The 56,155-nt window shown below is 69.1% G+C and carries 51 protein-coding genes, 1 tRNA gene and 1 pseudogene (1 of these 53 cut by a window edge); 9 read left to right on the forward strand and 44 right to left on the reverse strand.

The window, feature by feature from the left end:
• Positions 1-91: 91 nt before the first annotated feature.
• The 3 genes from EV671_RS18040 to ppsA form a co-directional block, all read right to left on the reverse strand.
• Entirely contained in the window at positions 92-469 is a 378-nt protein-coding gene (locus tag EV671_RS18040; protein ID WP_132574288.1) for a type II toxin-antitoxin system VapC family toxin, read from the reverse strand.
• On the reverse strand, positions 469-705 hold the full coding sequence (locus tag EV671_RS18045; protein ID WP_132574290.1) for a type II toxin-antitoxin system Phd/YefM family antitoxin: 237 nt from the start codon (positions 703-705) through the stop codon (positions 469-471). The genes EV671_RS18040 and EV671_RS18045 overlap by 1 nt, the downstream gene beginning before the upstream one ends.
• A gap of 336 nt (positions 706-1,041) precedes the next feature.
• Complete coding sequence (gene ppsA, locus EV671_RS18050) at positions 1,042-3,450, reverse strand: phosphoenolpyruvate synthase (protein ID WP_132574292.1); 2,409 nt, start codon at positions 3,448-3,450, stop codon at positions 1,042-1,044.
• Positions 3,451-3,657: 207 nt separating this feature from the next.
• Between ppsA and EV671_RS18055 the strand changes: the two genes are divergently transcribed.
• The 4 genes from EV671_RS18055 (at position 3,658) to EV671_RS18070 (ending at position 8,103) form a co-directional block, all read left to right on the forward strand.
• A complete protein-coding gene (locus tag EV671_RS18055; protein WP_132574294.1) occupies positions 3,658-4,965 on the forward strand; it encodes an HD-GYP domain-containing protein in 1,308 nt (435 codons plus the stop codon).
• A 74-nt stretch (positions 4,966-5,039) separates the two neighbouring features.
• On the forward strand, positions 5,040-5,861 hold the full coding sequence (ppsR, locus tag EV671_RS18060) for a posphoenolpyruvate synthetase regulatory kinase/phosphorylase PpsR (RefSeq protein ID WP_132574296.1): 822 nt from the start codon (positions 5,040-5,042) through the stop codon (positions 5,859-5,861).
• A 163-nt stretch (positions 5,862-6,024) separates the two neighbouring features.
• The gene (locus tag EV671_RS18065) at positions 6,025-6,909 is read left to right on the forward strand and encodes an EamA family transporter (RefSeq protein ID WP_132574298.1); all 885 of its coding nucleotides are present in this window, start codon (positions 6,025-6,027) and stop codon (positions 6,907-6,909) included.
• A 66-nt stretch (positions 6,910-6,975) separates the two neighbouring features.
• Positions 6,976-8,103, forward strand: a complete 1,128-nt coding sequence (locus EV671_RS18070) for an ABC transporter substrate-binding protein (RefSeq protein ID WP_132574300.1) — start codon at positions 6,976-6,978, stop codon at positions 8,101-8,103.
• On the opposite strand, the gene EV671_RS18075 is transcribed toward EV671_RS18070, so the two are convergent.
• Together EV671_RS18075 and EV671_RS18080 are read right to left on the reverse strand one after the other, a co-directional pair.
• Complete coding sequence (locus tag EV671_RS18075; protein WP_132574302.1) at positions 8,096-9,499, reverse strand: sensor histidine kinase; 1,404 nt, start codon at positions 9,497-9,499, stop codon at positions 8,096-8,098. The genes EV671_RS18070 and EV671_RS18075 overlap by 8 nt on opposite strands.
• Complete coding sequence (locus EV671_RS18080) at positions 9,480-10,145, reverse strand: response regulator (RefSeq protein WP_132574304.1); 666 nt, start codon at positions 10,143-10,145, stop codon at positions 9,480-9,482. Before EV671_RS18080 ends, EV671_RS18075 begins: the two co-directional genes overlap by 20 nt.
• A 184-nt stretch (positions 10,146-10,329) precedes the next feature.
• Here EV671_RS18080 and EV671_RS18085 point away from each other — a divergent pair, with 184 nt between their 5' ends.
• Positions 10,330-11,679, forward strand: coding sequence for a porin (locus EV671_RS18085; RefSeq protein ID WP_132574306.1), 1,350 nt, complete (start codon positions 10,330-10,332; stop codon positions 11,677-11,679).
• A gap of 59 nt (positions 11,680-11,738) precedes the next feature.
• Here EV671_RS18085 and glgA read toward each other — a convergent pair whose 3' ends face one another.
• The 18 genes from glgA to rpsB all read right to left on the reverse strand — a co-directional run bounded on the left by glgA (position 11,739) and on the right by rpsB (position 29,567).
• The gene (gene glgA, locus EV671_RS18090) at positions 11,739-13,196 is read right to left on the reverse strand and encodes a glycogen synthase GlgA (protein WP_132574308.1); all 1,458 of its coding nucleotides are present in this window, start codon (positions 13,194-13,196) and stop codon (positions 11,739-11,741) included.
• Complete coding sequence (gene glgC, locus EV671_RS18095) at positions 13,196-14,455, reverse strand: glucose-1-phosphate adenylyltransferase (RefSeq protein ID WP_132574310.1); 1,260 nt, start codon at positions 14,453-14,455, stop codon at positions 13,196-13,198. Before glgC ends, glgA begins: the two co-directional genes overlap by 1 nt.
• Before the next feature lie 106 nt (positions 14,456-14,561).
• On the reverse strand, positions 14,562-15,332 hold the full coding sequence (locus tag EV671_RS18100; RefSeq protein WP_132574312.1) for a TrmH family RNA methyltransferase: 771 nt from the start codon (positions 15,330-15,332) through the stop codon (positions 14,562-14,564).
• Complete coding sequence (gene rnhB, locus EV671_RS18105) at positions 15,329-15,949, reverse strand: ribonuclease HII (RefSeq protein WP_132574314.1); 621 nt, start codon at positions 15,947-15,949, stop codon at positions 15,329-15,331. The genes EV671_RS18100 and rnhB overlap by 4 nt, the downstream gene beginning before the upstream one ends.
• Positions 15,921-17,045 (reverse strand): lipid-A-disaccharide synthase, encoded by a 1,125-nt coding sequence (gene lpxB, locus EV671_RS18110; protein ID WP_243655793.1) that lies wholly within the window; start codon positions 17,043-17,045, stop codon positions 15,921-15,923. The genes rnhB and lpxB overlap by 29 nt, the downstream gene beginning before the upstream one ends.
• 3 nt (positions 17,046-17,048) lie before the next feature.
• Positions 17,049-17,840, reverse strand: coding sequence for an acyl-ACP--UDP-N-acetylglucosamine O-acyltransferase (lpxA, locus tag EV671_RS18115; RefSeq protein ID WP_132574316.1), 792 nt, complete (start codon positions 17,838-17,840; stop codon positions 17,049-17,051).
• 130 nt (positions 17,841-17,970) lie between these two features.
• Positions 17,971-18,438: a 3-hydroxyacyl-ACP dehydratase FabZ gene (gene fabZ / locus EV671_RS18120; RefSeq protein WP_243655794.1), complete on the reverse strand. Its 468-nt coding sequence runs from the start codon at positions 18,436-18,438 to the stop codon at positions 17,971-17,973.
• Positions 18,435-19,463 (reverse strand): UDP-3-O-(3-hydroxymyristoyl)glucosamine N-acyltransferase, encoded by a 1,029-nt coding sequence (lpxD, locus tag EV671_RS18125; RefSeq protein WP_132574318.1) that lies wholly within the window; start codon positions 19,461-19,463, stop codon positions 18,435-18,437. Before lpxD ends, fabZ begins: the two co-directional genes overlap by 4 nt.
• A 5-nt stretch (positions 19,464-19,468) precedes the next feature.
• Positions 19,469-19,978 (reverse strand): OmpH/Skp family outer membrane protein, encoded by a 510-nt coding sequence (locus tag EV671_RS18130; protein ID WP_132574320.1) that lies wholly within the window; start codon positions 19,976-19,978, stop codon positions 19,469-19,471.
• Complete coding sequence (gene bamA, locus EV671_RS18135) at positions 19,978-22,299, reverse strand: outer membrane protein assembly factor BamA (RefSeq protein WP_132574322.1); 2,322 nt, start codon at positions 22,297-22,299, stop codon at positions 19,978-19,980. Before bamA ends, EV671_RS18130 begins: the two co-directional genes overlap by 1 nt.
• A 16-nt stretch (positions 22,300-22,315) precedes the next feature.
• Complete coding sequence (gene rseP / locus EV671_RS18140; RefSeq protein ID WP_132574324.1) at positions 22,316-23,686, reverse strand: RIP metalloprotease RseP; 1,371 nt, start codon at positions 23,684-23,686, stop codon at positions 22,316-22,318.
• Entirely contained in the window at positions 23,683-24,849 is a 1,167-nt protein-coding gene (gene ispC, locus EV671_RS18145; protein ID WP_132574326.1) for a 1-deoxy-D-xylulose-5-phosphate reductoisomerase, read from the reverse strand. The genes rseP and ispC overlap by 4 nt, the downstream gene beginning before the upstream one ends.
• Positions 24,846-25,682, reverse strand: a complete 837-nt coding sequence (locus EV671_RS18150; protein WP_132574328.1) for a phosphatidate cytidylyltransferase — start codon at positions 25,680-25,682, stop codon at positions 24,846-24,848. Before EV671_RS18150 ends, ispC begins: the two co-directional genes overlap by 4 nt.
• A gap of 13 nt (positions 25,683-25,695) precedes the next feature.
• A complete protein-coding gene (gene uppS, locus EV671_RS18155) occupies positions 25,696-26,418 on the reverse strand; it encodes a polyprenyl diphosphate synthase (RefSeq protein WP_132574435.1) in 723 nt (240 codons plus the stop codon).
• Positions 26,419-26,429: 11 nt separating this feature from the next.
• A complete protein-coding gene (gene frr, locus EV671_RS18160; RefSeq protein WP_132574330.1) occupies positions 26,430-26,990 on the reverse strand; it encodes a ribosome recycling factor in 561 nt (186 codons plus the stop codon).
• Between the two features lie 72 nt (positions 26,991-27,062).
• Entirely contained in the window at positions 27,063-27,773 is a 711-nt protein-coding gene (pyrH, locus tag EV671_RS18165; RefSeq protein ID WP_132574332.1) for a UMP kinase, read from the reverse strand.
• Positions 27,774-27,857: 84 nt separating this feature from the next.
• Positions 27,858-28,751, reverse strand: a complete 894-nt coding sequence (gene tsf / locus EV671_RS18170) for a translation elongation factor Ts (RefSeq protein WP_132574334.1) — start codon at positions 28,749-28,751, stop codon at positions 27,858-27,860.
• Between the two features lie 69 nt (positions 28,752-28,820).
• Positions 28,821-29,567, reverse strand: a complete 747-nt coding sequence (rpsB, locus tag EV671_RS18175) for a 30S ribosomal protein S2 (protein WP_132574336.1) — start codon at positions 29,565-29,567, stop codon at positions 28,821-28,823.
• Between the two features lie 195 nt (positions 29,568-29,762).
• On the opposite strand from rpsB, the gene EV671_RS18180 reads away from it, so the two are divergent.
• The 3 genes from EV671_RS18180 to EV671_RS18190 all read left to right on the forward strand — a co-directional run bounded on the left by EV671_RS18180 (position 29,763) and on the right by EV671_RS18190 (position 33,874).
• Positions 29,763-31,079 (forward strand): amidase, encoded by a 1,317-nt coding sequence (locus EV671_RS18180; protein ID WP_132574338.1) that lies wholly within the window; start codon positions 29,763-29,765, stop codon positions 31,077-31,079.
• Positions 31,079-32,317 (forward strand): FAD-dependent oxidoreductase, encoded by a 1,239-nt coding sequence (locus tag EV671_RS18185; protein ID WP_132574340.1) that lies wholly within the window; start codon positions 31,079-31,081, stop codon positions 32,315-32,317. Before EV671_RS18180 ends, EV671_RS18185 begins: the two co-directional genes overlap by 1 nt.
• Positions 32,318-32,515: 198 nt before the next feature.
• Positions 32,516-33,874 (forward strand): NAD(P)H-hydrate dehydratase, encoded by a 1,359-nt coding sequence (locus EV671_RS18190; RefSeq protein WP_132574342.1) that lies wholly within the window; start codon positions 32,516-32,518, stop codon positions 33,872-33,874.
• Here EV671_RS18190 and rnr read toward each other — a convergent pair whose 3' ends face one another.
• The gene (gene rnr, locus EV671_RS18195; protein WP_462938176.1) at positions 33,875-36,187 is read right to left on the reverse strand and encodes a ribonuclease R; all 2,313 of its coding nucleotides are present in this window, start codon (positions 36,185-36,187) and stop codon (positions 33,875-33,877) included.
• A 68-nt stretch (positions 36,188-36,255) separates the two neighbouring features.
• On the opposite strand from rnr, the gene EV671_RS18200 reads away from it, so the two are divergent.
• Positions 36,256-36,340 (forward strand) — tRNA-Leu (locus EV671_RS18200).
• A gap of 217 nt (positions 36,341-36,557) precedes the next feature.
• Here the strand turns inward: EV671_RS18200 and EV671_RS18205 are convergent.
• The 20 genes and pseudogenes from EV671_RS18205 to EV671_RS18300 all read right to left on the reverse strand — a co-directional run.
• Complete coding sequence (locus tag EV671_RS18205) at positions 36,558-37,079, reverse strand: phosphoribosyltransferase (protein WP_132574344.1); 522 nt, start codon at positions 37,077-37,079, stop codon at positions 36,558-36,560.
• 30 nt (positions 37,080-37,109) lie between these two features.
• The gene (locus EV671_RS18210) at positions 37,110-38,444 is read right to left on the reverse strand and encodes an adenylosuccinate synthase (protein ID WP_132574346.1); all 1,335 of its coding nucleotides are present in this window, start codon (positions 38,442-38,444) and stop codon (positions 37,110-37,112) included.
• A gap of 45 nt (positions 38,445-38,489) precedes the next feature.
• Positions 38,490-39,653: an ATP phosphoribosyltransferase regulatory subunit gene (locus EV671_RS18215; protein WP_132574348.1), complete on the reverse strand. Its 1,164-nt coding sequence runs from the start codon at positions 39,651-39,653 to the stop codon at positions 38,490-38,492.
• Between the two features lie 72 nt (positions 39,654-39,725).
• Complete coding sequence (locus EV671_RS18220; protein WP_132574350.1) at positions 39,726-39,908, reverse strand: DUF2065 domain-containing protein; 183 nt, start codon at positions 39,906-39,908, stop codon at positions 39,726-39,728.
• On the reverse strand, positions 39,905-40,801 hold the full coding sequence (hflC, locus tag EV671_RS18225) for a protease modulator HflC (RefSeq protein ID WP_132574352.1): 897 nt from the start codon (positions 40,799-40,801) through the stop codon (positions 39,905-39,907). Before hflC ends, EV671_RS18220 begins: the two co-directional genes overlap by 4 nt.
• Positions 40,802-40,816: 15 nt before the next feature.
• Positions 40,817-42,067, reverse strand: a complete 1,251-nt coding sequence (hflK, locus tag EV671_RS18230; protein ID WP_132574354.1) for an FtsH protease activity modulator HflK — start codon at positions 42,065-42,067, stop codon at positions 40,817-40,819.
• Positions 42,064-43,305, reverse strand: coding sequence for a GTPase HflX (hflX, locus tag EV671_RS18235; RefSeq protein ID WP_132574356.1), 1,242 nt, complete (start codon positions 43,303-43,305; stop codon positions 42,064-42,066). Before hflX ends, hflK begins: the two co-directional genes overlap by 4 nt.
• 10 nt (positions 43,306-43,315) lie before the next feature.
• Positions 43,316-43,558, reverse strand: coding sequence for an RNA chaperone Hfq (hfq, locus tag EV671_RS18240; protein WP_056198163.1), 243 nt, complete (start codon positions 43,556-43,558; stop codon positions 43,316-43,318).
• 77 nt (positions 43,559-43,635) lie between these two features.
• The gene (gene der, locus EV671_RS18245) at positions 43,636-44,973 is read right to left on the reverse strand and encodes a ribosome biogenesis GTPase Der (RefSeq protein ID WP_132574358.1); all 1,338 of its coding nucleotides are present in this window, start codon (positions 44,971-44,973) and stop codon (positions 43,636-43,638) included.
• Entirely contained in the window at positions 44,970-46,094 is a 1,125-nt protein-coding gene (bamB, locus tag EV671_RS18250) for an outer membrane protein assembly factor BamB (RefSeq protein ID WP_132574360.1), read from the reverse strand. Before bamB ends, der begins: the two co-directional genes overlap by 4 nt.
• A complete protein-coding gene (locus tag EV671_RS18255) occupies positions 46,091-46,765 on the reverse strand; it encodes a YfgM family protein (protein ID WP_132574362.1) in 675 nt (224 codons plus the stop codon). Before EV671_RS18255 ends, bamB begins: the two co-directional genes overlap by 4 nt.
• Positions 46,766-46,798: 33 nt before the next feature.
• Positions 46,799-48,118: a histidine--tRNA ligase gene (gene hisS, locus EV671_RS18260; protein WP_132574364.1), complete on the reverse strand. Its 1,320-nt coding sequence runs from the start codon at positions 48,116-48,118 to the stop codon at positions 46,799-46,801.
• Positions 48,115-49,377, reverse strand: a complete 1,263-nt coding sequence (gene ispG, locus EV671_RS18265; protein WP_132574366.1) for a flavodoxin-dependent (E)-4-hydroxy-3-methylbut-2-enyl-diphosphate synthase — start codon at positions 49,375-49,377, stop codon at positions 48,115-48,117. Before ispG ends, hisS begins: the two co-directional genes overlap by 4 nt.
• Positions 49,377-50,294, reverse strand: a complete 918-nt coding sequence (locus EV671_RS18270; RefSeq protein ID WP_132574368.1) for a helix-turn-helix domain-containing protein — start codon at positions 50,292-50,294, stop codon at positions 49,377-49,379. Before EV671_RS18270 ends, ispG begins: the two co-directional genes overlap by 1 nt.
• Positions 50,295-50,330: 36 nt before the next feature.
• Complete coding sequence (pilW, locus tag EV671_RS18275) at positions 50,331-51,113, reverse strand: type IV pilus biogenesis/stability protein PilW (protein ID WP_165917634.1); 783 nt, start codon at positions 51,111-51,113, stop codon at positions 50,331-50,333.
• A gap of 17 nt (positions 51,114-51,130) precedes the next feature.
• Complete coding sequence (gene rlmN / locus EV671_RS18280) at positions 51,131-52,243, reverse strand: dual-specificity RNA methyltransferase RlmN (protein WP_132574372.1); 1,113 nt, start codon at positions 52,241-52,243, stop codon at positions 51,131-51,133.
• 40 nt (positions 52,244-52,283) lie between these two features.
• A complete protein-coding gene (gene ndk / locus EV671_RS18285; protein ID WP_132574374.1) occupies positions 52,284-52,712 on the reverse strand; it encodes a nucleoside-diphosphate kinase in 429 nt (142 codons plus the stop codon).
• Positions 52,713-52,796: 84 nt separating this feature from the next.
• A complete protein-coding gene (locus EV671_RS18290; protein ID WP_132574376.1) occupies positions 52,797-54,740 on the reverse strand; it encodes a pseudouridine synthase in 1,944 nt (647 codons plus the stop codon).
• A pseudogene (gene scpB, locus EV671_RS18295) lies at positions 54,740-55,444 on the reverse strand (SMC-Scp complex subunit ScpB); the annotation flags it as partial. The gene EV671_RS18290 and the pseudogene scpB, both read right to left, overlap by 1 nt.
• A gap of 240 nt (positions 55,445-55,684) precedes the next feature.
• Positions 55,685-56,155, reverse strand: the final stretch of a protein-coding gene (locus tag EV671_RS18300; protein ID WP_132574380.1) for an RluA family pseudouridine synthase. Its footprint extends 540 nt past the window's final position; only the last 471 of its 1,011 coding nucleotides appear in the window; its start codon lies off the right edge, out of view; it ends in the stop codon at positions 55,685-55,687.

Raw genomic sequence — 56,155 nt, forward strand, 5'->3', positions numbered from 1 at the left:
GGCCATCAATAAATTGATCGACCTCTACCCGCGCTGGCCCGCACACCCCAGTGTCTTCCATCATCCAGGGTGCTCGCCTGGTTCATGCCACTTAGACCAAAAGGACGACGTCGCTGTACTTGGCCAGCACCTCATCGACCGTCACCAGCTTGAGCGGCTCCACCATTGCCTGAGCTATCAGCAGGCGGTCGAAGGGGTCGTTGTGATGCAGTTCGAGTGAGGCCACCTCTGCAGCATGAGCGGCGCTCACCGGAAGCTCAAGAAACCCGCTCGCGTCGATTGCAGCTGCCAGTTCATGCGGGTCCGCGTCAATCCTGCCCAAGCGAGCTTTAATGGCGACCTCCCACACAGAAGCCGCAGACACATACACCTCGTCGGCACTTTCAATGAGACGACGCACCGGAGGCTTCAACAAAGACGACCCTGACACGGCCCACAGGAAAATATGGGTGTCCAGCAGGAGTCGCATCAGCGGCCTTCAAAGCCCGCGACCACCTCATCGGGCAATGTCGCATCAAAGTCCGTGGGGACGGTCAGCTTGCCTTTGAGCAGGCCAAACTTGATGCGCCGCTTCGGCACCTCTAGCTTAGTAATGCGCACGAGCGGCTTGCCGTTGCGGCTGACCACGACATCCTCACCCGCGGCAGCTTTGTCCACCAACTGGGACAGCCGGGTCTTCGCGTCATAGATGTTTACGCTTTCCATAGGACTTCCAAGGCTCTATCTAGACCAAGTCTAGTCTAGGTTTCGTTGATGTGCAAGATACCTATCCAAGCGCCCCTCGCGCAACACGCAAGGCCAGCGCAGGTCGTCTTGCGACCGGGGCGTTGATGCCTCTCGCAGGGGCCACGCAGAATGAAAAACCGCGGGCCATATGGAGGTTGTGCGCGCCTCACCTAACTCACCCCAAACCCGCGCCAACGCTCGCTCTCCGGAGATTCTTGGGTCAATAGCGTAGTAAAACCCGATGGCAATAAAAAACCCGGGCTCCCCTGCGGAGAACCCGGGCTGCTGTCGAATCGCGAAGCCTGGCTCGGCGTCTTACTTGGCGGCCAGGCGCTGCCAGGTGTCGATCACCGTGTCGGGATTCAGCGAGATGGACACGATGCCTTCCTCGGCCAGCCACTCGGCGAAGTCCGGGTGGTCGCTGGGGCCCTGTCCACAGATGCCGATGTACTTGCCGGTGGCGCGGCAGGCGCGGATGGCACGCGAGATCATGGCCTTGACGGCCGGGTCGCGCTCGTCGAAGTCGCCGGCCAGCTGCTCCAGGCCGGAATCGCGGTCCAGGCCCAGCGTGAGCTGGGTCAGGTCGTTGGAGCCGATGGACATGCCGTCGAAGTGCTCCAGGAACTGCTCGGCCAGGATGGCGTTGCTCGGCACCTCGCACATCATGATGAGGCGCAGGCCGTCCGTGCCGCCCGCCGCGGCGCGCTTCAGGCCCCTCTCGGCCAGCATGGTCACGACCTTCTCGGCCTGCTTCACGGTGCGCACGAAGGGCACCATGATCTCGACATTAGTCAGGCCCATGTCCTTGCGCACGCGCTTCAAGGCCTCGCACTCCATCGCGAAGGCGTCCTGGAACTCGCCGCTGATGTAGCGCGAAGCGCCGCGGAAGCCCAGCATCGGGTTCTCTTCGTCCGGCTCGTAGCGGGTGCCGCCGATGAGCTTGCGGTATTCGTTGGACTTGAAGTCCGACAGGCGCACGATGACCGGACGCGGGAAGAACGCTGCGGCAATGGTCGCGATGCCTTCGGCCAGCTTGTCGACATAGAAGGCGCGCGGCGACGCGTGGCCGCGCGCCACCGACTCGACAGCCTTCTTCAGGTCGGCATCGATGTTGGGGTAGTCGAGGATGGCCTTGGGGTGGACGCCAATGTTGTTGTTGATGATGAACTCGAGGCGGGCCAGGCCCACGCCGCCCGAGGGCATCTGCGCGAAGTTGAAGGCCAGCTGCGGGTTGCCGACGTTCATCATGATCTTGATCGGGCAATAGGGCAGCTCGCCGCGGTGCACCTCGCTGATCTCGGTTTCCAGCAGGCCGTCGTAGATGTAGCCGGTGTCGCCCTCGGAGCAGGCCACGGTGACGAGCTGGCCGTCCTTGAGCTTGTCCGTCGCGTCGCCGCAGCCGACGACGGCCGGGATGCCCAGCTCGCGGGCGATGATGGCCGCGTGGCAGGTGCGGCCGCCGCGATTGGTGACGATGGCGCTGGCGCGCTTCATGACCGGCTCCCAGTTCGGGTCGGTCATGTCGGTGACGAGCACGTCGCCCGGCTGCACACGCTCCATCTCGGCGACGCTGTCCACCAGGCGGACCGGGCCGGTGCCGATCTTCTGGCCGATGGCGCGGCCCTCGGCCAGCACGGCGCTGTGGGCCTTGAGCTTGTAGTGGTGCTCGACCTGGCCGGCAGCCTGACTCTTCACCGTCTCGGGGCGGGCCTGCAGGATGTAGAGCTTGCCGTCGATGCCGTCGCGTCCCCACTCGATGTCCATCGCGCGGCCGTAGTGCTTCTCGATGATCAGCGCGTACTGGGCCAGCTCGGTGACCTCGGCATCGTTCAGCGAGTAACGGTTGCGGTGCTCGGGCACCGTGTCCACCGTCTTCACCAGCTTGCCGCTGGCGGCCTTTTCCTCGGGCGTCGCGAACTCCATGCGGATCAGCTTGGAGCCCAGGTTGCGGCGGATGATGGCCAGCTTGCCGGCCTTCAGCGCGGGCTTGTGGACGTAGAACTCGTCCGGGTTCACGGCGCCCTGCACGACCGTCTCGCCCAGGCCGTAGCTGGACGTGATGAAGACGACGTCCTGGAAGCCGCTCTCGGTGTCGATGGTGAACATCACGCCGGCCGAGCCGAGGTCGGAACGCACCATGCGCTGCACGCCGGCCGACAGCGCCACGTCGCCATGCGCGAAGCCCTTGTGCACGCGGTAGCTGATCGCGCGGTCGTTGTAGAGCGACGCGAACACCTCGCGCATCTTGTGCAGCACCTCGTCGATGCCGTGCACGTTCAGGAAGGTCTCCTGCTGGCCGGCAAAGGACGCGTCCGGCAGGTCCTCGGCCGTCGCGGAAGAGCGCACGGCAAAGGTGGCATCGGGGTTGTCGGCGGTCAGCTGGGCATAGGCCGAGCGCACGCCGGCCTCCAGGTCGGCCGGGAAGGGCTGGTTTTCGATCCAGCTGCGGATCTCGGCGCCGGCCTCGGCCAGTGCGCGCACATCGTCGGTGTTGAGCGTGCTCAGTCGCGCCGCGATGCGCGCGTCCAGGCCCTCATGCTTGAGGAACTGCCGGAAGGCATGCGCCGTGGTGGCGAAGCCTCCGGGGACGCGCACGCCGCTGGCGGCGAGCTGCGAGATCATTTCGCCGAGGCTAGCGTTCTTGCCGCCAACTGCCTCGACGTCGGTCATCCTCAGGTTCTCAAACGGTACGACCAGGGCGGTCGCCTCGAACAGGGTGGACATGAAAAAACTCCGGGAGGTTGAAAAACCGGTGTCGTCGCGTCGTCCACGCCCGGCGCCGAGCAGAAATGCTCAAGGCAGGCACGGCTCCATCCAATTCTGGATTCTTCTGGGAGGAAGGAGGCGCGCATGAGCTGATCGCGAGGAATTGGGCGGATTCTAGGCGCTGCGTACCCGCCCGTAACCTGCCCGGGCTGTGCACAATGCCGCGTGACCTCCGATCCGCCCCCCGAAGTCAATCCTCACTACCTCGACCATGTCATCCATGTGTCGGCGTCGCGACCGGTCGAGGCCGCCGAGGACATCGTCAGCCAGAACGGCATCAAGCTGCTGGTCAAGGGCTCGCAGATCGACAGCCGGGTGCGCGAGCGCCTGCTGATGCACAAGCTGCAGAAGCCGCTCGAGGACTGCGTCCAGGTCACGCAGGGCGTCATGCCGGAGAGCTTCGGCCCGCTGGGCGAGGCGCTGTTCAAGCAGCACAGCCTGCTGCAGGCCATCTGCGCCCACGACCTCTACCCCAGCGCGCCGACGACGCTGGCCACGCTGAAGCTCAGCGTGCCGGTGCAGTCGCTGCTGACCATCTACGCCGAGTACCAGGGCGACCGTCTGCGGCACACGGCCGGCGTGGCCATGCTGGCGCTGGCGCTGGCGCGCCGCGTGCTGCCCGGCGAAAGCGAGCGCCATCGCATGCTGGCCCTGGCCGGCATGCTGCACGACGTCGGCGAGCTCTACATCGACCCGCAATACATGCGCCCCGGCACGCCGCTGGGCCCGGCGGAGTGGCGCCATGTCGCCTCGCATCCGGTCGTCGGCGAGCGCGTGCTGCGCGAAATGCCGGGCGCGGGCAAGGAGATCGCCAGCGCGGTGCTGCACCACCACGAACGCCTGGACGGCTTCGGCTACCCGCGCGGCGTGCAGGGCGCGGCCCTGCCGATGAACGGCCAGATCCTGGCCGCCGCCGAATGGCTGATGGCCCTCATCGAGACCAGCATGACGCCGATGACGCGGGCCAGCGTCGCCAACCGGCTCATCCCCGGCGAGTTCAGCCGCGAGATCACCGAGGCCATCACCCTGGCCGCGCAGGGCGACGATTCGCCGGCCATGGCGGCCGACCCCATGCCGCTGGAGTCCGCCATCCCGCGCGTCGTCGGCATCGTCAGCACGCTGGAGCGCTTTCGCCATGCACGCCCCTGGATAGACCAGCACATCGCCGCCGCGCGGCCTGGCCTGCGCGCCGTGCTGGAGGCCGGCCTGCAGCGCCTGCTGCGCATCCAGACCGCCTTCTCCAGCACCGGGCTGGACGTGCACGACCCCGACGCTCTCGTCGCCAGCCTGGCCGAGCAGCGCGACGCCAAGCTGCAGATCGAGCTGATGACCGTTGTCGGCGAACTGGAATGGCGGCTGCGCGAGCTGGAGCGCGAGTCCATGCTGCGCGCCGGCCTGCTGCCCGCCGCGGAAAGCGCCGTCATGAGCGAGCTGATCGACAGGCTCAAGGGGCAACTGCCGGTCGACGGCTAGGAGCCTGTCGCTGCCGCGCAGGCTCCTAGCGCTGGCTATCATGGCCGCGCCCCTCAACTCCACGAGCCGCCGCCATGCCCGCCAGAACCGTCTACTTCGTCTCTGACGGCACCGGCATCACCGCCGAGACCTTCGGCAACTCCATCCTGGCCCAGTTCTCGATCAAGCCCCGCCACGTGCGCCGGCCCTTCATCGACACGGCCGAGAAGGCGCAGGCGGTCGTCGGCGAGATCAACGAAGTGGCCATGCGCGAGGGCCAGCGGCCCATCGTGTTCGCGACGCTGGTGGACCGCGAGGTGCTGCACATCGTCCGCGAGCATTGCCAGGGTCGGGTCATGGACATGTTCGGCACCTTCATCGAGCCGCTGGAAGACGAGTTCGGCATCAAGAGCAACCACCGCGTGGGCCGCTTCTCGGACGTGGCCCAGAGCCAGGAGTACCACGACCGCATCGAGGCGATCAACTTCTCGTTGGCCCACGACGACGGCCAGTCGGCCCGAAACCTGGACACGGCCGACGTCATCCTGGTGGGCGTGAGCCGCTGCGGCAAGACGCCGACCTCGCTCTACCTGGCCATGCAGCACGGCATCAAGGCCGCCAACTACCCGCTGATCCCCGAGGACTTCGAGCGCCGCAAGCTGCCCGTGCCGCTGCTGCCGCACAAGCGCAAGTGCTTCGGGCTGACCATCGACCCGGAGCGCCTCAGCAGCATCCGCAACGAGCGGCGCCCCGGCAGCAAATACGCCGACGTGCTGAACTGCCGCTACGAGGTCAACGAGGCCGAGGGCATGATGAAGCGCGAGGGCATCTCCTGGCTGTCGTCCACGCACAAGTCCATCGAGGAGATCGCGACGACCATCCTGCGCGACATCCGGCCGGACCGGCTGATCTATTGATGATGAGCCCCCACGCGTCTTGCGGACGCTGCCTTGCAGGCCGCACCGGGCCAGTGGCCCGGTTCCTCGCCAGCCAAGCAACGTCCACTGGACGTTACTTGCGCGGGCTCAGCCCCCCGAGGGGGCGTTCAGCGCCCTTCGGGCGGCCGTGCGGGCGCTGAGGATGCCGGCCCACGCCCTCGCCCTCGTCCTCACCGCCGCCCTCCTCCACGCCGCCTGGAACCTCGCCGCCAAGAAGTGGGGCGGCGGGCCGCATTTCGTCTTCAGCTGCGCCCTGGGCGTGACGGTGCTGTGGCTGCCTGCCGTGCTGTGGGTGGGGCTGGACGAGCTGCCACGCTGGTCGCTGCTGGCCTGGGGCTTGGTCGCCGCCAGCGCCGTCGTCCACCTGGCCTATTTCAACTGCCTGATCGCCGGCTACCGCGCCAGCGACCTGACGGTCGTCTACCCGGTCGCGCGCGGCAGCGGGCCGCTGCTGTCGGCGCTGGCCGCCGTCCTGCTGCTGGGCGAGCAGCTCGGCGTCTACGGCGCGCTGGGGCTGGCCGGCGTGGTGGGCGGCATCCTGCTCGTCACGATGGGGCCGCGCCTGATCGGCCGCGGCGTGGCGCGCGATGCCGAGGCAGCAAGACGGCGGCGCCATGGCGTCTGGTGGGGCGCAGCCACCGGCACGCTGATCGCCGGCTGCACGCTGCTGGACGGTTATTCGGTCAAGGTGCTGGCCGTGTCGCCGCTGATGCTGGACTACTTCGGCAATGTGCTGCGCGTACCGCTGCAGCTGCCCGTTGCGCTGCGGCAGCGGCATAGCTTCTGGCCTGAGCTCAGGCGCTCGTGGCGCGGCGTGCTCGCCGTCGCCGGCCTCGGGCCGCTGGCCTACATCCTCGTGCTGCTGGCCGTGCGCGAGGCACCGCTGTCGCGCGTGGCGCCGGCGCGCGAGGTGTCCATGCTGTTCGCGGCGCTGCTGGGTGGGCAGTTGCTGGGCGAGGGCGAGAAGGGCTGGCGGCTGGGCGGCGCGGTGCTGATCGCCGCCGGAGTCGTCGCGCTGGCGCTTTGAGGCCCCGGACGCAATGGGGGCCGGACCTGACTGGGGCGGACAGCTTCGATGACTATCCTCCGCCGCATGGCACGATTCATCCCCGCGGCAGCGAACCCGAGAGGCAGGCTGGCGGCCCTGGCGTGCGCGCTGGCCCTGCCATGGCTTCAATGCGCCCATGCGGAGCTTCCGCCGGAATATCCGGGCGCCTACCGCGCGATCGCGTCGGCGGCCCGCGACGAGGGCCGCGTGGTGGTCTATTCGACGACCGACCTCTCGGCCGTCGCCGCGTTGATCCGCGACTTCGAGCAGCGCAACCCGGGCGTCAAGGTCGACTACAACGACCTCAACAGCACCGACCTCCACCAGCGCTTCCTGGCCGAGACGGCCGCCGGCAAGCCATCGGCCGACGTGCTGTGGAGCTCGGCCATGGACCTGCAGATGAAGCTGGCCAACGACGACTACGCCGCGCGCTACAAGTCGCCCGAGGCCGGCTCCCTGCCCGACTGGGCCGTCTGGCGCGACACCGCCTACGGCACGACCTTCGAGCCCGCGGTGTTCGTCTACAACAAGCACTTCGTCAGCGGCGACGACGTGCCGGCCACGCATGCCGACATCGTGCGCCTGCTGACGACGCAGCGGGCCAAGTACGCCGGCAACGTGACGACCTACGACATCGAGAAGTCGGCCGTCGGCTTCCTGTTCGCGACCCAGGACAGCCGCGTGCAGACCAACTTCTGGGAGCTGGCGCGCGCACTGGGCGCGAACGCGGTCGAGCTGGAGGCCAACACCTCGGTCATGGTGCAGCGCATCGCCTCGGGCAAGGACTACCTCGGCTACAACCTGATCGGCTCCTACGCGCTGACGCGCGCGCGCCGCGACCCCTCCATCGGCGTCGTGCTGCCGCGCGACTACACCCTCGTCATGTCGCGCATCGCGCTGATCTCCAAGACGGCCTCGCACCCCAACGCCGCCCGACTCTGGCTCGACTATCTGCTGTCGCGGCGCGGCCAGGGCCTGCTGTCCAGCCATTCCGAGCTGTTCTCGATCCGCGACGACGTGCCGGGCGAATACACGGCCGCGACGCTGCGCAAGGAGCTGGGTTCACGGCTGAAGGCGATCGCGGTCGCGCCGCCGCTGCTGGTGTTCCTGGACCGCGCCAAGCAGCAGGAGTTCCTGCGCCGCTGGCGGCGCGAGACGGGCGACGTCAAGTAGGCGCCGCCGGCAGCGTCACCCGCACGCGCAGCCCGCAGCCGCCTGCAGGGGCGAGCAGCTCGACGCGGCCCTGGTGGGCGCGGGCGATGTCACGCACGATGGCCAGGCCCAGGCCCGAGCCCGGCTTGCCCTGGGCGACGGCAGCGGGCGAGCGGTAGAAACGCTCGAAGACCTGCTCCTGCTCCGCCGCGGCGATGCCGGGGCCGTCGTCCTCGACCTCGATGACGACGCCGTCGGCGAGCGCCACGCGCACGTCCACGCGGCCGCCCTCGCGGCCGTAGAGGATGGCGTTGTCGATCAGGTTGGCGATCAGCTCGCGCAGCAGCAGGCCGTTGCCGGCGACGAGGGCTGGCCCGGGAGGCTCCTCGAAGCCGAGGTCGATGGATTTCTTGCGCGCCAGGCCGACATGGTCGAGCGCGGTCTGGCGCGCCAGCTCGACCACGTCGACCAACTCCCGGCGCCAGGCCGCCAGGCCATCGGGGTCGGAGCGCGCCTGCAGCAGCAACTGCGACACCAGGCGGCTCAGGCGGTCGACATCGCCGAGCACGTCGCGCAGCGTCTGCTGCGCGAGCTCGGGCCGGTTCTGGCGCAGGCAGTATTCGATCTGCGTGCGCATCTCGGCCAGCGGCGTGCGCATCTGGTGCGAGGCGTCCGTGGTCAGCCGCTGCCGGCTCGTCAACACGCGCTCCAGGCGCGAGGTGTGCTGGTTCAACGCCTCGATGACGGGCCGCACCTCGGCCTGCACCGTGCTCGGGTCGATGGGGCTGAGGTCAGACGGTGAGCGCTGCTCGACGCTGCGGCGCAGCCGCGCCAGCGGCTTCAGGCCACGCACCAGGCCGAGCCAGACGAAGATCGCGGCCGCGATGATCAACGCGCTCTGGCGCGTCAGCCCCTCGACGACGATCTGGCGCGACAGTGCTTCCCGCGCCTCGCCGGTCTCCGCGACGAGGATGAGGGCCGGCGCCGCGATGTCGGTGCCGTAGAACTGCTTGGCAAGGGCGACGAGATGGATGCGCTCGCCGCGGTAGTCGGCCGTGTAGAGGATCAGCTCGGCGCCGGGGGCACGCGGGACCTTGGGCAGCGGCAGGTCGTCGTAGCCGGTCACCGTCTGCCCGGCGGGCGACACGACGCGATAGAAAATGCGCTCCTGGATGTTGGACTCCAGCAGCTCGAGGGCGGCATAGGGCAGGTCGACGACGAGCTCGCCGTCCTTGTAGGCGACGTCCTCGGCGATGGCCTCGGCCGAGGCGGTGAGCAGGCGGTCGAAGGCCATGTCGGCCGTGGACACCGCCGCCCGGTTGCTCAGCCAGGCATTGAGCGTGAGCAGCAGCAGCAGCGGCGGCAGCAGCCAGCGCAGCAGCTGCAGGCGCAGGCTTTCAGACGGCCTCGAGAACATAGCCCAGGCCGCGCAGCGTCGTGATCTGCACGCCGCTGTCCAGCAGCTGCTTGCGCAGGCGGTGGATGTAGATCTCGACGACGTCCTGCGAGGTGGTGGCGTCGAGCGAGAAGACCTGCTCGTAGAGCTTGGCCTTGCTGACCGCCTTGCCGGCGCGCAGCAGCAGGGCCTCCAGCACCGCATGCTCCTTGGGCCGCAGCGCCATGCGCTGCCCGGCGAGCGAGAAGACGCGGCTGCTGCCGTCGTACTCCAGCGCACCGAGGCTGAGCCGCGACACGGGCTGGCCATGCGCGCGGCGCAGCACCGCCTGCAGCCGCGCCTCCAGCTCGGCGAGGTCGAAGGGCTTGGGCAGGTAGTCGTCGGCGCCGAGGTTGAGCCCGCGCACGCGGTCCTCCAGCTCGCCGCGCGCGGTCAGGATCACGACGGGCGTTGCATTGCCGCGCGCGCGCAGGCGCTCCAGCACGGTCAGGCCATCCATCGACGGCAGCGACAGGTCGAGCACGATCGCGTCGTAGTGCTCCGTGCTGAGCATGGAATCGGCCTGCACGCCGTCGTGGCTGACGTCCACCGCATAGCCATGCTGCCTCAGCGCCTTGCTCAGCCAGGCGGCCAATTTCACACTGTCTTCGACAAGCAGCAGGCGCATGGGCGCAAGGGGTGCAAAGCGGATCGGGGCGCCATTTGGCCGTATGTCTGGCGCAACGCGGATCAGGGTTTTCCAACGAGCTGCCCAAACTAAAGCGGCGCGAAAGCTGCTGAAAAAAAGAATGCGCGCCGTGCCCTTCCGAGGCGCTCCAGCAGCGCCATCCATCACAAACAGGAGATAAGCGATGAAGCAGACCCTCATCAGCGCGGCCGTGCTCGCCGCATTTGCCGCCGCCACCCCGGCCCGCGCGGACGAACTGGCCGACCTCAAGGCCGAGATCGCGGCGCAGAAGCAGGCCGCCGCGGCCCAGCAGGCTCGGCTCGATGCGCTGGAGAAGAAGCTGGCCGGCGTGCAGCAGGCCACCGAGCAGCAAGCCGCCGCGGCCAAGCAGGCGGCCGCAGCGCCCCAGGCGAACCCGGCCAATGGCTATGCCTACGGCCAGGGCCTGACCGTCAACGCCGGTGGTGCCCAGCTGAACCTCTACGGCCTCATCGACGTGAGCTATGTGCACGCCAACCACCTCGCCGCCGGTGCCGCCACCACCGGCCCGCGCGTGGCCTGGTTCAGCGGCAACCGCTGGGGCATGACCGGCAAGCGCCCGATGGGCGACAGCGGCCTGGACATGATCTTCCGCCTGGAAGCCGAGTACACCAGCCAGAACGGCGAGTTCGACGACAACACGCAGATGTTCGGCCGCGACTCCTGGGTCGGCGTGCAGAGCGATGCGCTCGGCAAGCTGACGCTGGGCTACCAGGATGCGCCCTCCCGCGACGCCATCGGCTCGGCCATCTACGGCGACGCCTACGGCAGCGCCACGCCTTCGCTGGAAGAAGGCGGCTACAGCAACAACAACAACTTCAAGCACCTGATCTTCTACGCAGGCAGCGCGACCGGCACCCGCATGACCAACAGCGTGGTCTGGAAGAAGGACTTCAAGAACGGCCTGTTCGCGAGCGCGGCCTACCAGTTCAACGGTGCAGGCAGCGCCGGTGGCTTCGGCAACAACACCACCAAGCAGGCCACGCTGGCCTATGCCGGCGGCGCCTACAACCTGGCTGGCTTCGTGACCTCGGCCAGCATCGCCGGCAACACGCACAATTCGTACTCCTTCGGCGGCAACTACACGGTCGGCCCGCTGCGCCTGAACGCCGGCTACTACCACTACACCGCGCAGCAGAACGCAGCACTCGGCGACCGCAAGGACGACGCCTACACGCTGTCGGGCAAGTACACGCTGACCAAGAACGTCGACTTCGAGCTGGGCTACGAGACCGAGAAGTCCAAGAACGCGGCCTTCGGCAAGGATGGCGCCGTCATGGGCCCGATCCGCGCCTTCAACGACGGCTCTGCCGCGACGACCGCCGTCAACGGCACCCGCTCGACGCTGTACGCCTCGGTCTTCTATCACTTCGACAAGTTCACCGAGGTCTACCTGGCCGGCGACTACATGAAGCTGAAGGACGGCTCGTCCCTCAAGGTCGACGGCAGCCAGAACCAGACCGAACTCGCGGTCGGCATGCGCACCCGCTTCTGATCTGAGCCTGCGCCCCTGAAGAGCCTGCCCCGGCATGTCCGGTGGCAGGCTTTTTTGTTTCAGCTTGCGAGCAGGCCGTCGTACACCTCGACATAGCGCCGCGCTGCAGCGTCCCAGCCAAAGTGCTGGCGCATGGCCGCAGCACGCACGCGGGCCCAGTTGTCCTGGCGGCTCCAAAGTGCAAAGGCGCGCCGCAGCGCACGGCGGCAGGCGTCGGCCGTGAAGGCGCTGAAGACAAAACCCGTCGCCGTATCGGCGGCAAGGTCTTCGAGCGTGCAGTCGACCACCGTGTCGGCCAGGCCGCCGACACGGTGCACCAGTGGCAGCGCGCCATAGCTCAGGCCGTAGAGCTGGGTCAGGCCGCAGGGCTCGAAACGGCTGGGCACCAGCACGACGTCGCTGCCGGCGACGATGCGATGCGCCAGGCCCTCGTCCATGCCGGTGCGGCGGGCCACCCGGCCGGGATGCCTGGCGGCGGCATCGGCAAAGGCCGCCTCCAGGCGCGCGTCGCCACTGCCCAGCACGACGAGCTGGCCACCGCGGTCGATCAGCTCGTCCAGCGTCTCCAGCACCAGCGGCAGCCCCTTCTGCTCGGTCAGCCGGCTGACGATGCCGAAAAGGGGTGCGTCGGGCTGCTCCGCAAGCCCGCATTCGCGCTGCAGCGCGGCCTTGCAGGCGGCCTTGCCCGACGCGTCCTGCGCGTCGTAGCGGGCCGCGATGGCCGCGTCGCCAGAGGGCGACCAGACGCCATAGTCCACGCCGTTCAGGATGCCGTGCAGCACGCCGGCGCGATGGCGCAGCAGGCCGTCGAGGCCGCAGCCCTGCTCGGGCGTCTGGATCTCGCGTGCATAGCTGGGGCTGACCGTCGTGATCGCGTCGGCGAAATGCAGGCCGGCCTTCATGAAGCTCAGCTGGCCGTAGAACTCCAGGCCCTCCACCGCATAGTGCTGCGGCGGCAGGCCCAGGTCGCAGAAGTGGCCGGCCGGAAACAGGCCCTGGTAGGCCAGGTTGTGCACGGTGAAGACCGTCCGCGCCTCGCTGCGGCGGCGCGAGCGGCTGGCGGCGATGTGGGCGCAGGCCAGGCCGGCATGCCAGTCATGGGCATGCACGATCTCGGGCTTCCAGCTGCCGTCCACGCCCTCGGCCAGCCGCGCCGCCGCCAGGCCCAGCAGCGCAAAGCGGCGGTGGTTGTCGACATAGGCCACGCCCGCCGCGTCGCCATAGGGGTTGCCGGGGCGGTCGAACAGGCCCGGCGCATCCAGCACGTAGACGGGCATCGCAAAGCCCGGCAGCCGGCCGCGCAGCAGCGCCGCCCTGCCCTCGCTCCACGGCAGGGCCACGGGCGCGACGGCGCATTCGCCGCTCAGGGATTCGCGGATGGCCGGGAAGCCCGGCACCAGCAGGCGCGGCTGCGCGCCCACCGCGGCCAGCGCCGCCGGCAGCGCGCCGGCCACGTCGGCCAGGCCGCCGGTCTTCAGCAGCGGGAAGAGCTCGGCGCTGACCTGCAGGACACGCATCACAGGCGGGCCAGCATCTGCTTGGTGATCAGCACGACGCCGTTCTCGGTGCGCTCGAAGCGGGCCGCGTCCAGCGCGGCGTCCTCGCCGACGACGAGGCCGTCGGGGATCTCGCAGGCGCGGTCCACGATGACCTTGGTCAGCCGGCAGCTGCGCCCCACCGACACGCCCGGCAGCAGCACGCTCTGGTGGATATTGCAGAAAGAGCGGATGCGCACATTGCTGAACAGCACCGACTGCACGACATGCGAGCCCGACACGATGCAGCCGCCGCTGACGATGGTGTTGACCGTCATGCCGTGCATGCCGTTGTGGTCGGGGATGAATTTGGCCGGCGGCAGCTGGCGCTGGTAGGTCCAGATCGGCCAGTCGGTGTCGTAGATGTCGAGCTCGGGGCTGATGGAGGCGAGGTCCAGGTTGGCGGCCCAGAAGGCGTCCAGCGTGCCGACGTCGCGCCAGTAGGGCGGCGCCCCGTTGGCATTGCTGATGCAGCTCATGCCAAAGGGGTGGGCCACGGCGCGGCCCTCGGCCACGGTCTTGGGGATGACGTCCTTGCCGAAGTCGTGGCTGGACTCGGCGTCCGCCAGATCCTCGTCCAGCAGGCGATAGAGGTAGTCGGCGTTGAAGATATAGATGCCCATGCTGGCCAGGCACACACCGTCGCGGCCGGGCATGGTGGGCGGGTCGGCCGGCTTCTCCTTGAAGGCCGTGATGCGGCGCTCACCGTCCACGGCCATCACGCCGAAGGCGCTGGCCTCGGCCCTGGGCACCTCGATGCAGCCCACCGTGCAGCCCGCAGCCGTGGCGACATGGTCAACCAGCATGCTGGAGTAGTCCATCTTGTAGACGTGGTCGCCGGCCAGCACGACGATGTACTCGGCGCCGGTGCTCTGGATGATGTCCAGGTTCTGGTAGACGGCATCGGCCGTGCCGCGGTACCAGCTCTCCTCGTCGACACGCTGCTGGGCCGGCATCAGGTCCACCGTCTCGTTCAGCTCCGCGCGCAGGAAGCTCCAGCCGCGCTGGATGTGGCGCAGCAGCGAATGGCTCTTGTACTGCGTGACGACGCCGATGCGGCGGATGCCGCTGTTCACGCAGTTGCTGAGCGCGAAGTCGACGATGCGGAACTTGCCGCCGAAATAGACCGCCGGCTTGGCACGCGAATCGGTCAGCTGCTTGAGGCGGGAGCCGCGGCCGCCGGCCAGGACGAGGGCGATGGCGCGGCGCGCGAGCTGGTGGGGCGAGGCGACGGGGGGCATGGGAGTCTCCGACTGCAAACGCTTGCAGTGTGCGACAACGAGCTCATCGCCTCGCTGCGGGCTTCCCCTCAGGCCTGGCCCTCGTTCCTTCGTCGGCCGCGGCTGGTCAAGCCTTCTGCCGCTGGCTCTCGTAGAGGCAGATGGCCGCCGCCGCCGCGACGTTGAGCGATTCCTCGCCGCCCGGCTGCGGGATGCCCACGGTCAGCGCGCAGCGAGCCATCAGCTCGGGCGACACGCCCTGCCCTTCGTGGCCCATGACCCAGGCGCAGGGCGAAGGCAGCGCGATGCGGTTCAGCACATGCTCGGTGTGCGAGCTGGTGGCGATCAGTGGCACCGCCAGCGCGGCGAGGTCGTCGGCCGCCAGGCCCTCGATAAGGCGCAGTCCGAAATGCGCGCCCTGCCCCGCTCGCACGACCTTAGGCGACCACAGCGCCGCCGTGCCCTTCAGCGCCAGCACCTGGCGCACGCCGAAGGCCGCCGCGCTGCGCAGGATGGCGCCGACATTGCCGGCGTCCTGCAGCCGGTCCAGCACGACGCTGGCGGCGTTCGCGTCGATGGCGGATGCGGCCGGCAGCGTCAGCTCGGCACCGATCTGCGCGGGCGATTCCAGGCCGCTCAGCGCCTTGAACAGCGCCGTGGGCACGACGAGCACGCGCGGCGCCTGCTCGGCCAACGCACGCAGCACGGCGTCCTGCATCGCCGCCTCGGTGGCGACGACGAGGACCGGCGTCCAGCCGCGCTGCAGGGCCGCGCGCAGCAGGTGGTCGCCCTCGATCCAGACGCTGCCGGTCTTGCGGTAGCCGCCGGGCTCGGAGCCGAGCTTGCGCAGGCGCACCAGGGCCGGGTTGTCGCGCGAGGTGATGGTGTCGATCTTCATTTTTCGCAAACCTCCCGCACTGGTGCAAAGCTGCGCCGGTGCCAAGGGCTGGCGCCATGCTCGCGCAGCGCGGCCAGGTGCTCGGGCGTGGGGTAGCCCTTGTGGGCCAGGAAGCCGTACTGCGGATAGCTCTCGTGCATGCGTTCGCAGAACAGGTCCCGCGCCACCTTGGCCAGGATGCTGGCCGCCGAGATGGCCTGCACCTTGGCGTCGCCCTTCACGATGGCCTCGGCCGGCATCGGCAGCACCGGGATGCGGTTGCCGTCCACCAGCACGCGCACCGGCTTCAGACGCAGGCCGGCCACGGCGCGCTGCATGGCCAGCATCGTGGCCTGCAGGATGTTGAGGCGGTCGATCTCCTCGGCGCTGGCCTCGGCGATGCAGCAGCACAGCGCCTTGGCGCGGATCTCGTCGAACAGGCGCGCACGCTTGCCCGGGCTCAGCACCTTGGAATCAGCCAGGCCGGCGATGGGCTGCAACTCGTCCAGGATGACGGCGGCCGCGAACACCGGTCCGGCCAGCGGGCCGCGGCCGGCCTCGTCCACGCCGGCCACGAGGCCGGGCGGCGTCCAGTCGAGGGCGCCCTGCTCAGGCGCCGATGAGCGTCGCGATCGCATCGCTGGCACGCCGCGCGGTGTCTTGCCGCAGCAGCTCGTGGAGTTGGACAAAGCGCAGGCGCAGGGCTTGGCGGCGCGGCGCGTCGGCCAGCAGCGCCTCGGCCTCGCGGGCAAGGTTCTCGGGCGTGCAGGCCTGCTGGATCAGCTCGGGCACGAGGAACTCGCGCGCCAGGATATTGGGCAGGCCGACCCAGGGCAGCAGGCCCTTGCCCTTCATGCGCCACCAGTTGAGCCGGTTCATGCGGTAGGCGATGACCATGGGCCGCTTGAACAACGCCGCCTCCAGCGTGGCCGTGCCGCTGGCCACCAACGTCAGGTCGCAGGCCGCCAGCGCCGCGTGGGACTGGCCGTCGACGAGCTGGATGTCCACGCCGCCGAGCATGGGCTCGACAAGGCCGCGCAAGCCCGGTACGACGGGCATCACGAAGCGTCGACCGGGTTTGGCCAGCAGCTTCGCGGCGCCGATCAGCGCCGGTGCGATGTGGTTGATCTCGCTCTTGCGGCTGCCGGGCAGCAGTGCGATGACGGTGTCGGCCTCGGGCAGCTTCAGGACCTCGCGCGACGCGGTGCGCGGCGGCTCCATCGGAATGGCATCGGCGAGCGGATGGCCGACATAGGTCGCGCCGATGCCCGCCTTGTGCAGGATCTCGGGCTCGAAGGGGAAGAGGCAGAGCACATGGTCGGCCGCGACCCTGATCTTCTCGACGCGCTCGGGCCGCCAGGCCCAGATGGACGGGCAGACGAAGTGCACGGTCCTGATGCCGGCCTCGCGCAGCCGCGCCTCCAGCCCGAAGTTGAAGTCGGGCGCGTCGACGCCGATGAAGACGTCGGGCCGGCTCGCGATGAGCCGCGTGCCGAGCTGCTTGCGGATGGACAGCAGTTCGCGCAGGTTCAGCAGCGCATCCACATAGCCGAAGATGGACAGCTTGCTGTGCGGCCACCAGGTCTCGAAGCCCTGGGCGATCATCTTCGGGCCGCCTATGCCTTCGGACTTCAGCCCCTGCCAGCGCGCACGCAGGCCTTGCAGCAGCAGGCCGGCCAGCAGGTCGCCGCTGGCCTCGCCGGCCACCATGCCGAGGCGGGGCGCGGTCTGCATCGGTTATCGAACGATGCCGCGAGTGGAAGCGGCGAGGAAGCTCAGCATGCTGTCGATGTCGCCATCGGCCGCGCCGCCGTCCGTGCCGCGCAATGCCGCGATGCCCGCCTTGGCTTCGTCCAGCGTATGGCCGCTGCGGTAGAGCAGCTTGAAGATCTGGCGGATGACGGCGATGCGCTCGGCGCTGAAGTCGCGGCGCTTCAGACCCACGACGTTGACGGCGCGCGCGGCCAGCGGGTTGCCGTCCACGGTCATGAAGGGCGGCACGTCCTGGGCCACATGGGCCTGGAAGCCGATCATCGCGTGGTCGCCGATGCGCATGCGCTGCAGGATGCCGGTCAGGCCGCCGATGGTGACCCAGTCGCCCACCTGCACATGGCCGGCCAGCGTCGCGTTGTTGGCGAGCACGCATTCGTTGCCGATGACGACGTCGTGGGCCAGATGGCAGTAGGCCATGATCCAGTTGTCGTTGCCCACCGTGGTCTCGCCACGGTCCTGCACCGTGCCGACATTCAGCGTGCAGAACTCGCGGACGGTGTTGCGGTCACCGATGACGAGCTTGGTCGGTTCGCCGGCGTACTTCTTGTCCTGGTTGGCGGCGCCGATGGAGCCGAACTGGAAGAAGCGGTTGTTGCGGCCGATGGTCGTGTGGCCCTCGATGACGACATGCGGGCCGACGACGGTGCCGGCGCCGATCTTCACATGCGGGCCGATCAGCGAGTAGGCGCCGACCTCGACCGACGAGTCCAGCTCGGCGGCAGGGTCAATCAATGCTGTGGGATGAATCAAAGCCATGCCACCCCCAGAGAGGCACGTGCGGAGCGCGTGCTCGACTCCTCCTGCGGCACCCGTGGAACTGGCTTTGCCAGGCCACTGGGTGCGCCCCCTTGAGGGGGAGCGCCGAAGGCGCTACGGGGGTGGGCGGTCATGCCTCGATACGGCGCATCGTGCACATCAGTTCGGCCTCGGCGGCGACCTGATCGCCCACCAGGGCCTTGGCGGCGAACTTGTAGATGCCGGCCTTGGAACGCCCCAGCGTCACCTCCAGAACCAGCTGGTCGCCCGGCTCGACGGGCCGCTTGAAGCGTGCGCCGTCGATGCCGGCGAAATAGACCACCGACTTCTCGTCCAGCACGATGTCCATGGTCTCGATGGCCAGCAGCGTCGCGGCCTGGGCCAGGGCTTCGAGCACGAGCACGCCCGGCATGACGGGGCGATGCGGGAAGTGGCCGAGGAAGAAGGGCTCGTTGATCGAGACGTTCTTGACCGCGCGGATGCGCTCGCCCTTGATCAGCTCGACGACGCGGTCCACCAGCAGGATGGGATAGCGGTGCGGCAGGCGCTTCAGGATTTCGTGGATGTCCATGGTGATCGGGGTCGTCGTCTCAGTCATTTCTTTTCCAGGTCGCGCACACGCTCACGCAGGGTCGAGAGCTGGCGCAGCGTGGCCGCGTTCTTTTGCCAGCTCGAATTCTCTTCGAAGGGATAGGGGCCGCTGTAGACACCTGGCGCACTGATGCTGCGCGTCACGGTCGTCGCGGCCGAGATGTGCACACCATCCACGATGGTCAGGTGGCCGATGATGTTGGCCGCGCCGCCGATGGTGCAGTTCGCGCCGATGCGCGTCGAGCCCGCCACCGCCGCGCAGCCGGCCATGGCCGTGTTGCGGCCGATGTGCACGTTGTGGGCGATCTGGATCAGGTTGTCGAGCTTCACCCCGTCCTCGATGACGGTGTCGGCGAGCGCGCCGCGGTCGATGCAGGTGTTGGCGCCGATCTCGACGTCGTCGCCGATGGCGACATTGCCCAACTGCTCGATCTTCACGTAGCCCTGTTTGGACGGCGCGAAGCCGAAGCCGTCCGCGCCGATGACGACGCCGCTGTGCACGATGCCGCGGGCACCGATGCGGCAACCATGGCCGAGCACGACGCGCGGCGCGAGGCGTGTGCCCTCGCCGACCACGGCGCCGCGCTCGACGACGCAGTGCGCGCCGATGCGCGCGCCGTCGCCGATGACGGCGCCGGCCTCGATGACGGCCAGCGGGCCGATCTCGACGCCCTGGCCCAGCCTCGCCTCGGGCGACACGATGGCGCTGGGGTGCACGCCGGCCACGGAAGCCGGGCGCGTGCGCGCCGCCCACCACTGTGTCAGGCGCGCGAAGTAGAGGTAGGGGTCGGGCGTGACGATGGCCGCCCCCCGGGCCGCCGCCGCCTCGGCCAGCGAGGGCGCGACGATGACGCAGGCTGCGCGCGTCGTCGCGAGCTGGCCCTGGTAGCGGGGGTTGGAGAGGAAGCTGATGCCCTCCTCGCCGGCCTCGTCGAGCGGCGCGATGGCGGAGATGCGGATGTCGGCCCCACCAAGCAAATCGCCGCCCAAGGCGGCGATCAGCTCGGCAAGCGTGACGGGCGTGCTGCCCATCGGCGTCACTTCTGCGCGTTCAGCGCGTCGATCACCTTCTTCGTGATGTCGACACGCGGGCTGAAGTGGATCGCGTCCTGCAGGATCAGGTCGTACTTCTCGTTGTCGAAGATCTGCTTGATGACGCGGTTGGCCTTCTCGACCACGGCCGACAGCTCTTCGTTCTTGCGCTGGGTCAGGTCTTCCTGCCACTCGCGCTTCTTGCGCTGCAGGTCACGGTCCTGCTCGACGATGTCGCGCTGGCGGCGGTTGCGCTCGGCTTCGGGCAGCGTGGGCGCGTCCTTCTCGAGCTTGTCGGCTGCGCCGCGCAGCTTGGCTTCCAGGTCGCGCAGGTCCTTCTCGCGCTTGCCGAACTCGGCTTCCAGCTTGACCTGGGCGGCCTTGGCCAGATTGGCCTCGCGCAGCACGCGCTCGCTGTTGACGTAGCCGATCTTCAGTTCCTGGGCTTGCACGGCCGAGGTGGCCACCATCATCGAAGCGGCCAGGGCCACCGATTGCAAGAGCTTGCTCATCATCAGAATGCAGTCCCGATCTGGAATTGGAATTTCTCGATTCTATCCGTGGGTTCCTTGCGGATGGGCTTGCCATAGCTCAGGCGCAGCGGGCCCATCGGCGAGATCCACGACAGGCCCACGCCCGCCGACACGCGGATGCTGTCGAATTTCAGCTTCTCCTGGGCGCCCCAGACATTGCCGGCGTCGACGAAACCGAAGATGCGGAAGCTCTTGTCGTTGCCGCTGCCGGGCACCGGCAAGTAGAGCTCGGCATTGGTGTTGAAGCGCCGATTGCCGCCGGTGTAGGAGCCGGTCACGTCGACCGGGCCGAGCGAGCCGGCCTCGAAGACGCGCACCGAACCCAGGCCGCCACCATAGAAGTTCTTGAAGATGGGATAGGGCTTGCCGCCCAGGCCCACGCCCCAGCCGAGTTCGCTGTTGACGCCCAACGTGATCTTGTTCGTGATGTCGAAGTATTGCTGGTATTGCAGGTTCAGGCGCGCGAACTGCGCATCGCCCAGCGGGCTGACTTCGAGGTTGACGCGCTGGTAGCGACCCTTCAGCGGCGAAATGATGCTGTCGCGGCTGTCGCGCTGCCAGCCCGCGGTCAGCGGGATGGAGTAGCTGTGCTGGCCGAACTGGTTGACGTACAGCAGATAGCTGTTGGGCAGGCCTCTGGAGGTTGTGATGTCGGTCTGCTCGTAGCCGGCACCGAAGAAGACCGTGTCGACCTCGGAGAAGGGTACGCCGAAGCGCACGGCACCACCCTTGGTGATGTACTCGTAGGTTTCGCCCAGCGTGTTGATCGGACGGGTCGTGCGGAAGAACAGGTCCACCGCCCGCGACACGCCGTCCACGGTGAAGTAGGGGTCCACCGTGCTGACCTGCAACTGCCGGCCGGTACGCGCCGTCGAGATGTCGACGCCCAGGTAGTTGCCCGAGCCAAAGACGTTGTCCTGGCGGATGGAGCCGGTGAAGGAGAGCTTCTGCTGGCTGGAGTAGCCGGCACCGACGGTGATGGCGCCGGTGGGGCGCTCGACGACGGTCAGGATCACGTCGACCTGGTCCTGGGCGCCCGGCACCTCCTGGGTGTCGATGGTGACTTCCTTGTCCTTGAAGTAGCCCAGGCGCTCGACGCGGTCGCGCGAGGCCTTGATCTTCTGGCCGTCGTACCAGGCCGCCTCGAACTGGCGGAACTCGCGGCGGATCACCTCGTCGCGCGTGCGCGAGTTGCCCGAGATGATGACCTTGCGCACATAGACGCGGCGCTGCGGCTCGGCGATGAAGGTGACGACGACCTGGCCGGTGGCGCGGTCGATATCGGGCTTGCTGTCGACGCGGGCGAAGGCATAGCCATAGGTGCCGAACAGGTCGCTGAAGGCGCGCGTGGTGTTCGCGACCGACTCGCCGTTGTAGGACTGGCCGGGCTTCATGAACACGAGGTGCTTGAAGTCCTCCTCGCGGCCCAGGTAGTCGCCCTCGAGCTTCACACCGGTGACGGTATAGGGCTGGCCCTCGCTGACGGTGATGGCGATGCTGATGCTCTGCTTGTCCGGCGAGATGGTCACCTGCGTGGAGGTGACGTTGAACTCGAGGTAGCCGCGGTTCAGGTAGTAGCTGCGGATGGTCTCCAGGTCCGCGTTCAGCTTGGCGCGCGAATAGCGGTCGGTCTTCGTGTACCAGGTCAGCCAGCCGGTGGTGGTCTGCTCCAGCAGGCCCAGCAGCGTGCTCTCGGAGAACACCTTCGAGCCGAGGATGCGGATCTCGGCGATCTTGGCCGGCTCGCCTTCGGTCACGTTGAAGCTGACGTTGACGCGGTTGCGCTCGATCGGCGTGATCGTCGTCGTGACCTCGGCGCCGTAGAGGCTGCGCGTCAGGTATTGCCGCTTGAGCTCCTGCTCGGCGCGGTCGGCCAGGGCCTTGTCGAAGGGCTTGCCCTCGCCGATGCCGACGTCCTTCAGCGACTTGGACAGCGCTTCGGTATCGAACTCCTTCAGGCCGACGAAGTTGACGTTGGCAATGATGGGGCGCTCGTCGATGATGACGACGACCGCATCGCCCTCGATGCTGATGCGCACGTCCTTGAAGAGGCCGGTCGCGAACAGCGCGCGCAGCGCGGCGGCGCCCTTCTCATCGTTGTAGGTGTCGCCGATGCGAAAGGGCAGCGACGCGAACACGGTACCCGGGTCGGTGCGCTGCAGGCCTTCGACGCGGATGTCCTTCAGCACGAAGGGATCGACGGCCCAGGCCAGCCCCGACTGGAACATCCCCGTGAGAGCCAAAGCCAGGAGACCGAGGCGGGAGGGGCGATGCTTCGCTCCCGAACTGTGGAAAGAGGACATGCGAGACAGGGGGAGTTCAGTGCCAGCCCGCGAAGCGGGAGACAAGGTCGTTGGAAAGGGCCAAGGCCATCATCAGCATCAGGATCAGCGCGCCTGCGCGCTGCAGTTGCCGTTGCCACCATTCAGGGACGGGGCGGCCACTCAGACCCTCGAAAAGATGATACATGAGGTGCCCGCCGTCGAGCATCGGCAGCGGCAGCAGGTTCAACACCGCCAGGCTCATCGAGATGCGCGCCAGGAAGTCGAGGAAGGGCGTGATGCCCGCGCGCGCCGACTGGCCGGCATAGTCCGCGATCGCCAGCGGGCCGCTGAGGTTCTTCACCGAGGCCTCGCCGACGAGGATGCGGCCGAGCAGCCGCACCGTCGTGGCGGCCATGTCCCAGCTCTGCGCGACGCCCGACCACAGCCCGTCCGCGAAGCCCCGGCTGACCAGCACGCGCTCGGGCGGCGAGCCGACATAGACCTCCAGCCGCGCGACCAGGCCACCGGCCTCCTGCAGCAGGCGCGGCGTGACGTCGAGCTCGACGACCTGGCCCGCGCGCTCGACGCGCCAGGCCATGTGGCGCGGCTGCCCGCCGTCGTGGGCATTGCGGATCGCATCGCGCAGCTGGCCGGCATCCTGGATCGCGCGGCCGTCGATGCTGAGCACGCGATCGCCCGCCACCAGCCCGGCCTTGGCGCCCGCGCCATCGGGCGTCACGCGGCTGATGAGGGGCGCCTGCAGCGGGTTCAGGCCGATCTCGGCGAACAGCTGTGCGTCGGGCGCGCGGCCGGCCAGGCGCTCGACATCCAGCCTGACACTGTGCGAGCCGTGGCCCTGGGCGTCGGTGACGGTCAGCTGCAGGCCCTCGCCCAGCGCCTGGGCGCGCGCGACCGCGGCGCTCAGCGCCGGCAGGGATTCGACGTCCTGCCATTGCTGGCCGTCTGGCGACACGGCGCGCACCCAGTCGCCGGCCTGCAGCCCGGCCCGCTCGGCCAGCGAACCGGACGCCGGCGTGCCGAGCAGCGGCTTGGGCACCTCGGTGCCCAGCCAGGCGACGACGGCGAACAGAAGAATCGCCAGCAGCCAGTTCGCCGCCGGCCCGGCCGCGACGATGGCGGCGCGCTGGTGCAACGGCCTCTGGCCGAAGGCCTGCTCGCGCTGCTGCTCCGGCACCGGGCCGTCGCGCTCGTCCAGCATGCGCACATAGCCGCCCAGCGGCAGCGCGCTGAGCGTGAACTCGGTGCCGTCGCGGCCGACACGCCGCCACAGCACGCGGCCGAAGCCGATCGAGAAGCGCAGCACCTTGACGCCGCAGGCCCGCGCCACGCGATAGTGGCCCCATTCATGCACGGCGATCAGCACCGCGATCGCGAACAAAAATGGCGGCAGGTCCGCAAGGCTCATACGAGGCGCCGCGCGTGATCGCGGGTGCGGGCGTCGAGGTCCAGCAGGGACTCGATGCTGCCGCAGTCGCCCGGCTGCACGTCGGCCAGGCATTGCGAGTTGATCGCATGGATGCGGTCGAAGCGCAGCCGACCGTTCAGGAAGGCGTCCACCGCCACCTCGTTGGCCGCGTTCAGCACCGTGGTCGTGCCCTCCGGGCCACGCAGCGCCTGCCAGGACAGGTGCAGGCCGGGGAAGCGGACTGCATCGGCTTCCTCGAACGTGAGGCTGGGCGTGGTCAGCAGGTCGAGCCGGCTGGCGCCCGAGGTGATGCGCTCGGGGAAGGACAGGCCGTAGGCGATGGGCACGCGCATGTCGGGCGTGCCGAGCTGGGCCAGCACCGACTGGTCACGGCAGACCACCATCGAATGGATGATGCTCTGCGGGTGGATCAGCACCTTGATTTGCTCGGGCGTGAGGTTGAACAGCCAGCGCGCCTCGATGACCTCGAGGGCTTTGTTCATCATCGTCGCCGAGTCGACCGAGATCTTGCGGCCCATGACCCAATTGGGGTGGGCGCAGGCCTGGTCGGGCGTCACGTCGGCCAGGGTCTTCGGGTCGCGCTGGCGAAAGGGGCCGCCGGAGGCCGTCAGCACGATGTGATCGATACGCTCGTGCCAGGTCGCGCGGTCCTCGGGCAGGCACTGGAAGATGGCCGAGTGCTCGCTGTCGATGGGCAGCAGCGTGGCGCCGCCCTCCTCCACTGCATGCATGAACAAGGCGCCGCCGACGACGATGGCCTCCTTGTTGGCCAACAGCAGGCGCTTGCCGGCGCGGGCCGCGGCAATGGCCGGCGCGAGGCCGGCGGCACCGACGATGGCCGCCATCACCGTGTCGACGTCCGGATGGGCGGCGACCTCCGCCAGCGCCGCGGCGCCGTCCAGCACCTCGGTGCGACAGCCCGCCTCGCGCAGGCGCTCGCGCAGCCGGGCGGCGGCTTCGCGCCCGGGCATGGCGGCAAAGCGCGGCTGCCAGGCCAGGCACTGGGCCAGCAGTTCGTCGACGCGGCTCATCGCGCTCAACGCGACGACCTCATAGCGATCGGGGTGGCGCGCGAGGACGTCCAGCGTGTTGACGCCGATGGAGCCGGTCGAGCCCAGCACGCAAACACGTTGGCGATTCATAGGCTGATGAGGGCAAGGGCCAGCGGGAACACCGGCAGCAGCGCGTCGATACGGTCCAGCACGCCACCATGGCCGGGCAGCAGCCCGCTGCTGTCCTTGGCGCCGACGGCGCGCTTGACGAGGGATTCGAACAGATCGCCGACGACGCTCATCGCGGCGAGGAAGACCAGGGCCAGCAGCGACACGACGCCATGACGCTGCACCAGCAGCGTGTAGAGGCTGGGCGAGTCGACGGCGAAGCGCAGGTCGATGACATGGACCCAGGTGAAGCCCAGCAGGATGACGCCGGCGAGGCCGCCCCACACGCCTTCCCAGCTCTTGCCCGGGCTGATGGCCGGCGCGAGCTTGCGTTTGCCGAAGGCGCGGCCGCAGAAATAGGCGGCGATGTCGGCCATCCAGACCAGGCAGAAGACCGACAGGATGAAGTTGATGCCATGCACCTTGGCCTGCACGATGGCCAGCCAGGCGCCCCAGAGCAGCAGCGCACCGAGGGCCAGGCGCCCGCCGCGGGCGATCCGCGGCCAGCCCGCAGGGCCGGCGCGCAGCGCATAGGCGCCACCCAGCACCCAGACCAGGCTGGCCAGCGACCAGACCCAGGAGGGCGGCGCGTTCAGGCCGCCGATCAGCAGAGTCCAGACGCAGGCCAGGGCCAGGGCCACGCCGGCCGAGATGGCGCCGGTGCCGGGCAGGCCGTTGAGCCGCGCCCACTCCCAGCCGGCCGCGCCCATCATCGCGACGGTGACCCAGGCGAAGGGCCAGGGGGAGGCCTGGAACAGCACCGGCAGCAGGACGGCCAGCAGCACGACGGCGGTGATAACGCGGGTCTTCAGCATGGGTTGCCTGTTCTCAGGCCGCAGCCGGTGCTTCCTTGACGCCGCCGAAGCGGCGGTCGCGCTCGTGGAAGGCCGCGATGGCCGCGTCGAGTTCGCGCTCGCCGAACTCGGGCCACAGGCAGTCCGAGAACACGAATTCGGTGTACGCCGCCTGCCAGAGCAGGAAGTTGCTGATGCGCACCTCGCCGCCGGTGCGGATAAAGAGGTCGGGATCGGGCGCATAGCTCATGGCCATGAATTCCGACAGCCTGGCCTCGGTCAGTTCCGCGGCCGGCACGCCGGCCTCGATGGCCTTCCTGCAGGCCTGCACGATGTCCCAGCGGCCACCATAGTTGAAGGCGACGTTGAGCGTCAGCCTGGTGTTGTGCAGCGTGCTGCTCTCCGCCTCGTTCCAGGCGTTGCGCAGCTTGTCGGAGACGGCGTCGCGGTCGCCGACGATGCGGATGCGCACGCCCATCGCGCCCATCTTGGCGAGATAGCGGCTCACGGCGGCCAGCACCAGGCCCATCAGGCCCGAGACCTCGTCGCTGGGACGCTTCCAGTTCTCGCTGGAGAAGGCGAAGACGGTGAGGTATTCGATGTCGCGGGCGATGCAGGCCTGCACCACCTTGACAAGCGAGTCCACGCCCGCCTTGTGGCCGAAGAAGCGCGGCAGGAAGCGCTTCTTGGCCCAGCGGCCATTGCCATCCATGACGATGGCGACATGGCGCGGCGGCGCCGGGCGGTCCTGCGCCATGGGCAGCGCGCTCAAACCGCCAGGATCTCGGCTTCCTTGGCCGAGATCAGCTTGTCGATCTCGGCGATCACGCGGTCGGTGAGCTTCTGCACGTCGTCGAGGCTGCGGCGCTCTTCGTCCTCGCCGATTTCCTTGTCCTTCAGCAGCTTCTTGGCATGCTCGTTAGCGTCGCGGCGCAGATTGCGCACCGCCACCTTGGCATCCTCGCCGGCATTGCGCACGACCTTGGTCAAGTCCTTGCGGCGCTCCTCGGTCAGCGGCGGCATCGGCACGCGGATCAGGTCGCCCTGGCTCGCCGGGTTCAGGCCCAGGTCGCTCTCGCGGATGGCCTTCTCGATCTTGGCGCCCATGCCCTTTTCCCAGGGCTGGACGGAGATGGTGCGCGCGTCCAGCAGCGTCACATTGGCCACCTGCGAGATGGGCACCATGGAGCCGTAGTAGTCGACGCTGACCTGGTCGAGCAGGCCCGGGTGGGCGCGACCGGTGCGGATCTTCTGCAGTTCGCCCTTCAGCGACTCGACCGACTTGGCCATCTTGGCCTCGGCGTTCTTCTTGATGTCGGCAATGCTCATATTCGTTTCCTTTGCGGGACAGACCACCCGAGCGACAGCGAGTAGCTCTGTCCCCAACTGACTTGAACTGATTTAAACGTGCACCAGCGTGCCTTCGTCCTCGCCCTGCACCACGCGCCTGAGCGCACCGGGCTTGAAGATGCTGAAGACCTTGATCGGCAGTTTCTGGTCGCGGCACAGCGCGAAGGCGGCGCCGTCCATCACCTGCAGGTTGCGCGTGATGGCCTCGTCGAAGCTGATGCGCGAATAGCGCGTCGCCTCGGGGTTCTTCTTGGGGTCGGCGGTGTAGACGCCGTCGACCTTGGTGGCCTTCAACACGATCTCGGCACCGATCTCGGCGCCGCGCAGCGCGGCGGCGGTGTCGGTCGTGAAGAAGGGGTTGCCGGTGCCGGCAGCGAAGACGACGACCTTGCCCTCTTCGAGGTATTGCAGCGCCTTGGGGCGCACATAGGGCTCGACGACCTGCTCGATGGCGATGGCCGACATCACGCGCGCCGTCATACCTTCCTGGCGCATCGTGTCGGCCAGGGCCAGGGAGTTCATCACCGTGGCCAGCATGCCCATGTAGTCGGCCGTCGCGCGGTCCATGCCGACCGAGCCGCCCGCCACGCCGCGGAAGATGTTGCCGCCGCCGATGACGATGGCCACCTCGATGCCCATCTGCGTCACCTCGCGGACCTCCTGCACCATGCGGACGATGGTCGCGCGGTTGATGCCGTAGGCGTCGTCGCCCATCAGGGCTTCACCGGAGAGTTTGAGCAGGATGCGCTTGTACGCGGGCATGGTGTCCTCAGAAATCGGGGGCCTGTCGGTGGCCCGGAAGTTTAAAGGGCGCCAACTTGGCGCCCTTATCTGTCGCAAGAGTCTTTACTGACCCTTTGCAGCCGCCACCTGGGCGGCCACTTCGGCCGCGAAGTCGTCGACCTTTTTCTCGATGCCTTCGCCGACGACGTAGAGCGTGAAGCCCTTGACCGTCGTGTTGACCGACTTCAGGTAGGCGCCCACGGTCTGCTTGCCGTCGGCGGCCTTCACGAAGACCTGGTCCAGCAGCGAGACTTCCTTCAGGAACTTCTGCACCGAACCCTCGACCATCTTGGCGACGATGTCGGCCGGCTTGCCGGATTCGGCAGCCTTCTCGGTGGCGATCTTGCGCTCCTTCTCGACCAACTCGGCCGAGACGTCGGCGCCCGACAGGGCGGCCGGCTTCATCGCGGCGATGTGCATGGCCACGTCCTTGGCGGCGACGTCGTCACCCTCGAACTCGACGACCACGCCGATGCGGGTGCCGTGCAGATAGGTGGCCAGCTTGCTGCCGCTGTAGCGCTGGAAGCGGCGGATCGTCATGTTCTCGCCGATCTTGCCGATCAGGCCCTTGCGCACGTCTTCCACCGTCGGGCCGAAGCCTTCCTGCGCCAGGGGCAGGGCCGACAGGGCGGCCACGTCGGCCGGGTTGTGCTCGGCCACCAGGCCGGCCAGCGCGCCGACGAAGGCCAGGAAGGCGTCGTTCTTCGAGACGAAGTCGGTCTCGCAGTTGACTTCGATCAGCGCGCCGTTGCCGCCGACGACGGCCGAGGCGACGATGCCTTCGGCGGTGATGCGCGAGGCGGCCTTGCCGGCCTTGTTGCCCAGCTTGACGCGCAGGATCTCTTCGGCGCGGCCCATGTCGCCGTCGGCCTCGGTCAGTGCCTTCTTGCACTCCATCATCGGGGCGTCGGTGCGGGCACGCAGTTCGCCCACCATGCTTGCGGTGATAGCAGCCATTTCAGTTCTCCAGATTTCGGTTGGCAAAAGGGGCCTCGCGGCCCCTTTCAGATGCAGGGTCGAAAGGGCTCAGGCCTCTTCGGAGACCTCGACGAACTCGTCGCCGGCCGGGGCGACCGCAGCCAGCACGTCGGCGGTGGCATTGGCCTTGCCTTCCAGCACGGCGTCGGCAACGGCGCGGGCGTACAGGGCCACGGCCTTGGCGGAGTCGTCGTTGCCGGGAATGACGTAGTCGATGCCGATCGGCGAGTGGTTGGTGTCAACCACGCCGATGACGGGAATGCCCAGCTTCTTGGCTTCGGCGACGGCGATCTTGTGATAGCCGACGTCGATGACGAAGATGGCGTCGGGCAGCGCGGTCATGTCCTGGATGCCGCCGATGTTCTTTTCCAGCTTGGCGATGTCGCGCTGGAACAGCAGGGCTTCCTTCTTGATCGCGGGCTGGGTGCCAGCCTCGACCTGGGCCTGCATGTCCTTCAGGTTCTTCAGCGAGGTCTTGACCGTCTTGAAGTTGGTCATCATGCCGCCCAGCCAGCGCGAGTCGACGTAGGGCATGCCGGCGCGCTGGGCTTCGGCGGCGATGAACTCACGGGCCTGGCGCTTCGTGCCGATCATCAGGATCGTGCCGCGCTTGGCAGCCAGCGAGCGCACGAACTTCATCGCATCGTTGAACGCGGGCAGCGTCTTCTCGAGGTTGATGATGTGGATCTTGTTGCGATGGCCGTAGATATACGGGGCCATCTTGGGGTTCCAGAAGCGGGTTTGGTGGCCGAAATGGACGCCGGCTTCCAGCATCTCGCGCATCGTGACAGACATGGTCTTACCTCGAAGGTTGGGTCTAAAATCCGGCCCGAATTGCGCGATGTGAAACAAACGTTCGATCTTGTTTCGATCCGATCTGTTTCGACTTCATCGCGCAGCACCTTGGGTGGGCCGGTTTGCGATTCGTCTTGCCGCCGCACGAGAACACCCGGTGCAGTCAGCAAAACCCGACGAGTATATACCGAATCCATGCCTGACGACCTGAGCCGTGTGCTTGAGGGCCTGCGGTCGGGTCGCCTGAGCGCGGCCGAACTGCTGGACGAGAGCCTGGCCGCCGCACGCGGCCAGTCCTGTGAGCACGCCTTCATCCGCCACTTCCCCGTGCCGCAGCGGCTTGCGGCGCCCGAGACGCCGCTGGGCGGCCTGGCTGTGTCCATCAAGGACCTGTTCGACGTCGCCGGCCAGCCGACGACAGCCGGCTCCCGCGTGCTGGCCGATGCACCGCCCGCTGCGGCCGACTGCCCCGCCGTCGCGCGCCTGCGCGCCGCCGGCGCCACGCTGATCGGCCACACCAACCTGAGCGAATTCGCGTTCTCCGGCGTCGGCCTCAACCCCCACCACGGCACGCCGGTCAACCCGGTCACGCTGGCACTGGACGGGCAGCGCCGCATCCCCGGCGGCTCCAGCTCGGGCGCGGCCGTCAGCGTCGCGGCCGGCGCGGCCTGGGCGGCGCTGGGCTCGGACACCGGCGGCTCCATCCGCATCCCGGCGGCCCTGCAGGGCTTGGTGGGCTTCAAGAACACGGCGCGGCTGACGCCGATGGACGGCGCCATCCCGCTGGCCCGTTCGCTGGACACCGCCTGCGCGATCACGCGCTCGGTGCGCGACGCCGTGCTGCTGCACGAGATCCTGTCGGGCCGGCCGGTCGCGCGGCTGAACCGGCCGCTGGCGGCCTGGCGTCTGGCCGTGGCCCGCCCGCTGCTGCAGGACGACCTGGACGCCGGCGTCGCCACCGCCTTCGAGCGCAGCCTGACCGCGCTGCGCGCCGCCGGTGCCGACATCGTCGACATCGACCTGCCCGCCCTGCGCGATCTGCCACCGCCGCAGGCCCGCGGAGCCCTCGTCGCCGCCGAGGCCTGGGCTTGGCACCACGAGCTGCTGGCCCGCCGCGAGGCCGGCTACGACCCGCGCGTGGCTTGGCGCATCCGCCAGGGCGAGCGCGTCACGCCAGAGATCCTGCAGGTCGCCCTGGCCGCGCGCCAGCGCTACATCGCCAGCATGGAGGCCTCGCTGCAGGGCATCGACGCCGTGCTGTCGCCGACCGTGCCCGTCGTCGCGCCGCTGCTGCAGCCTCTTGTCGACAGCGACGAGAGCTTCTTCGCAGCCAATGCGCTGCTGCTGCGCAACCCCGGCCTGGTCAATGCGCTGGACGGCTGCGCGATCAGCCTGCCCTGCCAGCGCCCGGGCGAACTGCCCGTCGGCCTGATGCTGTGGGCGCCGGCACTGCGCGACGAGGCGCTGCTCAACCTCGCCCTCCTTCTCGAACCCCTTCTCCCGACTCACTGATGCGCATCGCCATCGTCGGCGCCGGCCTCGCCGGCGTCTGCACTGCCTACGAGCTGGCCGCGGCCGGCCACGCGGTTACCGTCTTCGAACGCCGCGCCAGCGTGGCCGAGGAGGCCAGCTTCGCGCCCAGCGGCCTGCTCGCGCCCGCCCTCGCCCTACCCGGCCTGCTGCCCGCCCGCAACCTGGGCACGCTGCGCTGGCGCTGGAGCCGCCGCCAGGCGCGCCGCAGCCCGGCCCAGGCCGCCCGCGAGGCTCAGGCCCTGCAGCTCGCCCGCCTCGGCCATCAGCGCCTGCAGGCGCTGCGCCGCGCGCTGCCGCTGGACGACGAGGCTGCCGACGGCGTGCTGATGCTGTTGCGCGAAGCCAAGCATCTGGCCGCGCTGCAGCCGCGCCTGGACGTGCTGGCCGCCGCAGGCCTGGCCGTGCAGGTCATAGACGCCGCGGCCTGTCGCCAGCGCGAGCCCGGCCTGAATGCCGAAGCGCCCCTGCATGGCGGCCTGGTGCTGGGCCCCGGCAGCGTCGGCAACGGCCGCCTCTTCGCCCAGCAGCTGCGCGCCCAGGCCCAGCGCTTAGGTGCAGCCTTCCGCTTCCACAGCCTCGTCACCGGCCTGCGCGCCGAGTCGCGCTCGGTGCTGCTCAGCCACGAGCCCACCAGCGCCGGCCCGGCGGCCACGCGGCGCGAAGCCGGCGACACCCAGCCCCAGGCCCTCTGCCCGCAGACCGAGTCCTTCGACAGCGTCGTGCTCTGCGCCGCCCAGGGAGCCCTCCCCCTGCTGCAGGCCGCGGGCCAGGCACCCCCCTTCGCGAGCACCAGCGACGCGACGCTGACACTGCCGCTGCGCGTGCTCGAGGCCCATCCCGAACTCGGCCCCCAGGCCGGCATGCTGGACGCGCGCGAGGGCATCGCCATCGCCCGCATCGGCCAGCGTGTGCGCGTCACCGGCCCGGTCGAGGCGGCCGACCACGCGCATCTGCACAAGGCGCTGCAGCACTGGCTCCCCGGCTGCGTGCAGCAGGGCCAGATGCAGGCCAGCACCCGCCAGCGGCTGCTGATGCCCGACGGCCTGCCCGTGGTGGGCGCCAGCGCCCTGCCCGGTGTCTGGCTGCTGCTGGGCCAGGGCGGCGAGGCCGGCCAGGGCTGGAGCCTGGCCTGCGGCGCCGCACGTGTGCTGGCGGACTGCCTCGCTGGCTTGACGCCCGAGCTGGACATCTCGGCACTGTCCGCCGCACGATCCTGAGGTGACACTGCCCCTCGCCCATCCTCGCACCGCTGAACGCGGGCGAGTCCGGTCGGTACCCCGCGGGGACGACGATGCTTGCGGCATTGAGCCGCAAGCACATCGCCAGCGCGGCCGGCTTGGGGCGGCCCGGCGCTCGGCCCGAAATCCACCCGCATCATCAGCTGCGGGTGAGATGCAGCACCATGGAAGATTGACATGCCCCATCTGCTGAACACCGACCGCTGCTGGCCACTGCACGACCTCGCCGCCACGAGGCGCTTGGAAGCCCGCGCGCTGGCCCTGCGCCCCGACCTGATGCAGGACGCCGGCCTGGCCGTCGCCAAGCTGGCCCTGGCGCTGCGGCGCGGCGACGGCCCGGTCTGGGTGGCCTGCGGCCCGGGCAACAACGGCGGCGACGGTCGCGTGGCGGCCCGGCTGCTACGCGAGCTGGGCATACCCGTCGTGCTGACACCCGACGAGCCGGCGCCCACGCAACGCCCGGCCCTGGTCATCGATGCGCTGCTCGGCATCGGCCTGAACCGGGCGCCGAGCGAAGCCCTGGCGGCCTCGATGGCCACCATGCAGGCCTGCGGCGCGCCCATCCTGGCCATCGACCTGCCCAGCGGCCTGCTCGCCGACACCGGCCAGCCCGCTGGCGCCGCCGCCGTGCGCGCCGACCACACGCTGACGCTGCTGACGCTCAAGCCCGGCCTCTTCACCGGCGAGGGCCGGGGGCATGCGGGGCAGATCTGGTTCGACGACCTCGGCATCGCGTCAGACGAGCCCGCCACTGCCGATCTGCTCGGCCCGCTGGAGCTGCGCGAACGCGCCGCGACGGCGCACAAGGGCAGCCAGGGCCAGGTGCTGGTCGTCGGCGGTGCGCCCGGCATGCAGGGCGCGACCCGGCTGGCCGCGCGTGCGGCCCTGGCCTGCGGCGCGGGGCGGGTCTACCTGGACCTGCTGGGCGCGTCCGCCACCGAGCCCGCCGACCCGTTGCGGCCCGAGCTGATGCGTGGCCGGCTGGCGGCGCTGCCCCAGGCCGTGGGCGTCGTCGGCTGCGGCGCGGGCGAGGCCATCGCGGCCGCGCTTCCGGAGCTGTTCGCCACGCTGCCGCGCCTGGTGCTGGATGCCGACGCGCTGAACGCCATCGCCACCGACCTGGCGCTGCAGGCAGGGCTGCGCGCCCGCCCGGCCGGCACGACGCTGCTGACGCCCCATCCGCTCGAGGCCGCAAGGCTGCTGGGCAGCAGCGCCAGCGCCGTGCAGGCCGACCGCCCCGCCGCGGCGATCGAACTGGCGACGCGGCTGGCCTGCACGGTCGTGCTGAAGGGTTCGGGCACGGTTATAGCGACGCCGGGCGAGCGCCCGGCCATCAACCCCAGCGGCGGCCCGGCGCTGGCGACGGCCGGCAGCGGCGACGTGCTGGCGGGCTGGCTGGGCGGGCTGTGGGCCCAGGCCCCGGCGGCCGGCGCCCACCGCATCGCCTGCGCCGGCGTGTTCGCACACGGACGGGCCGGCGAGGCGAACGGCGTGCTACGGGCCGGCGATCTGGTCGAACGCCTGGCCCGCGGCTGATCAGCGGCGCTTGCGCACCGGTGGCTTGGCCGCCGACTTCTTGCTCGCCTGGCTGGCCGCCTTGCGCGCGGCCTTGACCGGGTGCAGTGCCGCGACGGTGGCCTTGCGGCTCTTCTTCACGTCGCGGTCGGCCTGGCGCACATCATCAAGCGCCTCGACGGCGGTCTTGGGCGTGCGCTTCTTGGCCGGCGCCTTCGCGCCGGCCTTGCCCTGTGGCCGGGCCGCACCGCCACGGCCCGGCGCCCGCCCCTCCTCGCCCTCGCGGACGAGGCGGAAGTCGATCTTGCGGCCGTCCAGGTCGACGCGGCTGACCTGCACCTGCACGCGCGCGCCGGTGGCGTAGCGTATGCCGGTGCGCTCGCCACGCAGTTCCTGGCGCGCCTCGTCGAAGCGGTAGTACTCGCCGCCGAGCTCGGTGATGTGCACCAGGCCCTCGACATACAGCGCATCCAGCAGCACGAAGAGGCCGAAGGACGTGACCGCGCTGACGGTGCCGGCGAACTCCTCGCCGAGGCGGTCGCGCATATAGCGGCATTTCAGCCAGGCTTCGACGTCGCGGCTGGCCTCGTCGGCGCGGCGCTCGTTGGCGCTGCAATGGGCACCGACGACCTCCCAGCGCTCGGCCTCGTTGCGGGCCTCGGCCGGGTTGGGCGGCGCCGCGCGGCCGGGGCGCTTGGGCGCCTGCGGCACGTTCATCTTGGACGCGTCCAGCATGTAGCGCTTGTTGCCGAGCAGGGCCTTGATGACGCGATGCACCAGCAGGTCGGGGTAGCGCCGGATCGGGCTCGTGAAATGCGTGTAGGCCGGGTAGGCCAGGCCGAAGTGGCCGGAGTTGGTGCCGGTGTAGATGGCCTGCTGCATGGAGCGCAGCAGCATCTGGTGGATCTGCTGCGCGTCGGCGCGGTCCTTGGTGGCCTCGGCGAGCTGCTGGAACTCGCGCGGACTGGGGTCGTCGGAGACGCCCATGCCGATGCCCAGCGAGCGCAGATAGGCCTGCAGGGTCTGGCGCTTCTCGGGCGTCGGGCCTTCGTGCACGCGGTAGAGGGACGAATGCTTGCTGCCGAGGATGAAGTCGGCCGAGCAGACATTGGCGGCCAGCATGGCCTCCTCGATCAGCCGGTGGGCGTCGTTGCGGGTGCGCGGCACGATCTTCTCGATGCGGCCGTTGTCGTCGCAGACGATCTGCGTCTCGGTGGTCTCGAAGTCGATGGCGCCGCGGCGATGGCGCTCGGCCAGCAGCGCGCGGTAAACCTCGTGCAGATGCAGCAGATGCGGCACCAGCTCACGCCGCTTGGCGGCCTCGGGGCCATGCGTATTGCCGAGGATGGCCGCAACCTCGGTGTAGGTGAAGCGTGCATGAGAACAGATCACCGCCGGGTAGAACTGGTAGGCCGTGACCGTGCCGTCGGCAGCGACAACCATGTCGCAGACCATGCTGAGCCTGTCCTCGTAGGGGTTCAGCGAGCACAGGCCGTTGGAGAGCTTCTCCGGCAGCATCGGGATGACGCGGCGCGGGAAGTAGACCGAGGTCGCGCGCTCGTAGGCGTCGGCGTCCAGCGGCTCGCCGGGCTTCACGTAGTGCGACACGTCGGCGATGGCGACGAGCAGGCGCCAGCCCTCGACGGCCTTCTTGCCGCGCCCCGCCTTGTAGGGCTCGCAGTAGACGGCGTCGTCGAAATCGCGCGCATCCTCGCCGTCGATGGTGACCAGGGGCACGTCCCGCAGGTCGATGCGGTGCTTCAGGTCGGCAGCGCGCAACCTCTCGGGCAGCTTGGCCGATTGCGCCAGCGTCTCGGGGCTGAAGCGGTGTGGCACGTCGTACTTGCGCACCGCGATCTCGATCTCCATGCCGGGGTCGTCGATCTCGCCCAGCACCTCGACGACGCGGCCGACCGGCTGCGAGTAAAGCGACGGCGGCTCGGTCAGCTCGACCGCGACGACCTGGCCGGCGGCAGCATTGGCGATGCCGTTCTTCGGGATCAGGATGTCCTGGCCCATGCGCCTGTCCTCGGGCGCGACCAGCCAGACGCCGGACTCGAGCAGCAGGCGGCCGATGATGGGCCGCTTCTTGCGCTCGAGGATTTCCAGCACCTTGCCCTCGGGACGGCCGCGCTTGTCGAAGCGCACGACGCGCACGCGCAGGCGGTCGCCGTGCATGACGGTGTGGGTCTCCTGCGAGGACAGATAGATGTCCGAGGAGCCGTCGTCCGGGATCAGGAATCCATGCCCATCCCTGTGGCCTTGGAGCGTGCCTTCGATCTCGCCCAGCAGCCCCGTGCCGTCGCCGCTAGGCGAGGTATTTGCGTTTTTCAAGTTTTTGATGATATAGTCTCGGTTTTCCTGAAACGGCCCAGGACTTCAAGCGAAGTTTTGAGCACCTTGCCCAGGTGGCGGAATTGGTAGACGCACTAGTTTCAGGTACTAGCGGGTAACTCCGTGGAGGTTCGAGTCCTCTCCTGGGCACCAAACAGAAAAGGCCAGCACACAAGTGCTGGCCTTTGTCGTTTGGGGCCCAGGAAGCGATGTCCAGTGGACATCGCGGGAGGACGAGAAAGGCTTGGAGCCACGCTCCAAGCCGGGGTCGCGGGACGTGACCGAGTCCCCGCTGATGCGCCCTCGATGGGCGCTTCAGCGAGTCGTGGCACAAACCGAGCTTCTTCGATCCGCGCCACAAGCCCCATCCTCAAACAACGAACTTCTTCGCCAGCTGCTCCGGTCCCATGCCGTCGTACTCCTCGAAGGGCTGATGGATCCACGGCGAGGTTTCCAGCATCTCGCAGTAGTAGTCCGGCGTGTAGGCTGACACCTTCTTGGTCCAGAGCACGGCCGAGCGCAGCTCGGTGATCGCCGGCATGCCGCGCAGGCGCTCCACCACCGCCTTCAGCGTGACACCCGAATCGGCCAGGTCGTCCACCAGCAGCACGCGGCCGGCCAGCTCGCCCTTGGGCATGGTGATGTACTTGGCCATGTCGAGGCGACCCTGGATGGTGCCGGCCTCGGCGCGGTAGGAGCTGGTGGACATGATGCCCAGCGGCTTGTCGAACACGCGCGACAGCACGTCGCCCGGGCGCATGCCGCCACGGGCCAGGCAGAGGATCTGGTCGAACTGCCAGCCCGAGGCGTGGACCTTCAGTGCCAGCCGCTCGGTCAGCAGGTGGTACTCGTCCCAAGACACGTAGAGGTGCTTGCCGTCGTCGGTCAACATGGTGCTGTTGTCTCCGTGGTGTGATGGTGATCAGGCGGAATACGGATGGCGCAGCACGATGGTGTGCTCGCGGTCGGGGCCGGTGGAGACCATGTCGATGGGCGCGCCGATGACCTCCTCGACGCGCTTCAGATAGGCGCGCGCATTGGCCGGCAGCGCCTCCAGCGACGTGGCGCCGAAGGTGGTCTCGGTCCAGCCGGGGAAGGTCTCGAACACGGGCTCGCAGGCCTCGATCTCGTCGCCGTCCAGCGGCAGGATGTCGAGCAGCCTGCCGTCGAGCCTGTAGCCGACGCACATCTTGATCTCGGGCAGGCCGTCCAGCACGTCGAGCTTGGTCAGGCACAGGCCGGTGATGCCGTTGATGATGATGGAGCGCTTCAGCGCGGCGGCGTCCAGCCAGCCGCAGCGGCGGGCGCGGCCGGTGACGGTGCCGCGCTCCTGGCCGACGGTGGACAGGTGGTAGCCGACCGTGTCGGGCACTTCCCAGTCCAGCTCGGTCGGGAAGGGGCCGGAGCCGACTCGCGTCGTATAGGCCTTGGTGATGCCCAGCATGTAGTGCAGCAGCTGCGGGCCGACGCCCGCGCCGGCCGCGGCATTGCCGGCCACGCAGTTGCTCGACGTGACGTAGGGATAGGTGCCGTGGTCGATGTCCAGCAGCGTGCCCTGGGCGCCCTCGAACAGGATGTTCTGGCCGGCCAGATGGGCCTTGTGGATCATGTAGCCGACGTCGGCCAGCATGGGCTTGATCTGCTCGGCCATCTTCATGGCCTGCTCGAAGATGGGCTCGAACTGCAGCGCTTCGCCGTGCAGATAGCCGGCCAGCGCGAAGTTGTGCAGCTCCAGCAGCTCGCGCAGCTTCTTCGCGAAACGCTCGGGATGCTTCAGGTCCTGGGCGCGCAGCGCGCGGCGCGCCACCTTGTCTTCATAGGCCGGGCCGATGCCCTTGCCGGTGGTGCCAATCTTGCCGCTGCCGCTGCTCTCGCGCAGCGCCTCGCGCGCCTTGTCCACGGCGACGTGGAAGGGCAGGATCAGCGGGCAGCTCTCGCTGATGAAGAGGCGCGAACGCACCTCGACGCCGGCCTTCTCCAGGCGCTCGATCTCGCCCAGCAGATGGGTCGGGTCCACAACGACGCCGTTGCCGATGTAGCAGGCCACGCCGTCGCGCATGATGCCGCTGGGGATGAGCTGCAGCGCGGTCTTCACGCCCTTGATGACCAGGGTGTGGCCGGCGTTGTGGCCGCCCTGGAAGCGCACGACGCCCTGGGCGTGGTCGGTCATCCAGTCGACGACCTTGCCCTTGCCCTCGTCACCCCACTGGGTGCCGACGACGACCACATTGCGTCCACGCGCGGTTTGGCTTTGCATGTTGTTTGCCTGCATTGCTTGAGAAGGGGAAGGATCGCCCACGCCTTACAGCGCCCGGACGACCCAGTCAGCGTGCTCGCGAACCAGTTCGCGGTCACAGTCGAATTCATCGGCTTCGTGTTCGTGGCCGGGCAGCACGCAGACCACGGTCTCGCCCTGCTCGCGCAGCGCGCGCACGGCCTGGCGCAACGAGGCGTCCTCGCCCCAGGGCGCACGCACAGCGGCGCGCAGCGGGGTGGCGGGCACCAGCGTCACCAGCGTCTTCAGGTCCAGGCTGAAGCCCACGGCCGGGCGGCGGCGGCCGAACACGGCGCCCACCTCGTCGTAGCGCCCGCCGCGCAGCACGGCGTCGGAGCAGCCGGCGGCAAAGGCCGCGAAGCGGATGCCGGTGTAGTAGGCATAGCCCTGCAGGTCGGCCAGGTCGAAGCCGAGTCTGACCTCGGGGTGAACGGCCGTCAGATGGCCGGCCAGCCAGTCCAGGTCGGCCAGGGCCGCCTTGATCAGCGGGTGGTCGGGCAGGCGGCGCGCCGCCTCGGTCAGCACCTCGCGGCCACCGAACAGGCTGGGCAGCGTGAGCAGCGCATCACGCGTCGTCGCCGGCATGTCGGCCGTCAGCGTGGCCAGCACGGCCATGTCCTTGGCCGCGAGCGCGGCCGTCAGCGCCTCCAGTCTCTCGACGGACAGCTTGACGCCGTCGAGCACGCCTTGCAGCAGGCGCGCATCGCCCAGATCCAGCATGACGCCGGCGAGCCCGGCGCGGCGCAACGCGTCCAGCGCCAGGTCCTGCACTTCGAGGTCGGCTTCCAGGCCGGCATGGCCGTAGACCTCGACGCCGAACTGCAGCGGCTCGCGGCTGGTGTTCAGGCCGTCGGGGCGCGTATGCGCCACGGGGCCGCAGTAGCACAGGCGCGTCACGCCCTGGCGGTTCAACAGATGGGCGTCGATGCGGGCGACCTGGGGCGTCGTGTCGGCGCGCAGACCCAGCGAGCGGCCGGACAACTGGTCGACCAGCTTGAAGAGCTTGATCTCGCTGCCGCTGCCGGTACCGGAGAGCAGGGAATCGAGATGTTCCAGCAGCGGCGGGATGACGAGCTCGCAGCCGTAGCTGCGGGCCATGTCGAGCAGTTCCCTGCGCAGCTCTTCGATGCGGCGCGCCTGCGAAGGCAGGACATCGGCGATGTGCTCGGGCAGCAGCCAAGCAGAGGACATGGGCGAAGGCAGGCGGTTAAAAAAGGCATTGTACCTATGCCCTCCTCCGCGCAAGCCTCGCGAGCCTTCAGATCAGCGCAACCAGAGCAGCCCCAAAAGACCCATCAGGATGCTGGCCAGCCCGAGAAAGCGGATCTGGCCGTCGCTCATGGCCAGGATGCGGCTGAAGACCTCGCGCCAGCGCTGCGGGCTCAGGAGGGGCAGCAGCCCCTCGATGACCAGCATCAGCGCGCAGGCTGTCAGCAGCTCATTCACTTGTGCGCTGGTGCGGCGGCGGGAGCGGGACCGGAACCTCGCATTGCCTTGAAGAAGTCGCTGCTCGGATCGACGACCATCACGTCGCTCTTGGACTTGAAGCTCGCGCGGTAGGCCATCAGCGAGCGGTAGAACTGCGCGAACTGCGCGTCGCGGCCGAAGGCCTCGGCGTAGATGGCCGATGCCTTGGCATCGCCCTCGCCCATGACCTTCTGCGCGTCGCGGTAGGCCTCGGCGACGATGACTTCGCGCTGGCGATCGGCGTCAGCGCGGATCTTGTCGCCCTCGGCCGCACCCGTGGAGCGGGCCTCGGCGGCCACGCGCTTGCGCTCGGAGTCCATGCGGCGGTAGACCGAGTCGGTGATGCTGGACGCGAAATCGACCCGCTTGATGCGCACGTCGACGACCTCGATGCCGAACTGCTTGGCCTCGTCGGCCAGGCGCTTGCGCACGTCCTGCATGACCTTCTCGCGCTCGGTCGCCAGCACGGCCAGCACGGTGCGCTTGGTAACTTCCTCGTTGAAGGCGGCCTGCACGATGGGCGCGAGGCGGTTCTCGACATTGCGGATATCGGCGCCGCTGTTGCGGATGAACTGGCGCGGCTCGGTGATGCGCCACTTGATGAGCCAGTCGATGACCAGGCTCTTCTTCTCGGCCGTGAAGATGGGGCGGGACTCGGGGCTGTCGAGCGTCTGCACTCGGCGGTCCAGCAGCACGACGTTCTGCAGCGGCGGCGGCAGCTTGAACTTCAGGCCCGGCTCGGTGATGACTTCCTTGATCTCGCCGAGCGCGTAGACGGCGGCGAACTGGCGCTGGTCGACGATGAAGAGCATCGACGACAGCAGCATCAGCACGACGAGCGAGCCGGCGAGGATGGCGGCAATTCGGTTCATTCGGTGGGTCCTCGGTCAGCGGCCGTCGCGGCTGCGCTGGTTGTCACGGCTGCGCAGGTCGTTGGCACCGGGCAGCGTCGACGGGTCGGGCAGAACGCTGGTGGGCTGGGGCGGCGACACGGTGACCGTGCCGCTGCTGCCCTGCTGCAGCAGCTTGTCCAGCGGCAGGTAGAGCATGTTGGAGCCCGTGCGGCTGTCCACCATGACCTTGCTGACGCTGCTGTAGATCTGCTGCATCGTATCGATGTAGATGCGGTCGCGCGTGACCTGGGGAGCCTTCTGGTACTCGGCCAGCACGCTCTTGAAGCGCTGCCCATCGCCCTCGGCGGTCGCGATGACGCGAGCCTTGTAGCCCTCGGCCTGCTCGCGCAGCTTGGCGGATTCGCCCTGGGCGCGCGGGATGACCTCGTTGGCGTAGGCCTGGGCCTCGTTCTTGGTCTGTTCCTTGTTCTGGCCGGCCTTGAACGCATCCTCGAACGCCGACTGCACCTGCTCCGGCGGCTGTACGCTCTGCACGTTGACGTTCTTGATCAGGATGCCGGCCTTGAGGCGGTCGAGCTGGGTCTGGATGGACTTCACGAGCTCCGTGGCAATCGCGTCGCGCTGCTCGTAGAGCACCGAGTCCATCGTGCTCTTGCCGACGATCTCGCGCACGGCCGACTCGGCCGCCAGCGTGACAGCCTCCTTGGGCTCGCGGTTCTCGTACAGGAAGTCGCGCGCATCCTTGATCGTGTACTGCACGGTGAAGCGGATGTCGACGATGTTCTCGTCCTGAGTCAGCATGGACGAGTCGCGCAGGCCCGTCGCCGCCACCACGGAGTTGCGGCCCACGTCGACCTGCTGCAGCTGCGTGACCGAGACGATCTCATGCTGCTGCAGCGGATAGGGCAGGCGCCACTGAAAGCCGGCCTCGACGGTCTTGCTGTACTTGCCGAAGGACGTGATGACGCCCTGCTGGCCTTCCTGCACGATGAAGAAGCCGCTGGCCAGCCAGCCCAGCGCCACGACACCGGCGATCAGGCCGACGCCGATGCCCGCGCCCTTCATGTCGGGCGAACCGCCCGAGCCGTTGCTGCCGGAGCTGCCGCCGGGGCGGCCGCCGAACAGGCCCGAGAGCTTGCGGTTGAAGTCGCGCCAGAGCTCGTCCAGATCGGGCGGACCGTCGTTGCGGCCGTTGTTCAGCAAGCGGCCCGCAGCGCGTGCGACCGGCGTCAGCAGGCGCTGCGCCCAAGGGCTGCGGGACGGGGTGTGGGAAGTGCTGCTCATGCCTGTGAAGGGTCTGAGGGAAGGGTCTCGGGGTCCGACGTGTCGACGTCGAAACGTGGGTCCCGCTCGTCGGGAATCAAGGGCTGGGCCTGCATGGCCGCGGCGATCAGCTGGCGCAGCTCGGCCAGACCGCTGCCGTCCAGCGCGCTGACGAAGACGCGCGGCGTCGGCGCGGTGCTGCCGGCGGGCCGCAGCACCGCATCGACGATCTCGCGCGGACGTTGGTCTTCGGGCAGCAGATCCTGCTTGTTGTAGACCAGGATCTGCGGCACGTCGGCCGCGCCGATCTCGGACAGCACGCGCTCGACCTCGGCCATCTGCTCGTCCAGCACCGGGCTGGCGGCATCGACGACATGCAGCAGCAGGTCGGCGTCGGCCGCCTCCTGCAGCGTCGCGCGGAAGGCCTCGACGAGCTTGTGCGGCAGGTCGCGGATGAAGCCCACCGTGTCGGACAGCGAGACGCTGGCGCCGGCCTGCTCCAGGTAGAGCGAGCGGGTCGTCGTGTCCAGCGTCGCGAACAGCTGGTTGGCCGCATAGGCGCGTGCCTTGGTCATCGCGTTGAACAGCGTGCTCTTGCCCGCGTTCGTGTAGCCGACCAGGGAGACTTTGAAGACGCCGTTGCGCGAGCGCGAGCGGCGCTGCGTGCTGCGCTGGCGCTGCACTTGCTTCAGGCGCTCCTTGGTCTTCTTGATGCGGTCATAGATCATGCGGCGATCCAGCTCGATCTGGGCCTCGCCCGGGCCGCCGCGCATGCCGATGCCGCCGCTCTGGCGCTCCAGGTGGCTCCAGCGCCGCACCAGGCGCGTGGCCAGATATTGCAGTCGCGCGAGCTCGACCTGCAGCTTGCCCTCGTGGCTCTGCGCGCGGGCCGCGAATATCTCGAGGATCAGCGCCGTGCGGTCGGCCACCGGCACGCCGAGCACGCGCTCGAGGTTGCGCTGCTGGGCCGGCGAGATGGCCTGGTCGAACAGCACCGTGTGGGCCTGGTGGGCCTGCACGAGCAGCTTGATCTCGTCGGCCTTGCCGGAGCCGACGAACAGGGCGGCGTCCGGCGCCGGGCGGCGCGCGATGACCTTGGCGACCGGCGTGTCGCCGGCCGACTCGGCCAGCAGGGCCAGCTCGTCGAGGCTTTCGTCGAAGCCCTGCTTGGCGGATTGCCGACCGAAATCGACACCCACAAGAATGGCGCGCGCCGCCTCGGAGGGCGGCGTCGCGTTGTTGGCAGAGGTCGAGGACAAGGGGTGGGGATCAGGCGTCCGCGGGAGCGTCGCCGGCGTGGAAGTTGACCGCGCGGCCCGGCACGACGGTGGAGATCGCGTGCTTGTAGACCATCTGCGTCACGGTGTTGCGCAGCAGCACGACGTATTGGTCAAAGGATTCGATATGGCCTTGCAGCTTGATGCCGTTGACCAGGTAGATGGAAACCGGCACATGCTCTTTGCGCAGCAGGTTCAAAAAGGGGTCCTGCAAAAGTTGGCCTTTGTTGCTCATCGGTATGCTCCGAGTTATCGGGTGAGGGACTACGGGTAAGACCTTAACACACGGTCCCGCGGGAGCCGGCGGTCACCCTAGTTCTTTTCGGTGAACGGGTTCTTGGACGACCGCAGCTCGATCTTCAGCGGCGTGCCGACCAGCTTGTAGTGGGCGCGGATGCGGCCCTCGAGGTAGCGCTTGTAGACCTCGGTGACGCCTTCCAGCGCATTGCCGTGGATGACGACGATGGGCGGGTTCTGCCCGCCCTGGTGGGCATAGCGCAGCTTCGGCCGGGACAGGCCGGCGCGCTTGGGCTGCTGGTGCTCGACGGCCTCCTGGATCAGGCGGGTCAGCACCGGCGTCGTCATCTTGCGGTAGGCCGAGGCATAGGCGTCGGCCATCGCGTTCCACAGCGCCGACAGACCCTGGCGCTTCAGCGCCGAGATCTGGTGCACGGGCGCGAACTTCAGGAAGGCCAGGCGCTGTTCGATCTGGCGCTTCAGCGTCTCGCGCTGGTAGCTGTCGACGGCATCCCATTTGTTGACGGCCAGCACCACGGCCCGGCCGCTATCGAGGATGTAGCCGGCGATGTGCGCGTCCTGGTCGGTCACGCCTTGCGTGGCATCCAGCAGCAGCAGCACGACGTGGGCGTCGGCGATGGCCTGCAAGGTCTTGACGACCGAGAACTTCTCGATGGCCTCGAAGACCTTGCCCTTGCGGCGCAGGCCGGCCGTGTCGATGAGCTTGAACTTCTGGCCATTGCGCTCGAAGTCCACCGCGATGGCGTCGCGCGTCGTGCCCGGCATGTCGAAGGCGACGAGGCGCTCCTCGCCCAGCCAGGTGTTGATCAGCGTGCTCTTGCCCACATTGGGGCGGCCGGCAACGGCCAGGCGGATGACGCCGTCCTGCTGCGGGCCGGCGCCGAACTCCTCGCTGGTGTCCTCGAAGGGCTCCAGCACCGCGTCCAGCAGGCTGCGGATGCCCTGGCCGTGGGCCGAGGAAATCGGATGCGGCTCGCCCATGCCGAGCTCATGGAACTCGGCCAGCAGCGGCGACTCGACCATGCCCTCGGCCTTGTTGACGGCCAGGTGCACGCGCTTGTTGACGCTGCGCAGATAGCGCGCGATGTCGCTGTCGTGGGCCGAAAGCCCCAGGCGGATGTCGACGACGAAGATGACCGCATCGGCTTCGGCGAGGGCCTGCTTGGTCTGCTTGGCCATCTCCTTGACGATGCCGGTGCTGCTGTCGGGCTCGAAGCCGCCGGTGTCGATGACGATGAACTCGCGGTCGCCCAGGCGGCCGTCGCCATAGTGGCGGTCGCGCGTCAGGCCGGCGAAGTCCGCCACGATGGCATCGCGCGACTTCGTCAGGCGGTTGAACAGCGTCGACTTGCCCACATTGGGGCGGCCGACCAGGGCGATGACAGGTTTCATTCAGCCTTGATGGCGAACAGGCCGCCACTCTTGGTCGCGAACAGGGCCGTGTCGCCGAGCAGGGCCGCGGTGACGACCGCGGAGCCGTCCGTCGCGATGCGCGAGCGGGTCTTGCCGGTGTCGCGGTCCAGCAGATGGACTTGGCCTTCGAAGTCGCCGATCAGCACCTGCTTGGCCGACACGATGGGCGCGGAGAGCTTGCGCAACTGGAACTGGTCGGCCGACCAGGCCAGGTCGCCGTTGGCCAGCTTCCAGGCCGACAGGCGGTCCGACGCGTCGCCGGCGACGACGACCTGCTCGTCCGCGCCGATGCCGTTGGCGCCGCCGACGAGGCGGTTCCACACCGCGCTGCCGCGCTCGGCGTTCACGCAGCCCACCGAGGACTGGAAGGCACGGGCGCAGATCAGCTCGCCCTGGCGCACGGCCGGGCCGACCAGATCGGCCAGGCGCTCGACCTCATTGGTGCCGCGCGGCGTGGCCACGCTGGCCTCCCAGCGCAGATTGCCCTTGACCGGGTCGACCCCGGCCAGGCGCGGGCCCTGGCCGACGATCAGCGTGTCCTTGTAGGCCAGCAGCACGCCCGCCTTGGCCAGCGTCAGCGGCTCGCCGGGGCGCTTCAGTTCCCAGATCTTGCGGCCGTCCAGGGCGTCGAAGGCCAGCACCTGGCGGTCCAGCGTCAGCGCGAAGACACGCTCGCCCGCCACCAGCGGCGCGGCGACGACGGGCGTCGGCAGGGCCTTTTTCCAGACGACGCGGCCGGCGTCCAGCACGACCAGTTCGTTGTCACGGTTGACGACGGCAGCGTAGCGGCCATCGCTGCCGACGCCGGCCAGCAGCTTGGCGCCGGCCTCGCCGCGCCAGAGCTCGCGGCCATCGGCGGCAGCCAGGGCGCGCACGCTGCCATCGCTGCTGGCGACGACGAAGCGATCGCCCGGCGTCGCGATGCTGAGCGGGAAGTTGATGTTGTCGCCCTTGCTGCTCCAGACGACGCGGCCGGTCGCGGAACCTGTCAGCGTCTCGAGCACGGCGGGCTTGTTCTTGCTGTCGCCGAACCAGGAGTTCCACACCGAGCAGCCGGACAGCGACGCGGCGAGCAGCGAGATCAGGACGACGCGCTTCATTGCATGGCTCCCGCGGCAGCGGCTTCGACGACGGTGGGCACGCCCAGCGTCGCCAGCTTGGCCTCGATGACGCTGCGGTAGTTCTGGGTTTTCTCGATGCCGGCCAGCGCCTTCTGGTACTCGGCCTTGGCGGCGTCGCGCTTGTCCTGCAGCAGCAGCGCATCGCCGCGGCGGTCGGCCACCAGGGCGGCAAACTCGGGCGACTTGATCGCGTCCAGCGTCTTCAGGGCCTCGTCATAGGCCTTGGCATCGAGCTGCAGGCCGGCCAGGCGAAGGCGGGCGAGGTCGCGGTAGGGCGGCTCCGAGCCCTGCTCGGCCACCCAGGCCAGGCTCTGCTTGGCGTCGTCGGCCTTGCCCTTGTCGAGCTGCAGCCGGGCCACCTGCAGGCTGGCCTGGGCCGCATAGCCGGTGCCGGCGAAGCGGGCCTTCAGGTCGCCCGCGGCGGCCGTGGCCTTGTCGAGGTCCTGCGCGTTCAGCGCACGATCGAATTCGTCGTACATCGCGCCCGCCTTGGCGGCCTGGTCGCGCTGGTACCAGTTCCAGCCCTGCCAGCCGGCGAAGGCGGCCAGGGCCGCGGTCAGCACCCAGGTGATGAGATTGCCCCAGCGCTTCCAGAACGCTTTGACTTGTTCGAGTTGTTCTTGTTCTTCGAGGTCGAGATGCGATGCCATGAGGGAGACAGCTGTGCGGGGCAGGGCCCGGGATTATGCGGTGCGGAGCTCGGCGGCCCAGTCGGCCACCGAGGCGAGGGAACGCGTGGCCTGTTCGGCACTGCCGTCCTGGCTCTGGCGCAGGGGCTTGAGGCCGACCTCGCCGCGTGCGAGTTCGTCGCCGCCGAAGACCAGCGCGAAACGCGCGCCCGAGGCGTCGGCCTTCTTGAACTGCGACTTGAACGAGCCGCCGCCGGCATGCATCTGCACGCTCACGCCGGCGGCGCGCAACGCCTCCAGCGTGGGCAGGATGCGCGGCAGCTCGGCCGGCTCGGGCACGACGGCGTAGACGTCGGGCGCCTGCACGGGCGCCTGCAGGTTTAACGTCTCCAGCAGCAGCAGCAGCCGCTCCAGGCCCATGCCGAAGCCCACGGCCGGCGTGGCCTTGCCGCCGAGCTGCTCGACGAGGCCGTCATAGCGGCCGCCGGCGCAGACGGTGCCCTGGGCGCCCAGCTTGGCCGTCACCCACTCGAAGACGGTGAGGTTGTAGTAGTCCAGCCCGCGCACGAGGCGGGGATTGATGCGGTAGGCCAGGCCCACGGCGTCCAGCAGCGCGCGCACGCCGTTGAAGTGGGCCAGCGAAGCTTCGCCGAGGAAGTCCAGCAGCTTCGGAGCCCCCTCGGCCATGGCCTGCATGGCGGGGTTCTTGGTGTCCAGCACGCGCAACGGGTTGCTGTACATGCGGGTTCTAGCCTCCTCGTCCAGCACGTCCTTGTGCTGTTCCAGGTGGGCGATCAGCGCCTCGCGGTGGGCGCGGCGCTCCTCGGGCTGGCCCAGGCAGTTGATCTCCAGCGTGACGTCCTCGCCCTCCTTCAGGCCCAGCTCGCGCCACAGCGTGCGGGCCAGCAGGATGACCTCGGCGTCCACGTCGGGGCCGGCGAAGCCCAGCGCCTCTATGCCCATCTGGTGGAACTGGCGGTAGCGGCCCTTCTGCGGCTTTTCGCGGCGGAACATGGGCCCGACGTAGTAGAGCCGGCGCGGGCTGTCGCGCAGATAACTGTGCTCGATCATCGCGCGCACGACGCCGGCCGTGCCCTCGGGGCGCAGCGCGAGATGCTCGGCCTGGCCATGCTTGTCGGCGCGGTCCTCGAAGGCGTACATCTCCTTCTCGACGATATCCGTCACCTCGCCGATGCCGCGCACGAACAGCGCCGTGGGCTCGACGATGGGGACGCGCACATTGCTGTAGCCATAGCGCTGCAGCACGCCGCGCATCGCCGCTTCCAGCGCCTCCCAGCGCGCCGATTCCGGCGGCAGGATGTCGTTCATGCCCTTCACCGCTTGCAGCGGCTGGATCTTCTTGTTGTCACTCATGCAGTAGCCGTCGCGCCGAAGCGCTTCTCGATGTAGTTCTCGACCAGCGCATGGAACTCCTGCGCGATGTTGTCGCCGCGCAGCGTCATGGCCTTCTCGCCGTCGATGAAGACGGGCGCCGCTGGCGCCTCGCCGGTGCCGGGCAGGCTGATGCCGATGTCGGCATGCTTGCTCTCGCCGGGTCCGTTGACGATGCAGCCCATGACGGCCACCTTCATCTCTTCGACGCCGGGGTATTTGCTGCGCCAGACCGGCATCTGCAGGCGCAGGAAGTCGTCGATCTGCTTGGCCAGTTCCTGGAAGGTCGTGCTGGTCGTGCGGCCACAGCCCGGGCAGGCGGTGACGCTGGGGTTGAAGTGGCGCAGGCCCAGGGCCTGCAGGATCTCAAGGGCCACGACGACTTCCTGCGTGCGCGACTCGCCCGGCTGGGGCGTGAGGCTGACGCGGATGGTGTCGCCGATGCCTTCCTGCGCGAGGATGCCCAGCGCCACCGACGAGGCCACCGTGCCCTTGGTGCCCATGCCGGCCTCGGTCAGGCCGAGGTGCAGCGCGTAGTCGCAGCGGCGGGCCAACTCGCGGTAGACCGAGATCAGGTCCTGCACGCCGCTGACCTTGCAGCTGATGATGATGTTGTCGGGGTTCATGCCCAGCTCGCGGGCATAGGCGGCCGACGTCAGCGCCGACTCGACGAGAGCCTGGTACATGACCGGCTTCGCGTCCCAGGGCTGGGCGCGGCGGGCGTTCTCGTCCATGAACTGCGCGAGCAGCTCCTGGTCCAGGCTGCCCCAGTTGACGCCGATGCGCACGACCTTGTCGTACTTCATCGCCGCCTCGATCATCTGCGCGAACTGGCGGTCCTTCTTGTCGCCCTTGCCGACGTTGCCGGGGTTGATGCGGTACTTGGACAGGGCCTGGGCCATGGCCGGGTGCTCGGTCAACAGGCGGTGGCCGTTGTAGTGGAAGTCGCCCACCAGCGGCACGTCGATGCCCATGCGGTCCAGCTGCTCGCGGATATAGGGCACCTGCTCGGCGGCCTCGGGCGTGTTGACGGTGATGCGCACCAGCTCCGAGCCGGCGATGGCCAGCTCCTTGACCTGGATGGCCGTGCCGATGGCGTCCACCGTGTCGGTGTTGGTCATGGACTGCACGCGCACCGGCGCGTCACCGCCGACCGTGACCACGCGACTGCCCCAGGCCACGCGGGCCTGGCGGCTGCGGCGCGGCGCCGGCATCGCTTCGGGAATGATCGTTTCGCTCATCAATTCAACTCCAGACGGGCGACGTTGTTGTTGGCTCGGGCACCCAGGTCGACGGCCGCGCCGCGCCATTCGACGCGGGTGCCACCGACGTTGCCCACGCGCAGCTTGTAGGGCGCTGCGCCGCCGAATTCCTGCTGCTCGCCCGCGTGCAGCACGCGCGAGAACAGCACCTGGCCCTTGGCATCGGCGACCTCGACCCAGCTGTCCGCGCTGGCCGAGATGCGCAGCGCCTGGCCCGCGGGCACGGCGGGCGCCGAGGCCGGCTGGGCCACCACGTTGGGCGGCGGGGCGACGTCACGGACCTGCAGCGGCGTCGACGCAACGGGCTGCGGCGCGGATGCGGCAGCCGAGCTCGCGGCCTCGGGCACCGAAGCCGCCGCGGAAGCAGCCGGCGGCGCGGCGACGAACTCCACCGGGGCCGCGCTCGCGGCGGCGGACGCGGCGGACGCGGCAGGCGCCGAGGCCGCCGTGTCCCGCTCGGGCAGCCAGCCGGCCGGAATCCAGTGGACCGCCGCGGCGGCGATCAACAGCAGCAGCGGCCCCCAGACGACGGGCCGCGCCAGCAGGGCCAGCACACCGCCGTCGATGGCGCCTGCACCGCGCTCGCGGAAGGGCTGGTTCAGGCCCGGCCGCACGTCGAACTCGCTCGTGCTCGTGCGCGGCAGCAGGGCCAGCACGGGTGCCGGATCGACCTTGAGCGCCCGGCACATGGCCGTGGCAAGGGCGCGTGCGAAGGTGGCGTCGGGCAGTTCGTCGAAGCGGTCGGCCTCCAGCGCCTCCAGCTTGGCCTGCGGCACCTTGAGCATGACGGCCAGGGCCGCGATGTGCAGGCCGCGCTGCTGGCGCGCATTCCTCAGCCAGGCGCCGGCGGTGGTGGCGCTGCGTTCGTTGGCACGACCCTCGGGGATGGCTTCCATCTCGTCTCGTTCTTGTTGTCGCCGCGGCGGCGGCTGTCAGTCGTAGCGACCGGCGTCCAGCGCCTGGGTCTCGGGCGCCTGGGGGTACTTGCGGCGCAACTGCAGGGCGAGCTCGTCGACGGTGCCGGTGTTGCCGAGCCGGCGCTCGATGCGCAGCTGCAGCCACAGGCTCTGCGCATTGACCTGCTCGGGCTGCTCGTTGACCCGTTTCACATAGAAACGCGCCCGCTCCGACTCGTTGTTGCGGAACAGCACCTCGGCCAGGTTGACCGCGATGGCCGGGTTGCCGGCATCGAGCTCGAAGGCGCGGGCCAGTGTCTTCTCGGCCACCAGCATGCGGCCCGAGCGTGCCTCGCAGACACCCTTGGCCAGCAGCGTGCGCGCCGGGGCGCGGTAGCTCGGCTGCGCCAGGGCCTGGTCGAATAGCGAGTCGGCCGTGGGCCAGCGCTGCTGCTGGCACATGAACCAGCCATAGTTGTGCAGCGTGTCCGGGTCGTTGGGGTAGACGGCCAGCGCGCGGCGGAAGGCCTCCTCGGCGAGCTGGTTCTCGCCCATCGCGGCGTAGACCAGGCCGCGCAGGTTCACGGCCTGGCGCAAGTCGGGCTTGGCCTGCAGCGCGAGCTTGAGCTCGTCCAGCGCAGTGTTGAACTGGCCGCGCGAGAAATAGCCCTGGGCCAGTTCCAGATGGATGCCGGCGCTGCGGTCGGCGTCGGTCTGGTCGGAGTCGGTCTTGATCTCGCGGTCGGCGCCCGGGGGCGTGCCCGTGTTGGCGCAGGCGGCGAGCAGCACGGATACCAGGACGGGCAGCAGTCGCTTCATCAATGTCTCGGCGGTGGTCATCCTGCGGATTTGGCCACGTTCACGGGGGCCCTGACCATGCGGATATGCGCGCGGGTCCGGTCCTGCACCTCGCCGGCCAACTGGCCGCAGGCGGCGTCGATGTCGTCGCCGCGCGTCTTGCGCACCGTCGTCACGATGCCGGACTGAATCAACACCTCGGCGAAGGCCTGCACGCGCGCATTCGTGCTGCGCGTCAGGCCCGAGGCCGGGAAGGGATTGAACGGGATCAGGTTGATCTTGCAGTTAACACGATTCTTTACCAGGCGCACCAGCTCGCGAGCCTGCTCGGGAGAGTCGTTCACCTCCTGCAGCATGCAGTACTCGAAGGTGATGAAGTCGCGCGGCGCCTTCTCGAGGTAGCGGTTGCAGGCGTCCAGCAACTCGGCGATGGGGTATTTCTTGTTCAGCGGCACGAGCTGGTCGCGCAGCGGGTCGGTCGGTGCGTGCAGGCTGACGGCCAGCGCGACCGGGCAGTCCTCGCGCAGGCGGTCGATCATCGGCACGACGCCGGAGGTCGACACGGTGACGCGACGGCGGCTGAGGCCATAGCCGTGGTCGTCCAGCATGGTCCTGAGCGCCGGCACGAGCTGGTCGTAGTTCTGCAGCGGCTCGCCCATGCCCATCATCACGACGTTGGAGATGATGCGTTCATCGGTGTTCTGGCGCTTGCGCAGCGAATGCTCGGCGAACCACAGCTGGGCGACGATCTCGGCCGTCGTCAGATTGCGGCTGAAGCCCTGGTGGCCGGTCGAGCAGAAGCGGCAGCCGACCGCGCAGCCCGCCTGGCTGGAGATGCACAGCGTGCCGCGGTCGTCCTCGGGAATGAAGACGGCCTCGACCGCATTGCCGGCACCGACATCGAACAGCCACTTGACGGTGCCGTCCGCCGAGACATGCTCGGAGATGACGTCCAGGCCGCGGATGAAGGCACGGCCGCCGAGCTTCTCGCGCAGCGACTTGGCGAGATCGGACATCTGTTCGAAGTCCAACGCGCCCTTCTGGTGGATCCAGCGGAACAGCTGGGTCGCACGGAATTTCTTCTCGCCCAGTTGCTCGCAGTAGGCGGCCAGGCCTGGCAGATCGAAACCGAGCAGGTTGACCGCGTCCATACGAACTTTCTGGGTCGGGGTCACCGACCCCGTTGTGGGATCAGCGACCCGAGTAGACGTTCATGCCTGGGAAGAAGAAGGCCACTTCGACGGCGGCCGTCTCGGCGGCGTCGGAGCCGTGCACCGCGTTGGCGTCGATGCTGTCGGCGAAGTCGGCGCGGATGGTGCCCTTCTCGGCCTTCTTCGGGTCGGTGGCGCCCATCAGGTCGCGGTTCTTCAGGATGGCGCCTTCGCCCTGCAGGGCCTGGATCATCACCGGGCCGCTGATCATGAAGTTGACCAGGTCGTTGAAGAAGGGGCGGGCCTTGTGGACGGCGTAGAACTGCTCGGCCTCGACGCGCGACAGGTGGACCATCTTGGCGGCCACGACCTTCAGGCCGGCAGCTTCGAAGCGGGCGTAGATCTGGCCGATGACGTTCTTCGCCACGGCATCGGGCTTGATGATGGACAGGGTGGTTTCGATCGCCATGGTGTTCTCCTGATGGGGGCGTACTGGACAAAGCCTGCGATTGTAGCGGGCAGGGATGACCCTAATCAGGTCACCCCGCTGCCATCAGCGATGCCGGCCGCCGAAGCCGCCGCCAGAACGGCCACCGCCGCCGCCCTTGCCACCCCGGTTGCCGCCGCCACCACCGCCGCCGCGGCGCAGATAGGCGTCGCCGCCGATATAGCCCATGGAGGTCTGCATCGGATCGGGCTCGCGCGGGCCGCCCTTGTTGCCGCCACCCTTGCCGGGCTTTTGATTGGCCTGCTGGCTGCCGCCCGCGCCGAAGCCCTGCGGGATGCCGCGCTTGCCGCCGGTCGCATGGCGGCGATCGAAGGTCTGCTCCAGCGGGTTGATGTGGTGCGGGATGAAGTCGTCGTCGTCCTCATCGTCGTCGCGACGCTGCACGCGCTCCTCGCGCGGCGGGCGCGGCTGCTGCGGCTCGGGCGGACGGCTCGGGCGCGGGCCGACGCCGGCCTGGCGGCCGTCGGCGCGGCGGTTGTTGCGGTCCTTCGGCTTGCCGCCCTGTTGCTGCGACTGCTGGCCCTGGCTCTGGCCGCCGTTCGAGGTGTGACCGGCCAGGCGGCGGATGACACGCACGTCGTCGTCGCCCAGCTCGACCCAGACGCCGCGCTTGAGGCCGCGCGGCAGCACGACGGTGCCGTAGCGGATGCGGATCAGGCGGCTGACCACCATGCCGACCGCCTCGAAGAGCTTGCGCACCTCGCGGTTGCGGCCTTCGGTGATGACGACGCGGTACCAGCGGTTGGCGCCCTCGCCGCCGCCGTCCTCGATGCTCTTGAAGGACGCCGTCTGGCCGTCGACGTTGACGCCCTCCAGCAGCCTGGCGCGCTGCTCGTCGCTCAGCGAGCCCAGCACGCGGGCCGCGTACTCGCGCTCGACGCCGAAGCGCGGGTGCATCAGCTGGTTGGCCAGCTCGCCGGAGTTCGTGAACAGCAGCAGGCCCTCGGTGTTGATGTCCAGACGGCCGACGGACTGCCACTTCTGGCCCTGCACGCGCGGCAACGTGCGGAAGACGGTCGGGCGACCCTCGGGGTCGTTGAAGGTGGACACCTCACCTGTGGGCTTGTGATAGGCCAGGATGCGCGGGTTGGGCGGCGAGATGCGCACGCGCACCTCCTTGCCATTGACCCGCACGCGGTCGCCGAAGGAGATGCGCTGGCCGACATGGGCCACCTCGCCGTTGACCTCGATCTTGCCTTCGGCGATCCAGTCCTCGATGTCGCGGCGCGAGCCGACGCCGGCCTGGGCCAGCACCTTCTGCAGCTTGGGTGCATCGACGTCGGCGGCCAGCACGCGCTTGCCCTCGCCTTCGGCCTCATCGCCCTCGGCGGCCACCGGCTCGGGCCTCAGCTGGGGCGGCTCGCCGGCCGGCCCCTCGGATTCGGCATCCAGGCTGCCCGACAGCACATCGGCAAAGCGCGCCCCCGCGGCCTCGACCAGTTCGGGCGCCGCCACCGTGCCGGGCGGATCGCCGGCACCAACCGCCTGCTGCGCGTCGCCCTGGCGCTCGCCGCGCTCCTTGCGATTGCGCCGGCGATTGCGACGGCCACCCCGTTCGTCATCCCCGCCCGCGTCGCCTTCACCCTCCCCGCCTTCGCTCGCATCGCCATCCTGCTGCGCGGGCGCCTCGTCGGCGAGCGTGAAGATGGCAGCGGCGAGCGGCGCGACGGGCGCGGGCGCTTCGGCAACCGGCGCCGGTGCTGCATCGGCGGCCTCGACCGCCGTCTTGCGCGGCGCGCGCTTGCGGGCCGGGGCCGGCGCGTCCTCGGCCGGCACCGCCTCGGGAGCGGCGGCAGCTTCGCCGGCGACCACCTCGGCGGTCTTGCGGCGCGTCCGCTTCACGGGCGCGGCCACTTCGGTAGCCTCGGTCGGCTCGGGTGCAGCCTCGGCGGCCGCCTTGGCCGTCGTGCGGCGGCGCTTGGGCGCGGCGGGCGCCTCGGCGTCAACGGCGGGAGGCAGGGGCTTGTCTTGATCGGCGGCGTCGTTCATGCGGATTGGGGCTGGGGTTGTGGGGGCGTATCGCTGGGATCGGATGGGGGGAGCGCGGGCGTGCCGTCCGCGCCGAACAGGCTTTGCGTGGCGGCCACCTCGGTGGCCGCTGCCGCGACGGGAGCCTCGGCGGGCGCGTCGTCGGGGGCGTCGAGCAGCTGGCCCTGCAATGCCTCGAAGGCCGGGGGCTCGCTGCCGACTTCAAGCGCAGGCAGTTGCTCCAGGCTGGCCAGGCCCAGATCGTCGAGGAAGGCCTTGGTCGTCGCGTAGAGCGCCGGCCGGCCCGGTGTCTCGCGGTGGCCGATGGCCTCGATCCAGCCGCGGTCCTCGAGCTGCTTGACGATCTGGCTCGCGACGACGACGCCGCGGATGTCCTCGATGTCGCCGCGCGTGACCGGCTGCCGGTAGGCAATGATGGCCAGCGTCTCCAGCACCGCGCGCGAGTAGCGCGGCGGTTTCTCGGGGTGCAGCCGGTCGAGGTATTCGCGCAGTTCGGGCCGGCTCTGGAAGCGCCAGCCCGAGGCCAGCGCGACCAGCTCGACGCCGCGACCGTCCCAATCGCGGCTCAGCTCGTCGAGCAGGCCGCGCAGGCTGTCGGCGCCGAGCTCGTCGGCGAACAGGCTGCGCATCTCGCGCAGCGTCAGCGGCTGCGAGGCACAAATCAGCGCGGTCTCGAGGACGCGCTTGGCATCCTGGGTATTCATGAACTCAACTTCGCACCCTCAATGGGCAGAGCTCTGGCGTTGGCCCCGGGGCCTGGGCGCTCATCAAGCGCTCATCAAGCGGCTGGGGCGGGTCTTGCACCGGGCGCGGTCCTGGCCAACATGCGGCCGGGCGTGCCAGCGGATTCGGTCGGCGGCTTCCGGGTGGACTGCGATCCCGCAACGGGCTGCATCCATTTGATGCAGCGCTCAGGCACGACAACCTGCGCGCATTGTAGCCGCTCAGCCGGGCAGGTCGGCGGCACCGATCCCCGCCCAGGCCGAGGCCAGGTCGGCGGGCAGCGCGGCGACCAGCGTGATGGCCGCGCCGGTGATCGGATGCGTGAAGCCCAGGCGCGCTGCGTGCAGGGCCTGGCGCGACAGCCCGAGCGCCGGTGCGCCACCATACAGCGCATCAGCCAGCAACGGGTGGCCGCTGTGCATCAGGTGCACACGGATCTGATGGGTGCGGCCGGTGTGCAGCACGCAGTGCACCGCGCTGACCGGCCGCCCCTGCACATCGCCCACACCGAGCGGGAAGACGTCGGTGCGCGCCGGCTTGCCGAGGTTTGCGGGCGCCACCGCCATCTTCACGCGCGACACCGGGTCGCGGCGCATCGCCTTCTCGACGACGAAAGCCTCCTCGACCCGGCCCCAGGCCAGGGCCAGGTATTCGCGGTGCACCTCGCGCGCAGCGATCTGGCGCGTCAGCGC

Source organism: Roseateles saccharophilus, from assembly GCF_004342485.1.
Classification (GTDB): Bacteria; Pseudomonadota; Gammaproteobacteria; order Burkholderiales; family Burkholderiaceae_C; genus Pelomonas; species Pelomonas saccharophila.

Coding starts and splice junctions, on each gene's coding strand:
- EV671_RS18040 (WP_132574288.1), bottom strand. CDS start 469: ATGCGACTCCTGCTGGACACCCATATTTTCCTGTGGGCCGTGTCAGGG.
- EV671_RS18045 (WP_132574290.1), bottom strand. CDS start 705: ATGGAAAGCGTAAACATCTATGACGCGAAGACCCGGCTGTCCCAGTTG.
- ppsA (WP_132574292.1), bottom strand. CDS start 3,450: ATGTCCACCCTGTTCGAGGCGACCGCCCTGGTCGTACCGTTTGAGAAC.
- ppsR (WP_132574296.1), top strand. CDS start 5,040: ATGCCCGCCAGAACCGTCTACTTCGTCTCTGACGGCACCGGCATCACC.
- EV671_RS18065 (WP_132574298.1), top strand. CDS start 6,025: ATGCCGGCCCACGCCCTCGCCCTCGTCCTCACCGCCGCCCTCCTCCAC.
- EV671_RS18070 (WP_132574300.1), top strand. CDS start 6,976: ATGGCACGATTCATCCCCGCGGCAGCGAACCCGAGAGGCAGGCTGGCG.
- EV671_RS18075 (WP_132574302.1), bottom strand. CDS start 9,499: ATGTTCTCGAGGCCGTCTGAAAGCCTGCGCCTGCAGCTGCTGCGCTGG.
- EV671_RS18080 (WP_132574304.1), bottom strand. CDS start 10,145: ATGCGCCTGCTGCTTGTCGAAGACAGTGTGAAATTGGCCGCCTGGCTG.
- EV671_RS18085 (WP_132574306.1), top strand. CDS start 10,330: ATGAAGCAGACCCTCATCAGCGCGGCCGTGCTCGCCGCATTTGCCGCC.
- glgA (WP_132574308.1), bottom strand. CDS start 13,196: ATGCGTGTCCTGCAGGTCAGCGCCGAGCTCTTCCCGCTGCTGAAGACC.
- glgC (WP_132574310.1), bottom strand. CDS start 14,455: ATGCCCCCCGTCGCCTCGCCCCACCAGCTCGCGCGCCGCGCCATCGCC.
- EV671_RS18100 (WP_132574312.1), bottom strand. CDS start 15,332: ATGAAGATCGACACCATCACCTCGCGCGACAACCCGGCCCTGGTGCGC.
- rnhB (WP_132574314.1), bottom strand. CDS start 15,949: ATGCGATCGCGACGCTCATCGGCGCCTGAGCAGGGCGCCCTCGACTGG.
- lpxB (WP_243655793.1), bottom strand. CDS start 17,045: ATGCAGACCGCGCCCCGCCTCGGCATGGTGGCCGGCGAGGCCAGCGGC.
- lpxA (WP_132574316.1), bottom strand. CDS start 17,840: ATGGCTTTGATTCATCCCACAGCATTGATTGACCCTGCCGCCGAGCTG.
- fabZ (WP_243655794.1), bottom strand. CDS start 18,438: ATGACTGAGACGACGACCCCGATCACCATGGACATCCACGAAATCCTG.
- lpxD (WP_132574318.1), bottom strand. CDS start 19,463: ATGGGCAGCACGCCCGTCACGCTTGCCGAGCTGATCGCCGCCTTGGGC.
- EV671_RS18130 (WP_132574320.1), bottom strand. CDS start 19,978: ATGATGAGCAAGCTCTTGCAATCGGTGGCCCTGGCCGCTTCGATGATG.
- bamA (WP_132574322.1), bottom strand. CDS start 22,299: ATGTCCTCTTTCCACAGTTCGGGAGCGAAGCATCGCCCCTCCCGCCTC.
- rseP (WP_132574324.1), bottom strand. CDS start 23,686: ATGAGCCTTGCGGACCTGCCGCCATTTTTGTTCGCGATCGCGGTGCTG.
- ispC (WP_132574326.1), bottom strand. CDS start 24,849: ATGAATCGCCAACGTGTTTGCGTGCTGGGCTCGACCGGCTCCATCGGC.
- EV671_RS18150 (WP_132574328.1), bottom strand. CDS start 25,682: ATGCTGAAGACCCGCGTTATCACCGCCGTCGTGCTGCTGGCCGTCCTG.
- uppS (WP_132574435.1), bottom strand. CDS start 26,418: ATGGCGCAGGACCGCCCGGCGCCGCCGCGCCATGTCGCCATCGTCATG.
- frr (WP_132574330.1), bottom strand. CDS start 26,990: ATGAGCATTGCCGACATCAAGAAGAACGCCGAGGCCAAGATGGCCAAG.
- pyrH (WP_132574332.1), bottom strand. CDS start 27,773: ATGCCCGCGTACAAGCGCATCCTGCTCAAACTCTCCGGTGAAGCCCTG.
- tsf (WP_132574334.1), bottom strand. CDS start 28,751: ATGGCTGCTATCACCGCAAGCATGGTGGGCGAACTGCGTGCCCGCACC.
- rpsB (WP_132574336.1), bottom strand. CDS start 29,567: ATGTCTGTCACGATGCGCGAGATGCTGGAAGCCGGCGTCCATTTCGGC.
- EV671_RS18180 (WP_132574338.1), top strand. CDS start 29,763: ATGCCTGACGACCTGAGCCGTGTGCTTGAGGGCCTGCGGTCGGGTCGC.
- EV671_RS18185 (WP_132574340.1), top strand. CDS start 31,079: ATGCGCATCGCCATCGTCGGCGCCGGCCTCGCCGGCGTCTGCACTGCC.
- EV671_RS18190 (WP_132574342.1), top strand. CDS start 32,516: ATGCCCCATCTGCTGAACACCGACCGCTGCTGGCCACTGCACGACCTC.
- EV671_RS18205 (WP_132574344.1), bottom strand. CDS start 37,079: ATGTTGACCGACGACGGCAAGCACCTCTACGTGTCTTGGGACGAGTAC.
- EV671_RS18210 (WP_132574346.1), bottom strand. CDS start 38,444: ATGCAAAGCCAAACCGCGCGTGGACGCAATGTGGTCGTCGTCGGCACC.
- EV671_RS18215 (WP_132574348.1), bottom strand. CDS start 39,653: ATGTCCTCTGCTTGGCTGCTGCCCGAGCACATCGCCGATGTCCTGCCT.
- hflC (WP_132574352.1), bottom strand. CDS start 40,801: ATGAACCGAATTGCCGCCATCCTCGCCGGCTCGCTCGTCGTGCTGATG.
- hflK (WP_132574354.1), bottom strand. CDS start 42,067: ATGAGCAGCACTTCCCACACCCCGTCCCGCAGCCCTTGGGCGCAGCGC.
- hfq (WP_056198163.1), bottom strand. CDS start 43,558: ATGAGCAACAAAGGCCAACTTTTGCAGGACCCCTTTTTGAACCTGCTG.
- der (WP_132574358.1), bottom strand. CDS start 44,973: ATGAAACCTGTCATCGCCCTGGTCGGCCGCCCCAATGTGGGCAAGTCG.
- bamB (WP_132574360.1), bottom strand. CDS start 46,094: ATGAAGCGCGTCGTCCTGATCTCGCTGCTCGCCGCGTCGCTGTCCGGC.
- EV671_RS18255 (WP_132574362.1), bottom strand. CDS start 46,765: ATGGCATCGCATCTCGACCTCGAAGAACAAGAACAACTCGAACAAGTC.
- hisS (WP_132574364.1), bottom strand. CDS start 48,118: ATGAGTGACAACAAGAAGATCCAGCCGCTGCAAGCGGTGAAGGGCATG.
- ispG (WP_132574366.1), bottom strand. CDS start 49,377: ATGAGCGAAACGATCATTCCCGAAGCGATGCCGGCGCCGCGCCGCAGC.
- EV671_RS18270 (WP_132574368.1), bottom strand. CDS start 50,294: ATGGAAGCCATCCCCGAGGGTCGTGCCAACGAACGCAGCGCCACCACC.
- pilW (WP_165917634.1), bottom strand. CDS start 51,113: ATGAAGCGACTGCTGCCCGTCCTGGTATCCGTGCTGCTCGCCGCCTGC.
- rlmN (WP_132574372.1), bottom strand. CDS start 52,243: ATGGACGCGGTCAACCTGCTCGGTTTCGATCTGCCAGGCCTGGCCGCC.
- ndk (WP_132574374.1), bottom strand. CDS start 52,712: ATGGCGATCGAAACCACCCTGTCCATCATCAAGCCCGATGCCGTGGCG.
- EV671_RS18290 (WP_132574376.1), bottom strand. CDS start 54,740: ATGAACGACGCCGCCGATCAAGACAAGCCCCTGCCTCCCGCCGTTGAC.